At 67.8% G+C, this 56,270-nt stretch carries 52 protein-coding genes and 1 tRNA gene (1 of these 53 cut by a window edge); 39 read left to right on the forward strand and 14 right to left on the reverse strand.

Annotated elements, in window-relative coordinates; translation table 11 throughout:
• Positions 1-40: 40 nt before the first annotated feature.
• From ahcY to CBM2588_RS02360, 5 genes are all read left to right on the forward strand, one after another.
• Entirely contained in the window at positions 41-1,459 is a 1,419-nt protein-coding gene (gene ahcY, locus CBM2588_RS02340; protein WP_115679192.1) for an adenosylhomocysteinase, read from the forward strand.
• A gap of 82 nt (positions 1,460-1,541) precedes the next feature.
• The gene (locus CBM2588_RS02345) at positions 1,542-1,892 is read left to right on the forward strand and encodes a phage holin family protein (RefSeq protein WP_092317742.1); all 351 of its coding nucleotides are present in this window, start codon (positions 1,542-1,544) and stop codon (positions 1,890-1,892) included.
• 39 nt (positions 1,893-1,931) lie between these two features.
• Positions 1,932-2,762: a methylenetetrahydrofolate reductase [NAD(P)H] gene (gene metF, locus CBM2588_RS02350; protein WP_092317739.1), complete on the forward strand. Its 831-nt coding sequence runs from the start codon at positions 1,932-1,934 to the stop codon at positions 2,760-2,762.
• A gap of 8 nt (positions 2,763-2,770) precedes the next feature.
• Positions 2,771-3,130, forward strand: a complete 360-nt coding sequence (locus CBM2588_RS02355; RefSeq protein WP_115679193.1) for a TfoX/Sxy family protein — start codon at positions 2,771-2,773, stop codon at positions 3,128-3,130.
• 96 nt (positions 3,131-3,226) lie between these two features.
• A complete protein-coding gene (locus tag CBM2588_RS02360) occupies positions 3,227-3,985 on the forward strand; it encodes a Mut7-C RNAse domain-containing protein (RefSeq protein WP_115679194.1) in 759 nt (252 codons plus the stop codon).
• Here CBM2588_RS02360 and CBM2588_RS02365 read toward each other — a convergent pair.
• Positions 3,982-4,560 carry a 5-formyltetrahydrofolate cyclo-ligase gene (locus CBM2588_RS02365; RefSeq protein ID WP_115679195.1) on the reverse strand — a complete coding sequence of 193 codons (579 nt, stop codon included), beginning with the start codon at positions 4,558-4,560 and terminating at the stop codon, positions 3,982-3,984. The genes CBM2588_RS02360 and CBM2588_RS02365 overlap by 4 nt on opposite strands.
• A gap of 103 nt (positions 4,561-4,663) precedes the next feature.
• On the opposite strand from CBM2588_RS02365, the gene CBM2588_RS02370 reads away from it, so the two are divergent.
• The 4 genes from CBM2588_RS02370 to CBM2588_RS02385 all read left to right on the forward strand — a co-directional run bounded on the left by CBM2588_RS02370 (position 4,664) and on the right by CBM2588_RS02385 (position 9,958).
• The gene (locus CBM2588_RS02370; protein WP_115679196.1) at positions 4,664-6,616 is read left to right on the forward strand and encodes a lytic transglycosylase domain-containing protein; all 1,953 of its coding nucleotides are present in this window, start codon (positions 4,664-4,666) and stop codon (positions 6,614-6,616) included.
• Positions 6,617-6,749: 133 nt separating this feature from the next.
• A complete protein-coding gene (locus tag CBM2588_RS02375) occupies positions 6,750-7,772 on the forward strand; it encodes a complex I NDUFA9 subunit family protein (RefSeq protein ID WP_115679197.1) in 1,023 nt (340 codons plus the stop codon).
• A 174-nt stretch (positions 7,773-7,946) separates the two neighbouring features.
• Entirely contained in the window at positions 7,947-8,645 is a 699-nt protein-coding gene (locus tag CBM2588_RS02380) for a glutathione S-transferase family protein (RefSeq protein ID WP_115679198.1), read from the forward strand.
• Positions 8,646-8,707: 62 nt separating this feature from the next.
• Complete coding sequence (locus tag CBM2588_RS02385) at positions 8,708-9,958, forward strand: multifunctional CCA addition/repair protein (RefSeq protein WP_115679199.1); 1,251 nt, start codon at positions 8,708-8,710, stop codon at positions 9,956-9,958.
• Positions 9,959-9,985: 27 nt separating this feature from the next.
• Here CBM2588_RS02385 and CBM2588_RS02390 read toward each other — a convergent pair whose 3' ends face one another.
• The gene (locus tag CBM2588_RS02390) at positions 9,986-10,180 is read right to left on the reverse strand and encodes a DUF2905 domain-containing protein (RefSeq protein ID WP_012351539.1); all 195 of its coding nucleotides are present in this window, start codon (positions 10,178-10,180) and stop codon (positions 9,986-9,988) included.
• A 16-nt stretch (positions 10,181-10,196) separates the two neighbouring features.
• The gene (locus CBM2588_RS02395; RefSeq protein ID WP_115679200.1) at positions 10,197-11,408 is read right to left on the reverse strand and encodes a class I SAM-dependent methyltransferase; all 1,212 of its coding nucleotides are present in this window, start codon (positions 11,406-11,408) and stop codon (positions 10,197-10,199) included.
• A 15-nt stretch (positions 11,409-11,423) separates the two neighbouring features.
• Here CBM2588_RS02395 and CBM2588_RS02400 point away from each other — a divergent pair, with 15 nt between their 5' ends.
• The 3 genes from CBM2588_RS02400 to ttcA all read left to right on the forward strand — a co-directional run bounded on the left by CBM2588_RS02400 (position 11,424) and on the right by ttcA (position 13,788).
• Positions 11,424-12,269 (forward strand): SDR family oxidoreductase, encoded by an 846-nt coding sequence (locus tag CBM2588_RS02400; protein ID WP_115679201.1) that lies wholly within the window; start codon positions 11,424-11,426, stop codon positions 12,267-12,269.
• A gap of 69 nt (positions 12,270-12,338) precedes the next feature.
• A complete protein-coding gene (locus tag CBM2588_RS02405; RefSeq protein ID WP_082818824.1) occupies positions 12,339-12,740 on the forward strand; it encodes a dihydroneopterin aldolase in 402 nt (133 codons plus the stop codon).
• Positions 12,741-12,849: 109 nt separating this feature from the next.
• Positions 12,850-13,788 (forward strand): tRNA 2-thiocytidine(32) synthetase TtcA, encoded by a 939-nt coding sequence (gene ttcA / locus CBM2588_RS02410; RefSeq protein WP_115679202.1) that lies wholly within the window; start codon positions 12,850-12,852, stop codon positions 13,786-13,788.
• A 69-nt stretch (positions 13,789-13,857) separates the two neighbouring features.
• Here ttcA and CBM2588_RS02415 read toward each other — a convergent pair whose 3' ends face one another.
• Positions 13,858-14,685, reverse strand: a complete 828-nt coding sequence (locus CBM2588_RS02415) for a DUF6279 family lipoprotein (protein ID WP_172583548.1) — start codon at positions 14,683-14,685, stop codon at positions 13,858-13,860.
• Between the two features lie 302 nt (positions 14,686-14,987).
• Here CBM2588_RS02415 and glmU point away from each other — a divergent pair, with 302 nt between their 5' ends.
• Together glmU and glmS are read left to right on the forward strand one after the other, a co-directional pair.
• The gene (gene glmU, locus CBM2588_RS02420) at positions 14,988-16,352 is read left to right on the forward strand and encodes a bifunctional UDP-N-acetylglucosamine diphosphorylase/glucosamine-1-phosphate N-acetyltransferase GlmU (RefSeq protein WP_115679204.1); all 1,365 of its coding nucleotides are present in this window, start codon (positions 14,988-14,990) and stop codon (positions 16,350-16,352) included.
• An 89-nt stretch (positions 16,353-16,441) separates the two neighbouring features.
• Positions 16,442-18,280 (forward strand): glutamine--fructose-6-phosphate transaminase (isomerizing), encoded by a 1,839-nt coding sequence (gene glmS, locus CBM2588_RS02425; RefSeq protein WP_115679205.1) that lies wholly within the window; start codon positions 16,442-16,444, stop codon positions 18,278-18,280.
• A gap of 85 nt (positions 18,281-18,365) precedes the next feature.
• Here glmS and CBM2588_RS02430 read toward each other — a convergent pair whose 3' ends face one another.
• Positions 18,366-19,001, reverse strand: coding sequence for a TetR/AcrR family transcriptional regulator (locus CBM2588_RS02430; protein ID WP_115679206.1), 636 nt, complete (start codon positions 18,999-19,001; stop codon positions 18,366-18,368).
• 158 nt (positions 19,002-19,159) lie between these two features.
• On the opposite strand from CBM2588_RS02430, the gene CBM2588_RS02435 reads away from it, so the two are divergent.
• The 4 genes from CBM2588_RS02435 (at position 19,160) to CBM2588_RS31335 (ending at position 23,266) form a co-directional block, all read left to right on the forward strand.
• On the forward strand, positions 19,160-20,224 hold the full coding sequence (locus CBM2588_RS02435; RefSeq protein WP_115679207.1) for a phosphotransferase family protein: 1,065 nt from the start codon (positions 19,160-19,162) through the stop codon (positions 20,222-20,224).
• Positions 20,225-20,226: 2 nt separating this feature from the next.
• On the forward strand, positions 20,227-20,613 hold the full coding sequence (locus CBM2588_RS02440) for a DUF6285 domain-containing protein (RefSeq protein WP_115679208.1): 387 nt from the start codon (positions 20,227-20,229) through the stop codon (positions 20,611-20,613).
• Entirely contained in the window at positions 20,610-21,902 is a 1,293-nt protein-coding gene (locus tag CBM2588_RS02445) for an acyl-CoA dehydrogenase family protein (RefSeq protein ID WP_115679209.1), read from the forward strand. Before CBM2588_RS02440 ends, CBM2588_RS02445 begins: the two co-directional genes overlap by 4 nt.
• Positions 21,903-21,997: 95 nt before the next feature.
• A complete protein-coding gene (locus tag CBM2588_RS31335; protein ID WP_269462409.1) occupies positions 21,998-23,266 on the forward strand; it encodes an MFS transporter in 1,269 nt (422 codons plus the stop codon).
• A gap of 21 nt (positions 23,267-23,287) precedes the next feature.
• On the opposite strand, the gene CBM2588_RS02455 is transcribed toward CBM2588_RS31335, so the two are convergent.
• Positions 23,288-24,235, reverse strand: coding sequence for a LysR family transcriptional regulator (locus tag CBM2588_RS02455; RefSeq protein WP_115679210.1), 948 nt, complete (start codon positions 24,233-24,235; stop codon positions 23,288-23,290).
• 104 nt (positions 24,236-24,339) lie between these two features.
• On the opposite strand from CBM2588_RS02455, the gene CBM2588_RS02460 reads away from it, so the two are divergent.
• The 4 genes from CBM2588_RS02460 to CBM2588_RS02475 all read left to right on the forward strand — a co-directional run bounded on the left by CBM2588_RS02460 (position 24,340) and on the right by CBM2588_RS02475 (position 27,050).
• Positions 24,340-25,332, forward strand: coding sequence for a Bug family tripartite tricarboxylate transporter substrate binding protein (locus CBM2588_RS02460; protein ID WP_115679211.1), 993 nt, complete (start codon positions 24,340-24,342; stop codon positions 25,330-25,332).
• Positions 25,333-25,638: 306 nt separating this feature from the next.
• Complete coding sequence (bfr, locus tag CBM2588_RS02465; protein ID WP_111521713.1) at positions 25,639-26,118, forward strand: bacterioferritin; 480 nt, start codon at positions 25,639-25,641, stop codon at positions 26,116-26,118.
• A gap of 96 nt (positions 26,119-26,214) precedes the next feature.
• A tRNA-Cys gene (locus tag CBM2588_RS02470) sits at positions 26,215-26,289 on the forward strand.
• A 317-nt stretch (positions 26,290-26,606) separates the two neighbouring features.
• On the forward strand, positions 26,607-27,050 hold the full coding sequence (locus CBM2588_RS02475) for a GNAT family N-acetyltransferase (protein ID WP_115679212.1): 444 nt from the start codon (positions 26,607-26,609) through the stop codon (positions 27,048-27,050).
• Between the two features lie 48 nt (positions 27,051-27,098).
• On the opposite strand, the gene dmeF is transcribed toward CBM2588_RS02475, so the two are convergent.
• Positions 27,099-28,070 carry a CDF family Co(II)/Ni(II) efflux transporter DmeF gene (dmeF, locus tag CBM2588_RS02480; protein WP_115679213.1) on the reverse strand — a complete coding sequence of 324 codons (972 nt, stop codon included), beginning with the start codon at positions 28,068-28,070 and terminating at the stop codon, positions 27,099-27,101.
• Between the two features lie 400 nt (positions 28,071-28,470).
• Positions 28,471-29,931: a PLP-dependent aminotransferase family protein gene (locus tag CBM2588_RS02485; protein WP_115681367.1), complete on the reverse strand. Its 1,461-nt coding sequence runs from the start codon at positions 29,929-29,931 to the stop codon at positions 28,471-28,473.
• A gap of 324 nt (positions 29,932-30,255) precedes the next feature.
• Between CBM2588_RS02485 and CBM2588_RS02490 the strand changes: the two genes are divergently transcribed.
• The 4 genes from CBM2588_RS02490 to CBM2588_RS02505 all read left to right on the forward strand — a co-directional run bounded on the left by CBM2588_RS02490 (position 30,256) and on the right by CBM2588_RS02505 (position 35,163).
• Positions 30,256-31,587 (forward strand): aspartate aminotransferase family protein, encoded by a 1,332-nt coding sequence (locus CBM2588_RS02490; protein WP_115679214.1) that lies wholly within the window; start codon positions 30,256-30,258, stop codon positions 31,585-31,587.
• Positions 31,588-31,707: 120 nt separating this feature from the next.
• Entirely contained in the window at positions 31,708-33,225 is a 1,518-nt protein-coding gene (locus CBM2588_RS02495) for a CoA-acylating methylmalonate-semialdehyde dehydrogenase (protein WP_115679215.1), read from the forward strand.
• Positions 33,226-33,241: 16 nt separating this feature from the next.
• On the forward strand, positions 33,242-33,592 hold the full coding sequence (locus tag CBM2588_RS02500; protein WP_115679216.1) for a glyoxalase superfamily protein: 351 nt from the start codon (positions 33,242-33,244) through the stop codon (positions 33,590-33,592).
• Positions 33,593-33,765: 173 nt separating this feature from the next.
• Positions 33,766-35,163 (forward strand): amino acid permease, encoded by a 1,398-nt coding sequence (locus CBM2588_RS02505; protein ID WP_115679217.1) that lies wholly within the window; start codon positions 33,766-33,768, stop codon positions 35,161-35,163.
• A gap of 3 nt (positions 35,164-35,166) precedes the next feature.
• Here CBM2588_RS02505 and CBM2588_RS02510 read toward each other — a convergent pair whose 3' ends face one another.
• Positions 35,167-36,576, reverse strand: coding sequence for a PLP-dependent aminotransferase family protein (locus CBM2588_RS02510; RefSeq protein WP_115679218.1), 1,410 nt, complete (start codon positions 36,574-36,576; stop codon positions 35,167-35,169).
• A 201-nt stretch (positions 36,577-36,777) separates the two neighbouring features.
• Here CBM2588_RS02510 and CBM2588_RS02515 point away from each other — a divergent pair, with 201 nt between their 5' ends.
• The 6 genes from CBM2588_RS02515 to CBM2588_RS02540 all read left to right on the forward strand — a co-directional run bounded on the left by CBM2588_RS02515 (position 36,778) and on the right by CBM2588_RS02540 (position 43,862).
• On the forward strand, positions 36,778-37,125 hold the full coding sequence (locus CBM2588_RS02515; RefSeq protein ID WP_115679219.1) for a DUF2917 domain-containing protein: 348 nt from the start codon (positions 36,778-36,780) through the stop codon (positions 37,123-37,125).
• A gap of 265 nt (positions 37,126-37,390) precedes the next feature.
• Positions 37,391-40,681 (forward strand): fused isobutyryl-CoA mutase/GTPase IcmF, encoded by a 3,291-nt coding sequence (gene icmF, locus CBM2588_RS02520; protein WP_115679220.1) that lies wholly within the window; start codon positions 37,391-37,393, stop codon positions 40,679-40,681.
• A gap of 158 nt (positions 40,682-40,839) precedes the next feature.
• A complete protein-coding gene (locus tag CBM2588_RS02525; RefSeq protein ID WP_115679221.1) occupies positions 40,840-41,277 on the forward strand; it encodes an HIT family protein in 438 nt (145 codons plus the stop codon).
• A gap of 44 nt (positions 41,278-41,321) precedes the next feature.
• On the forward strand, positions 41,322-42,176 hold the full coding sequence (locus tag CBM2588_RS02530) for a 3-hydroxybutyryl-CoA dehydrogenase (protein ID WP_115679222.1): 855 nt from the start codon (positions 41,322-41,324) through the stop codon (positions 42,174-42,176).
• Between the two features lie 226 nt (positions 42,177-42,402).
• Entirely contained in the window at positions 42,403-43,392 is a 990-nt protein-coding gene (locus tag CBM2588_RS02535) for a virulence RhuM family protein (RefSeq protein WP_231942089.1), read from the forward strand.
• Positions 43,393-43,562: 170 nt separating this feature from the next.
• Positions 43,563-43,862, forward strand: coding sequence for a hypothetical protein (locus CBM2588_RS02540; RefSeq protein WP_231942090.1), 300 nt, complete (start codon positions 43,563-43,565; stop codon positions 43,860-43,862).
• 39 nt (positions 43,863-43,901) lie between these two features.
• Here CBM2588_RS02540 and CBM2588_RS02545 read toward each other — a convergent pair whose 3' ends face one another.
• Positions 43,902-44,324: a DUF3293 domain-containing protein gene (locus tag CBM2588_RS02545; RefSeq protein WP_115681368.1), complete on the reverse strand. Its 423-nt coding sequence runs from the start codon at positions 44,322-44,324 to the stop codon at positions 43,902-43,904.
• Positions 44,325-44,337: 13 nt separating this feature from the next.
• A complete protein-coding gene (locus tag CBM2588_RS02550; RefSeq protein ID WP_012351564.1) occupies positions 44,338-45,006 on the reverse strand; it encodes a Crp/Fnr family transcriptional regulator in 669 nt (222 codons plus the stop codon).
• Between the two features lie 280 nt (positions 45,007-45,286).
• Between CBM2588_RS02550 and CBM2588_RS02555 the strand changes: the two genes are divergently transcribed.
• The 7 genes from CBM2588_RS02555 to CBM2588_RS02585 all read left to right on the forward strand — a co-directional run bounded on the left by CBM2588_RS02555 (position 45,287) and on the right by CBM2588_RS02585 (position 54,124).
• Positions 45,287-47,245: an AMP-dependent synthetase/ligase gene (locus tag CBM2588_RS02555; RefSeq protein WP_115679225.1), complete on the forward strand. Its 1,959-nt coding sequence runs from the start codon at positions 45,287-45,289 to the stop codon at positions 47,243-47,245.
• A 31-nt stretch (positions 47,246-47,276) separates the two neighbouring features.
• A complete protein-coding gene (locus CBM2588_RS02560; protein WP_115679226.1) occupies positions 47,277-48,239 on the forward strand; it encodes an ABC transporter ATP-binding protein in 963 nt (320 codons plus the stop codon).
• 11 nt (positions 48,240-48,250) lie between these two features.
• Positions 48,251-49,165, forward strand: coding sequence for a branched-chain amino acid ABC transporter permease (locus CBM2588_RS02565; protein WP_062796483.1), 915 nt, complete (start codon positions 48,251-48,253; stop codon positions 49,163-49,165).
• A 100-nt stretch (positions 49,166-49,265) separates the two neighbouring features.
• Positions 49,266-50,342 (forward strand): branched-chain amino acid ABC transporter permease, encoded by a 1,077-nt coding sequence (locus tag CBM2588_RS02570; protein WP_062796485.1) that lies wholly within the window; start codon positions 49,266-49,268, stop codon positions 50,340-50,342.
• Positions 50,343-50,435: 93 nt separating this feature from the next.
• Positions 50,436-51,773, forward strand: a complete 1,338-nt coding sequence (locus CBM2588_RS02575) for an ABC transporter substrate-binding protein (protein WP_115679227.1) — start codon at positions 50,436-50,438, stop codon at positions 51,771-51,773.
• 111 nt (positions 51,774-51,884) lie between these two features.
• A complete protein-coding gene (locus tag CBM2588_RS02580; protein WP_018003769.1) occupies positions 51,885-52,700 on the forward strand; it encodes an ABC transporter ATP-binding protein in 816 nt (271 codons plus the stop codon).
• Between the two features lie 173 nt (positions 52,701-52,873).
• Positions 52,874-54,124: a phenylacetate--CoA ligase family protein gene (locus CBM2588_RS02585; RefSeq protein WP_115679228.1), complete on the forward strand. Its 1,251-nt coding sequence runs from the start codon at positions 52,874-52,876 to the stop codon at positions 54,122-54,124.
• Between the two features lie 77 nt (positions 54,125-54,201).
• On the opposite strand, the gene CBM2588_RS02590 is transcribed toward CBM2588_RS02585, so the two are convergent.
• The 3 genes from CBM2588_RS02590 to CBM2588_RS02600 all read right to left on the reverse strand — a co-directional run.
• A complete protein-coding gene (locus CBM2588_RS02590; RefSeq protein ID WP_115679229.1) occupies positions 54,202-54,603 on the reverse strand; it encodes a YbaN family protein in 402 nt (133 codons plus the stop codon).
• A gap of 85 nt (positions 54,604-54,688) precedes the next feature.
• The gene (locus CBM2588_RS02595) at positions 54,689-55,666 is read right to left on the reverse strand and encodes an NAD(P)H-dependent flavin oxidoreductase (RefSeq protein ID WP_115679230.1); all 978 of its coding nucleotides are present in this window, start codon (positions 55,664-55,666) and stop codon (positions 54,689-54,691) included.
• A gap of 449 nt (positions 55,667-56,115) precedes the next feature.
• Positions 56,116-56,270: the final stretch of a sigma-54-dependent transcriptional regulator gene (locus tag CBM2588_RS02600; RefSeq protein WP_115679231.1), read on the reverse strand. 1,171 nt of this gene lie beyond the right edge of the window; only the last 155 of its 1,326 coding nucleotides appear in the window; its start codon lies off the right edge, out of view; it ends in the stop codon at positions 56,116-56,118.

The following is a 56,270-nucleotide window of genomic DNA, read 5'->3' on the forward strand; positions in this document are numbered from 1 at the left end:
TACTCGTCAACTGCGTGCCACTCTTCACCGGGAGTGAAACATGAACGCCGTGACCGATCTGAAGCAAGACTACCTCGTCGCCGACATCAACCTGGCCGGCTGGGGCCGCAAGGAAATCGCCATTGCCGAGACCGAGATGCCCGGCCTGATGGCGATCCGCGATGAGTTCGCCGCCGCGCAGCCGCTCAAGGGCGCGCGCATCGCCGGCTCGCTGCACATGACGATCCAGACCGCCGTGCTGATCGAGACGCTCAAGGCGCTGGGCGCTGACGTGCGCTGGGCCTCGTGCAACATCTTCTCGACGCAGGACCACGCCGCCGCCGCCATCGCCGCGGGCGGCACGCCGGTGTTCGCCTTCAAGGGCGAATCGCTGAAGGAATACTGGGACTTCACCCACCGCATCTTCGACTGGGCCGACGGTGGCACCCCGAACATGATCCTCGACGACGGCGGCGACGCCACGCTGCTGCTGCACCTGGGCGCGCGCGCCGAGAAGGATGCTGCGGTGATCGCCAACCCGGGCAGCGAGGAAGAAACCTACCTGTTCGCCGCGATCAAGGAAAAGCTGGCACGGGACCCGAGCTGGTACAGCCGCAACCTGGCAGCCATCCGCGGCGTGACCGAGGAAACCACCACCGGCGTGCACCGCCTGTACCAGATGGCGCAAAAGGGCGAGCTGCGCTTCCCGGCGATCAACGTCAACGACTCGGTCACCAAGAGCAAGTTCGACAACCTGTACGGCTGCCGCGAGTCGCTGGTGGATGGCATCAAGCGCGCCACCGACGTGATGATCGCCGGCAAGATCGCCGTGGTCGCCGGCTATGGCGACGTGGGCAAGGGCAGCGCGCAGGCGCTGCGCGCGCTGTCGGCGCAGGTGTGGGTCACCGAGATCGACCCGATCTGCGCGCTGCAGGCCGCGATGGAAGGCTACCGCGTGGTCACCATGGACTACGCCGCCGAGCATGGCGACATCTTCGTCACCTGCACCGGCAACTACCACGTCATCACCCATGAGCACATGGCCAGGATGAAGGACCAGGCCATCGTCTGCAATATCGGCCACTTCGACAACGAGATCGACATCGCGTCGATCGAGAAGTACGAGTGGGACGAGATCAAGCCGCAGGTCGACCATGTCAAGTTCCCCGACGGCAAGAAGCTGATCATCCTGGCCAAGGGCCGCCTGGTGAACCTGGGCTGCGCCACCGGCCACCCGTCGTACGTGATGAGCAGCTCGTTCGCCAACCAGACCATCGCCCAGATCGAACTCTGGCAGGAACGCGACAGCGGCAAGTACCCGGTCGGCGTCTACACGCTGCCCAAGCACCTGGACGAGAAGGTAGCGCGCCTGCAGCTGCGCAAGCTGAACGCGCAGCTGACCGAGCTGACCGAGCAGCAGGCCGCTTACATCGGCGTGAAGAAGGAAGGCCCGTACAAGGCGGATCACTACCGTTATTGATTCGCGCAGGAAGGCAGGACTCCCCTTTCCCGCTTGCGGGAGAGGGGAGGAACATCGCCATTGAGCCAACCAAGGAACCGTCATGAGACTACTGGTCGTCTGGATCATCAACGCCGTCGCGCTGTTCGTGTTGCCGTACATCATCCCGTCGATCCACATCAAGAGCTTCGGCTCGGCGATGCTGGCGGCGCTGGTGCTGGGCCTGGTCAATACGCTGATCCGTCCGCTCCTGGTGATCCTGACGCTGCCGGTCACGCTGCTGACGCTGGGGCTGTTTATCTTCGTCATCAACGCGCTGCTGTTTCTGTTCGTCGGCAACCTGCTGTCCGGCTTTACCGTCGGCGGCTTCTGGGCGGCCTTGCTGGGCTCCATCCTGTACAGCGTGATCTCGTGGCTGCTGGCCAGCCTGCTGCTGGGCAACCGCGACGACTGACCCCATTTGCGCGCCGCGCCAACGCGGCGCGCCACCATCATGCAAGACCGCTACTTCAGCTTTGAATTCTTCCCGCCCAAGACGGCGGAGGGCACCGAGAAGCTGCGCAACACGCGCGCGCAGCTGGCCCCGCTCAAGCCCAAATACATCTCGGTGACGTTCGGCGCCGGCGGCACCACGCAGCAGGGCACGCTCGACGCCGTGCTGGAAATCCAGCGCGAAGGCATCGAGGCCGCGCCGCACCTGTCGTGCGTGGGCTCGTCGCGCGAGAGCATCCGCGCGATCCTTCAGCAGTACCGCGAAGGCGGCATCCGCCATATCGTCGCGCTGCGCGGCGACATGCCGTCGGGCATGGGCGAGATCGGCGAGTTCCGCTACGCCAACGAGCTGGTGGAGTTCATCCGCGCCGAGACCGGCGACTGGTTCAATATCGAAGTCGCGGCGTACCCGGAGTACCACCCGCAGGCGAAGTCGCCGCGCCATGACCTCGACAACTTCGTGCGCAAGGTCAGGGCCGGTGCCGACTCGGCGATCACGCAGTACTTCTACAACGCCGACGCGTACTTCCGCTTCGTCGACGACGTGCGCGCGCTGGGCGTCGAGGTGCCGATCGTGCCGGGCATCATGCCGATCACCAACTACTCGCAGCTGATGCGCTTCTCCGAGATGTGCGGTGCCGAAGTGCCGCGCTGGGTGGCCAAGCGGCTGGAGAGCTTCGGCGACGACCGCGAATCGATCCGCGCCTTCGGGCTGGACGTGGTCACCGCGCTATGCGAGCGCCTGCTCGCCGCGGGCGTGCCGGGTTTGCACTTCTACACGCTCAATGCCGCCGGCGCCACCAAGGCGATCTGGCAGCGGCTGAAGCTGTAACGCCTGCCATGGCCACGCGCCGCCCCGATCCCTTCATCGAACATCTGCTCGAGCTGATGGGGCCGCTGGCGGCGCGCATCGGTCCCATCTCGGCCAAGCGCATGTTTGGCGGCCATGGCCTGTTCTATGACGGGCTGATGTTTGCGCTGGTGTCGGGCGGCACCTGCTACCTGAAGGCGGATGACGCCACGCGCGGCAAGTTCGAGGCCGAGGGCAGCGAGCCCTTCCGCTACCAGTCGGCAAAGCGCGAGGTCACCATGCGCCACTACCTGAGCCTGCCGCCGGCGGCGCTGGAATCGCCTGGCGCGATGACGCCCTGGGCGAAGCTGGCGGTGGAGGCGGCATTGAGATTGGGGAATGCTGGCTGAGTGTTTGCCCCCCTCTCCCGCAAGCGGGCGAGGGGAGCCTGCTGCAGGGGATTTGGTGCGCCCACGCTGCCTGCGATCGGTGCCATACTCGCCTCCATGGTCACCGCCACCTTCCGCTTCTACGAGGAACTGAACGACTTCCTTGCGCCGGACCAGCGCCGGCGCGACCTGCCGTGCGTGTGCGCGCGCGCGGCCACGGTCAAGCATATGATCGAGGCGCTGGGCGTGCCGCATACCGAGGTCGAGCTGATCCTGGTCAACGGCGAGTCTTGCGGGTTCGAGCGGCAGCTGTGCGATGGCGACCGGGTCTCGGTCTATCCCAAGTTCGAACGGATCGACGTGTCGCCGCTGCTGCGGGTACGCGAGCAGCCGCTGCGGGTGATGCGCTTCGTCGCCGATGCCCACCTGGGCGGTCTGGCCCATCTGCTGCGCATGACCGGCTTCGACACGCTCTACGACAACCATTTCGAAGACAGCGAGATCGAGCGCATCGCGGTCGACGAGGGCCGCATCGTGCTGACGCGCGACCGCGAGCTGCTCAAGCGCCGCGGCATCACGCACGGCTGCTATGTGCGCGCGCTCAAGTCACGCCAGCAGGTGCGCGAGATCTTCGCGCGGCTGGACCTGGCGCGCAGTGCCCGGCCGTTTTCGCTGTGCCTGGACTGCAATGCGCCGCTGCGCGCGCTGGATCCGGCCGGCGCGGCCGGACGCGTGCCGGACGGCGTGCTGGCACGCCATCGCAGCTTCGTCACCTGCGACCGCTGCCTGCGGGTGTTCTGGGAAGGCTCGCACTGGCGCTGCATGCGCGCGCTGGTCGACGAGCTGGTGCAGGGCGCCGGGACCAATCCGGGCTAGAACGCGCCTGACTCCGTCACGATCCAGTCCATGGCGATGTCGTGCGGCTGCGCCTGCAGCGCAATGCGGCAGGCGTCGTAGCCGATGCCGATGGCCACCGGCCGCTGCGCCATCGCCGCCAGGGTGCGGTCGTAGAAGCCGCCGCCGTAGCCCAGGCGGAACTTGTCAGGGCTGAAACCGACACAGGGAATGAGCAGCGCATCCGGCATCGCGGCCTCGGTGCCGTCGGGCACCGGGATGCCGTAGTGGCCGGTGGCCATGGGCGCATCCGGTGTCCACAGGTGGAAGTCCAGCGGCGCGCCGGGACGGCTGACCGAGGGCAGCGCGGCATGGCGGCCGGGCACGGCGGCGAGCCACTGCGCCACCGCGGCGCGCGCGTCGAACTCCTGCTGGATCGGCCAGTAGAAGCCCAGGCAGCGCACCGCCAGGCCCGCCAGCAGTTCGGACAGCGCGGCGGCGATGCGGGCATCGGCTACGGTGCGCGCGGGCAGGTCCGCGCGCTGTGCCAGCAACTGCGCGCGCAGCGCGCGGCGGTCGTCGGCAGGGATGGAGCTAGTCGCAGGAGTGGAAGACATGGCGTGGGATAATGCCCTCGTCCGAACCAACACGGATGGCGGCGCCGCGGTTTTCGGCACACGGTGCAGGCGCGGGCGCCGCCGTCATCGACAAGGAAGAAGAATGCTGAAGGGAGTATATCTGCAGCGTGCAGGGCGGGCCGCCTGGATCGCGCTTGCATGTGCATTGCTTGTCACGCCCGTCCACGCGCAGAAGCGCCCTCAGGCGGTCACGCGCGCGCCCTCGACGGTGATCCCCAGCGATCCCGACGAGGCCTTCGCCGCGCTGCGCGAAGCCGCGCGCAAGAACGACGTCGAACGCGCCTACGCGATCTCGGCCACGCTGGTCGATTACCCGGTGCCGTCCTATGTCGAGTACTTCCGCATCAAGCCGCAGTTGTTCGACGCCAGCGGCCTGGCCCGCATCGATGCGCCGGACGACCAGGTGCGCGTGTTCCTGCAGCGCTACAAGGGCGACGCGATTGCCGACCGCATGCGCAATGACTGGCTGCTGGTGCTGGGCAAGAAGCGCGACTGGGCCAATTTCGATGTCGAATACCCCCAGTTCGCGCTCAAGGACGATACCCAGGTCGAGTGCTATGCGCTGCTGTCGCGTGCGCTCAAGGGCCAGAACGTCGCCGCCGATGCGCGCAACGTGCTGAGCGACCCCAGGTACTACGGCGAAGGCTGCGTCGACCTGATCGGCTATCTGGTGCAGAGCCAGCAGATCCAGCGCAGCGACGTGGCCTTCCAGGCGCGCCTGGCGCTGGAGCAGAACTACCTCACGCTGGCCGGCAAGATCGCAGCGCTGTTGCCCGACGCGCGCGTGGATGGCGATACCCTTGCCACCATCGTCAAGATGGCGCGCGCCGACCCGTCGCAGGCGGCGGCCTACCTGGCCACGGCCCAGGGCGCGCTGTCGCGCGACGAGCAGGGTGCGGCCTGGGGTGTGATCGGCCAGTTCGCGGCCAAGAAGCTGCTGCCCGAGGCGGCCGGCTATTACCGCCGCCAGATGGACCTGGGCGGCAACCAGTGGCTGTCCGACGATACCCAGGAATGGCGCGTGCGCGCCGCGCTGCGCCAGGGCGACTGGAAGCAGGTGCGCCAGGCGGTCGAGCTGATGCGCCCGGAACTGCGCGCCAAGGACCCCGCCTGGATCTACTGGTACGGCCGCGCGCTCAAGGCCGACGGCCGCGACACCGAGGCCCAGCAGAACTTCCAGCAGATTGCGGGGCAGTTCAACTTCTACGGCCAGCTGGCCAGCGAGGAACTGGGCAACCGCATCACGCTGCCGCCGCGCACCACCGTCAGCGACGCCGAGGCCATGGCAATGCGCGCGCGCCCCGGTTTTCAGCGCGCGCAGAAGTTCTACGCCATGAACCTGCGCTTCGAGGGCAACCGCGAGTGGAACTGGGAGCTGCGCAACATGAGCGACCGCGAGCTGCTGGCCGCGGCCGAATATGCGCGCCGCCTGGAGCTGCTCGACCGCACCGTCAACTCGGCCGACCGCACCCGCAACGAGCATGACTTCGCGCTGCGCTTCCTGATGCCGTACCGCGACATCATGCAGCGCGCCACCGACGAGGTCGGCCTCGACATGGCATGGGTCTACGGCCTGATCCGCCAGGAATCGCGCTTCATCATGAATGCGCGCTCGTCGGCGGGGGCGCATGGCCTGATGCAGGTGATGCCTGCGACGGCAAAGTACGTGGCGCGCAAGATCGGCATGAGCGACTTTTCGCCGTCGATGATGGCCGACCCCACCGTCAACATCCAGCTTGGCACCAACTACCTGAACATGGTGCTGACCGACCTGGACAGCTCCTGGACGCTGGCCTCGGCCGCGTACAACGCCGGCCCGGGCCGCCCCAAGGCCTGGCGCAGCACGCTGGCGCGGCCGGTGGAAGGCGCGATCTTTGCAGAGACCATCCCGTTCAATGAAACGCGGGGTTATGTGAAGAATGTGCTTTCCAACGCTACGTACTATGCTGCATTGATGAGTGGCCGGCCGCAGTCGCTGAAGTCGCGCCTGGGCACGGTCGCGCCGTCGCCGGTGACCACCACCAGCCTGCCCTGAAGTCGTTGGTTCTGGTCCGCCTGCCCCGGCATGGGGCGGGTCGGACTGGCACGGCGGGCCTGCCGGCGTAGCGCCGCAGGCCCGGGCTGGGCGCGGGTGCCGCGGCGTGCTTCTTTCCTGGCACGGAGGCAACATGCAGACCAGCAACGTCCTCGTCATCGGTGGCGCCGGCTTCATCGGCAGCCATCTCGTCTCGCGCCTGGCCGGCGCCGCCTCGGCCTCGGGCGCGCCGCTGGAACCCGGCGCCAATCCCGATTCCCCCATTGCCCCGGACCGCATCGTGGTCGGCACGCGCAATGTCGAGCATGCGCAGCACCTGCTGCTGCTGCCGCGCGTCGAGGTGGTCGAGCTCGGGCTGGCCGACAATGCCGCGCTGGACGATGCGATCGGCTCGCTTGGCGTCGACGGCATAGTCGTGAACCTGGTGGGCGTGCTGCACGGCGAGCGTGCCGATCCCTACGGCGAGGCCTTTGCCAGCGCGCATGTGGAACTGGTGCGGCAGATCGTGGCGTCATGCCTGTCCACCGGCGTGCGCCGGCTGTTGCATATGAGCGCGCTCGGCGCGGACAGCAACGGACCGTCGATGTACCTGCGCAGCAAGGGCGACGGCGAGCGCATCGTGCGCGCCAGCGGGCTCGACTGGACCATCTTCCGGCCCTCGGTGGTGTTCGGCCCCGACGACCATTTCCTCAACCTGTTCGCCCACATGCAGCAGCTGGCGCCGGTGGTGCCGCTGGCGTGCGCGCATGCGCGCTTCCAGCCGGTGTTCGTGCAGGACGTGGTGCAGGCCTACCTGAACGCCATGGTGAATCCGGCCACCATCGGCCATGGTTATGAGCTGGGCGGGCCGCAGGTCTATACGCTGGAGGAACTGGTGCGCTTTGCCGGGCGCGCCTCGGGCCATCCGCGCCCGGTGATCGCGCTGCCCGATGCGCTGGCGCGGGTGCAGGCCGCGGTCATGGAGCATATGCCGGGCGAACCGCTGCTGTCGCGCGACAACCTGGATTCGATGCAGCTCGACAATGTGCTGGCACGCCCGATGGCGCCGGAGCTGAACCTGCATCCGGTACACCTGGAGGCCGTGATGACCGACGCGCTGTCCGGGCGCAACCGCGATGCCGCGCTGACCCACATGCGCGCCAGCGTGCACCGTTGAGGCAGTGGCCTATGTGACCGGATTTCATATCGGTTGCGAGCGCAATTCACTTTGACGCGGGCGGCCGCGCTGGCAAAATGACTGGTCCGGCGCGCGGCTGCCACGCCGTCCCGCGGGCTGCGTGGCTCGCTCCGTGCCGTCTCTCCCTCCGTTTCCTCCCCCAAGGACCTCACGATGAAGCTCGTCATCGGCAACAAGAACTATTCCTCCTGGTCGCTGCGCCCGTGGCTGCTGCTGCGCCAGGCCGGCATTGATTTCGAGGAAGTGCAGGTGCGCCTGTTCACCGGCAGCTTCGCCGCCGAGATCGCCCGCTACTCGCCCGCGGGCAAGGTGCCGGTGCTGGTCGATGGCGATGTCACCGTGTGGGATTCGCTGGCGATCTCCGAATACGTGGCCGAGCGCTTCCCCGACCAGCAGCTGTGGCCGGACGACCCCGCCGAGCGCGCGGTCGCGCGCGCGATCTGCGCCGAGATGCATTCCGGCTTCACCAACGTGCGCAACCAGTTGCCGATGAACGTGACCGCGGTACTGCCCGGGCGCGGCTGGAACGTGGCGGTGCAGCGCGAGGTCGAGCGCATCGCCGCGATCTGGGACGGGCTGCGCAAGCAGCATGGCGCGCGCGGGCCGTTCCTGTTCGGCACCTTCACCGTGGCCGACGCGTTCTATGCGCCGGTGGTGAGCCGCTTCGCCACCTACGGCATCCACCTGCCGGACGACCGCGAAGACGCCAAGGCCTATGCCGATTTCATGCTGGGGCTGCCGGCGATGCAGCAATGGATTGCCGGCGCGCGCGAGGAACGCGACTTCCTCGCCGACGACGAACCGTACCGCCTGGCCCCGGACCGTGCCGATGCGATAATCGTCAGCCACTAGCAATAGCGCCGGCGCCGGGCCACTACCGGATGACCCGTGCCGGCGCATGAAAAGGCCAAAACATGCAGGTGTATGCCGTGGGCGGCGCGATCCGCGACGAACTGCTGGGCAAGCCCAGCCAGGACCGCGACTACGTGGTCGTCGGCGCGACCCCGGCCGAAATGGAAGCCGCCGGCTATCGCCCGGTGGGCAAGGATTTTCCGGTGTTCCTGCATCCGCGCACCCAGGAGGAGTACGCGCTGGCCCGCACCGAGCGCAAGACCGCGATGGGCTACAAGGGCTTTGCCTTCTACTGCGAGCCCGACGTCACGCTCGAGGACGACCTGGTCCGGCGCGACCTGACCATCAACGCGATGGCGCGCGCGGTCGATGCCGACGGCAACCTGACCGGGCCCGTGATCGATCCGCACGGCGGCCAGCGCGACCTGGCCGCGCGGCTGTTCCGCCATGTCTCCGACGCCTTTGCCGAAGACCCGGTGCGCATCCTGCGGCTGGCGCGCTTTGCCGCGCGCTTCCACGACTTCAACGTCGCCGCCGAGACCATGCGCCTGATGCGCGAGATGGTCGCCGCGGGCGAGGTCGATGCGCTGGTGCCCGAGCGCGTATGGCAGGAGCTGGCGCGCGGGCTGATGGAGGCGCGGCCGTCGCGCATGTTCGAGGTGCTGCGCGACTGTGGCGCGCTGGCGCGGCTGCTGCCCGAGCTGGAGCGGTTGTGGGGCGTGCCGCAGCGCGCCGACTTCCATCCCGAGGTCGATACCGGCGTGCACGTGATGATGGTGATCGACTGCGCCGCCGCGCTCGATGCACCGCTGCCGGTGCGCTTTGCCGCGCTGGTGCATGATCTGGGCAAGGGCACCACGCCCGAAGACGTGCTGCCGCGCCATATCGGCCACGAGCTGCGCAGCGTCAAGCTGCTGGAACAGGTCTGCGCGCGCCTGCGCGTGCCGAATGAATGCCGCGACCTGGCGCTGGTGGTGGCGCGCGAGCACGGCAACATCCACCGCTCGCTGGAGCTTGGTGCGGCCGCCGTGGTGCGGCTGCTGGAGCGCTGCGATGCGCTGCGCAAGCCCGCGCGCTTCGCCCAGGCGCTGCAGGCCTGCGAGGCGGACAAGCGCGGGCGCAAGGGCTTCGAGCACAGCGAATACCCGCAGGCGGCGCGCCTGCTGGCGGCGCGCGAGGCCGCGGCGTCCGTCGATGCGGGCGCCATCGCGCGTGCCTGCGCCGACAACGTGGCGCAGATCAAGGACCGGGTCCATGCCGCACGGGTGGCGGCGGTGGCGCAGCGGCTCGGGGTGCAGCCGGACGGCGCCTGAGCCGGCCCGGCCAGGCGGCCGCAGGCCCTACAGCAGCTTGCCGATCACCAGCGCAATCAGCGAAATCAGGATCGTCGACGCGAACGGCAGCACGAACTCGCGCCCGAACACGCGGAAGCGCACGTCGCCGGGCAGCCGGCCCAGCCCCACCTTCTGCAGCCAGGGCAGCGCCGCGGACAGGATGATCACGCTCAGGAAGATGGTCAGGGTCCAGCGCAGCATGGCGGCTCCGGTGCCGTTACAGGGCGTGGCTGCGGTCGCCGCGGGCAAAGCCGGCCAGCGGCTCGCTGTGTTCCAGTCCGCGGTCGAGCCCGCGCGTGAGCGCGATCACCTTGAACAGTTCGCCCATCTCGGCCTCGGACAGCAGCTTCTGCACCGCATTGGCCTGCGGCAGGAAGGCGCGCGCGTCGGACGGGTCCAGCGTCATCAGCAGCTCGGTGATGCCGGCGTTCATCAGGAAGCGCGCCTGCGAGGCAAAGCCAGCCACGGTCAGCCCTGACTCGACCGCCGCGTGCGCGATGCCGCTGAAGTTGACGTGCGCGGTGATGTCCTGCAAGCCGGGGTACAGGAACGGGTCGGGGTGCGCATGATGGCGGTAGTGGCACATCAGCGTGCCGCCGGCGCGCTGCGGGTGGTAGTACTCGCCGCCGGGGAAGCCGTAGTCGATGAAGAAGGCCGCGCCGCGCGCCAGCATGGCGCCGACCGCGCGCGTGAAGCCCTCGGCCTCGGCATGGGTCTCGGTGACCAGGTCGTGGTCGCCGGGGATGGCGCGCAGCGCCTCGGGCACGTCGGCGGCGGCCAGCGCGCGGTCCTCGAAGCGGAAGGCGGGGGCGCCGCCTTCGGCCTGCGGCGCGGCACGCACCACGCCGCGCTCATGCCAGCTGCCGTCGCGGCGCGCATACAGCTGCACCGGCATCGCATCCAGCACTTCATTGCCGACGATCACGCCTTCGAAAGCGGCAGGCAAGGTATCGAGCCAGGTGACGCGCTCGGCCAGGTGCGGCGCGCGCCGGGCCAGCGTCTCCTGCTGGCGCGCGCGCAGCTCGCCCGACAGTTCGACGATGGCGTAGGTGTCGGGCAATTGGCCTTCCTGTTCCAGTCCCAGCAGCAGGTCCGCCGCCAGCCGGCCGGTGCCGGCGCCGAATTCCAGCAAGCGCGGCATCCCCTGGGCCAGCAACGGCGCGAACTGGCGTGCCAGCGTGCGGGCAAAGAAGGGGCTCAGTTCCGGGGCGGTGATGAAGTCGCTGCCGTCGCGGGCATCGCGGCCGAACTTGGCCGAGCCGCCGCTGTAATAGCCCAGGCCGGGCGCGTACAGCGCCAGCGCCATGTAGCGGTCAAAGCCGATCCAGCCGCCGGCTGCATCGATCGATTCGCCGATACGGGCCGTAAGGGTATCGGAGGCGGCCTGCGCGTCGGCGGGGGGAAGGGGTAAACTAGCGGCTTTCTGCATCCTGCGATTGTAGCAATGCCCGCATCCGATACTTCCGCCAGCCAGGCTGGCGACAAGGCTGGCCAGCCCGCCGCCCGCGGCGTGGCCCTCGTGACCGGCGGCGCGCGCCGCCTGGGCCGCGCCATTGCGCTGGAACTGGCGGCCCAAGGCTGGGACGTGGCCGTGCACTGCCATCGCTCGGTCGACGAGGCCGAAGCCCTCGCCACGCAGATCCGCGCGCTCGGCCGCCGCGCCGCGGTGCTGCGTGCCGACCTCGCCGACGAGGCCGCCACCAGCCGGCTGGTGGCCGACTGCACCGCCGCGCTGGGCGTGCCGACCTGCCTGGTCAACAATGCCTCGCTGTTCCAGTACGACGTGGCAACGAGTTTTTCCTATGCGTCGCTCGATACGCATATGCGCACCAACGTGGCCGCGCCGCTGCTGCTGGCGCGCGAACTGCACAAGGCGCTGGCCGCGGCCGCGGGCGCGGAGGGCAACGGCAAGGCCGCCGAGCCGCGCGGCGTGGTGATCAACCTGCTCGACCAGAAGCTGGACAACCTGAACCCGGACTTCCTCTCGTACACGCTCTCCAAGGCTGCGCTGCAGACCGCCACGGTGCAGCTGGCGCAGGCGCTGGCGCCGCGCCTGCGCGTGGTGGGCGTGGCCCCCGGCATCACGCTGGTGTCGGGCGAACAGTCGGAGCAGAGCTTCCGCCGCGCGCATCGCGTGACGCCGCTGGGCCAGTCGTCCACGCCCGAGGACATCGCCCAGGCAGTGGCCTACCTGGCGCAGGCGCGCGCCGTGACCGGCACCACGCTGTACGTCGACGGCGGCCAGCACCTGATGCCGCTGGCGCGCGACGTGATGTTCCTGACCGAATGACCTGCATCACCGGCCGCGCCTGACCGGCGCGGCACCCCCGCCTTACACTTCCCCTTTTCGTTTGCCGCCATGACCATGCTCGCCGCCCTTTCCCACCCCAGCCTGCAAGACTGCCGACGCATGTTCCTGCGCAACTACGAAGTGCAGATCAATATCGGCGTGCACGAATTCGAGAAGAAGGGCGAGCAGCGCGTGCTGATCAATATCGACCTGTTCGTGCCGCTGGAGGAATGCACGCCGCAGGCCGACAAGCTCGACGAAGTGGTCGACTACGACTTCATGCGCAACACCGTGGCGGCGCGCATGGCGCAGGGCCATGTGCACCTGCAGGAAACGCTGTGCGACGACGTCGCGCGCGCCATGCTGAAGCATCCCAAGGTGCGCGCGGTGCGCGTGTCGACCGAAAAGCCTGACGTGTACCCGGATTGCGATTCGGTCGGGGTCGAGGTCTTCCACATCAAGCAGGCCTGAGCGGTCCTGCCGGCGCCCGCTGCAGCGCGCGGGCGCCTAAAGTAAAATGTTGCCCCTTCGCGCCGCGCCGGCCATTCCATCCGGCGGGCGCCACGCAACAGGATGCTCCATGAGCCACTCGAACAATTTCTATCGCCTCGAGACGAGGCTGCAATCGCAAACCGGCAAGGCCATCGGCGACTTCGGCATGATCGAGGACGGCGACACCGTGCTGGTCTGCATGAGTGGCGGCAAGGACTCGTACACCATGTTGTCGGTCCTGATGGCGCTGCAGAAGCGCGCGCCGATCAAGTTCAAGCTGATCGCGATGAACCTGGACCAGAAGCAGCCCGGCTTCCCGGAACACATCCTGCCGGAATACCTGAAGTCGGTCGGCGTGGAATATGTGATCGTCGAGGCGGACACCTACTCGATCGTCAAGGAGAAGGTGCCCGAGGGCAAGACCACCTGCTCGCTGTGCTCGCGCCTGCGCCGCGGCGTGATCTACCGCACCGCCAAGGAGCTGGGCGCCAACAAGATCGCGCTGGGCCACCATCGCGACGACATCGTCAACACCTTCTTCCTGAACATGTTCTTCGGCGGCAAGATGAAGGCGATGCCGCCCAAGCTGGCCACCGACGACGGCGCGCATATCGTGATCCGCCCGCTCGCGTACTGCTCGGAGAAGGATATTGCGTCGTACGCACGCGCGATGGAATTCCCGATCATCCCGTGCAACCTGTGCGGCTCGCAGGAAAACCTGCAGCGCAAGAAGGTCAGCGAGATGCTGCAGGAGTGGGAGCGGCAGAACCCGGGTCGCATCGACAATATCTTTTCGGCGCTGCGCAACGTGGTGCCGTCGCACCTGGCGGATACCGAACTGTTCCCGTTCACCGGGCTGGCGACCGGCCTGGCCAAGGTGGACGAGGCCTCGCTGTTCGGCGAGACCACGTTCCAGCAGCAGCCGCTGACCTTTGCCGGCAGCCTCGACGAAAACCGCATGGAGTTCGTGCGCTTCGAGCGCACCCCGGCGGCGGCCCCGGCGGGGGAGCCGGCCGGCACGCAGTAAGCCGTTGCGGCGGCCAAATGACAGAACGCCCGCTCGCGCGGGCGTTTTTCATCGCGGCGGGACGCGGGTTCAGTTTGCCGCCGCCGACTGCACCGGCGGCTGCGACTTCTCGCGCATCAGGGCATGCGTGTCGTCGATCCACTTCTGGAAGCGATCCTGCGCGTGCGCCTTCTGCTGGGGCGTGGTCAGGTTGGCGATCGCCACGGTGAGCGCGATGCCGGCGTGGTTGCTGGCTTCGTGGCTGGCGGCGTGCCGGGCCGGCGGATTCTGCCAGTACTCGCGGAAGCGCCGCAGCAGGTCGATCACCTGTGCCTTGGGCGGCTGCGTGGCCTGCACGAAGCGCACCATCTTGATCCATTCCTGCTGGCGCGCGACGCGCTCGGCATAGCGCGCCTCGGCGTTCTGCACCACCGGCCCGACCTTGACGCGGATCGCCTTCTCCTGCTCGGGAGAGAAGCCGCCGTAGACCAGGCGCGCGTACTCCATCACCTTGTCGAAGCGCGCTTCCTCGCGCTCGGCCGGGTCCGCGTTGAGGAATTTCTTGCGGTACTTGGCGTTGCCCTCGGCAAACTTCTTTTCCATGCGGGTGATCTGCTCGGGCGTCAGCGTCAGCAGAAAATCGGCCATGTCGGGCATGGCCTGCTCGAACGATCGGCGCGCCAGTTGCTGCGAGGCGTCCTGGAAGTGCGCGACCTTCGCCGGCGTGACCGGCTGGCCTACGTCGGCCTTGGCTTCCTGCAGCAGGCTGGCGATTTCCGGCAGCTGCGCCTTGCGGTGCCAGGCAAAGAAGCGCGCGATCGCCTCGCGCGTCAGCGGCTCCTGGGCCGAGGTGACATCGACATAATTGTCGATCCACCAGTACGCCAGCCGGTCGCCCTGCTGGTAACCCAGCTTCATGGCGCTGCACGCGCACAGAGCCGCGGCGCCCAGAATCACCAAAATACGCCGCGCCCAACAATTGTGAAATTCGGAAACCGCGGTCCTTTGCGCAGAAAGCGCCATGTTAAAATCGGCGCGCATCGGAACCGGGCTCCCCTGATGCCGGCCAGCCAAGTCCTGGCAAGGGTTTGCGGGAACAAGCGCAGGCCTGGCGGCAAGCTTTCGCGAGCCCCGGCGGCACAGTTTGCCGAGCACCGGGCCAAATACCCGTCCGGCGTTTTCAAGAAGATTTTCGGACACACTCACTTAGGGGTCTCCTTGTGAATATCGTCATTCTCGCCGCGGGCATGGGCAAGCGGATGTATTCCGATTTGCCCAAGGTGCTGCACCCGGTAGCCGGGCGGCCCATGCTCGCGCATGTCCTGGATACGGCCCGTGCGCTGTCTCCGTCGCGGCTGGTGGTCGTGGTCGGCCACGGCGCCGCGCGCGTGCGCGAGGCGGTGGCCGCCGACGATGTCGCCTTCGCCGAGCAGGCCCAGCAACTGGGCACGGGCCATGCGGTGATGCAGGCACTTCCCTTGTTGGACGACAACCAGCCTACGTTGGTTCTCTACGGTGACGTGCCGCTCACCAGCGCGGCGACGCTGCAGGCACTGGTGGCCGAGGCCGGCGCGCAGCGCTTTGGCGTGCTTACCGTCGAAATGCCCGACCCGACCGGCTATGGCCGCATCGTGCGCGACGCGGCGGGCAGCATCGTCCGCATTGTCGAGCAAAAGGACGCGAGCGAAGCCGAGAAGGCCATCCGCGAAATCAACACCGGCATCATCGTGTGCCCGACCGGCCACCTGCGCAAGTGGCTGTCGACGCTGCGCAACGACAATGCCCAGGGCGAGTACTACCTCACCGACACCGTCGAGCGCGCCGTCGCCGATGGCGTCGAGACGGTTTCGGCCCAGCCCGCGGCGGTGTGGGAGACGCTGGGTGTCAACAGCAAGCTGCAGCTGGCCGAGGTCGAGCGCATCCACCAGGGCAACCAGGCCCGGCGCCTGCTCGAGGCCGGCGTGACGCTGCTGGATCCGGCCCGCATCGATGTGCGCGGCGAGCTCAGCTGCGGGCGCGATGTCACCATCGACGTCGGCTGCGTGTTCGAGGGCCGCGTGCACCTGGAAGACGGGGTGCGCATCGGCGCCCATTGCGTGATCCGCAACAGTACCGTCGGCGCCGGCGCGCAGTTGCACCCGTTCTGCCATATTGACGAGGCCAAAATCGGGCCCGCCGGCCGCATCGGGCCGTACGCGCGCCTGCGCCCCGGCACCGAGCTGGGCGAGGACGTGCATATCGGCAACTTCGTCGAGGTCAAGAATGCACAGGTGGCGGCACACAGCAAGGCCAACCACCTGGCTTATGTGGGCGACGCCACGGTGGGGTCGCGTGTCAATATTGGCGCGGGTACCATCACCTGCAACTATGACGGGGTGAACAAGCACCGCACCGTGATCGAGGACGATGTCTTCATCGGCTCCGACACGCAGCTGGTGGCGCCGGTGACGGTGCGCCGCGGCGCCACGCTGGGCGCCGGCACCACGCTCACCAAGGAGGCCCCGGCCGACAAGCTGACGCTGTCGCGGGCCAAGCAGCTGACCATCGACGCCTGGCAGCGTCCGGTCAAGCAGCCGAAGCAGTAAGCACCAGCGCCGCCGGCACCAGGCGGCGCCACAGGATTCATACCGGCGCCAGTGGCCAGAGGGCAGGCGCCAGCAAACGGGGGTTCAGCATGTGTGGCATCGTCGGCGCGGTTTCCACGCGCAACATCGTTCCGGTCCTGATCGAAGGGCTGCGCCGCCTGGAGTATCGCGGCTATGACTCGTGCGGCGTCGCCGTCGTGCGCGACGATGCGGTCGAGCGCGCGCGCACCGTGTCGCGCGTCGCCGACCTCGACGCGCAGACGCAGGCGTCCGGCCTGTCCGGCTTCACCGGCGTGGCGCATACGCGCTGGGCCACGCACGGCAAGCCGGACACCGTCAACGCCCACCCGCACCTGTCGGGCGAGACCATCGCGCTGGTGCACAACGGCATCATCGAGAACTACGAGCCGCTGCGCGAAGAGCTGCGCGCGGTCGGCTACGGTTTCGAGTCGCAGACCGATACCGAGGTGGTCGCCCACCTGATCCACCAGGCCTACAGCTATCCCAGCAGCGCCACGCGTGGCGACCTGTTCGCCTCGGTGCGCGCGGTCACCAAGCGCCTGCACGGCGCCTATGCCATCGCGGTGTTCGCCAAGGACCAGCCCGGCCGCGTGGTCGGCGCGCGCGCCGGCTCGCCGCTGGTGGTGGCGCTGGGCGAGAACGAGTCCTTCCTGGCGTCCGACGCGCTGGCCGTGGCCGGCACCGCCAACCGCATCATCTACCTGGAAGAGGGCGATGTGGTCGAAATCACGCTGGACGGCGTGACCATCCATGACGTCAACGACCACGCGGTCGAGCGCGAAGCGCGCGTGGTCGAAGCCCATGCCGCCTCGGTGGACCTGGGCCCGTACCGCCACTTCATGCAGAAGGAAATCTTCGAGCAGCCGCGCGCGCTGGGCGACACCCTCGAGGGCGTCGAAGGCCTGTCGCCGGACCTGTTCGGCGACAACGCCGCCGAGGTCTTCGCCGGCATCGACAGCGTGCTGATCCTGGCCTGCGGCACCAGCTACTATTCCGGCTGCACCGCCAAGTACTGGCTCGAAAGCATCGCCAGGATCCCGACCCAGGTCGAGGTTGCCAGCGAATACCGCTACCGCGACACCGTGCCCAACCCGCGCGCGCTGGTGGTGGTGATCTCGCAATCGGGCGAAACCGCCGACACCATGGCCGCGCTGCGCCATGCGCGCGCGCTCGGCCACGTCCATACGCTGGCGGTCTGCAACGTCGCCACCAGCGCCATGGTGCGCGAGACCGAACTGCGCTTCCTGACCCGCGCCGGCACCGAGATCGGCGTGGCCTCGACCAAGGCCTTCACCACGCAGCTGGCGGCGCTCTACATGCTGACGCTGTCGCTGGCCAAGACCCGCGGCCTGCTGACCGAAGAGGCCGAGGCCCAGGCGCTGACCAACCTGCGCCACCTGCCGGCCGCGCTGCATGGCGTGCTGGCGCTGGAGCCGCAGATCATCGCCTGGTCCGAAGACTTCGCCCGCCGCGAGAACGCGCTGTTCCTCGGCCGCGGCCTGCATTACCCGATCGCGCTGGAGGGGGCGCTCAAGCTCAAGGAAATCTCGTATATCCACGCCGAGGCCTACCCGGCCGGCGAGCTCAAGCACGGCCCGCTGGCGCTGGTCACCGAAGCCATGCCGGTGGTCACGGTCGCCCCCAATGACGCGCTGCTGGAGAAGCTCAAGTCCAACATCCAGGAAGTGCGCGCCCGTGGCGGCCGCCTGTACGTGTTCGCCGACAGCGATACCCAGATCCAGTCGTCCGACGGCATCCAGGTGATCCGCATGCCCGAGCACTACGGCGACCTCTCGCCGATCCTGCACGTGGTGCCGCTGCAGCTGCTGGCGTACCACACGGCCTGCGCGCGCGGCACCGACGTGGACAAGCCGCGCAACCTGGCGAAGTCGGTGACGGTGGAGTAAGGCGGGCGATGCCGGCGCGACGCCGGCCGCAAGCTGCAAAGAGGCCCTGCGGGGCCTCTTTTTCATTGGGCCGCCCGCGCTGCTGTTAGGCCACGGACAGCAGGAACGCCCGCGCCATTTCCTGGTCCAGCCGCCGGTCCGACAGCGCGTAGATGCTTTCGCGGTTGATCAGCGCATACAGCAGCGTGCCGGCCAGCGCCTGGTGGGCGAAGCGGATGCGCAGCTCCAGCTCGGGCGACGGGCCGGCCGGATGCAGCCGTGCCAGGCGCGATGCCAGGTCGACGATGTACTGGCGATTGAGCTGCCGGATCGGGTCTTCGCCGGTGGTGGCACGCACCACCAGCGAGGCGCGCAGCACGCCTTCATTGCGGCAGGCCCAGATGCGGCTGTCGCGCGCCATGGTACGCACCGCGTCTTCCAGCGTCGTCGGCGCATTGTCCAGCTGTGCCAGGCGCGCCGCCATGGCCTCGCGCAGCGTGGCCAGCGCCAGCGCCTGCAACGCCCTGAAGTAGCTGTCCTTGCCGTCGAAGCGGCTGTAGAACGCGCCGGTGGTGACGCCGGCGCGGGCGCAGATCTCCTGGATGGACACCTGTTCCAGCGTGCGCTCGCGCAGCAGCCGCCGGCCGGCCTCGAACAGCCGGTGGGTGGTGCGCAGCCCGCTCGCATAACGCGGCGCGGCATAGCCGGCGTGGCCTTCCAGCGCAATCAGCTTTTCTTTCATGACGACCCCGATCGGTTGCGGCAGTGCTTCCGCGTGCCCCTGCTTGTCCGTGTTTTTACTGATGTCATGAACTGTATCAGGCCACCATACTCGCCAAAAACATAATTCATATTATTAATTCAGCCGTGCCGCCACCATGCGGGACTGCCCGGAGACCGATGCACACATCCCCGCCCCCCGACGCGGAAGCCAGCCTGCTGGCCGGCCTGCGCCGCGCCGTATGCCGCGAGTTGCCCGGCTTCGATGCCGAGGCCGGCATCACCGGCCTGCGCCGCCTGTCCGGCGGAGCCAGCCAGGAGACCTGGTCGTTCACGCTGGCCGGGCCGCACGGGCCGGCGCCGATGATCCTGAGGCGCGATCCCGGCGCGGCGGCGCGGCCCGCGGCGACGGTGTCGGCGCTACAGGCGGGCATGGCGGCCGAGGCCGCGCTGCTGCGGCTGGCCGGCGCGGCGGGGGTGCCGGTGCCGGTGGTGCGGGCGATGCTGGCGCCGCAGGACGGCATCGGCGCCGGCTTCGTGATGGACCGCATCGAAGGCGAGACGCTGGGCGGCCGCATCGTGCGCGAGCCGCGGCTGGCGCGGGCGCGCGAACGGCTGGCCTACCAGTGCGGGCAGGCGCTGGCCGCGATCCATGGCATCGACCGCGCCGCGCTGCCGCCGCTGCGCGAGAGCCATGCCGCCGAGGAGGTCGACGGCTACCTGCGGCGCTATCGGGCGGCGGGCGAGCAGCGCCCGGTGTTCGAGCTGGCCTTCCGCTGGCTGCAGCGCCATGCGCCGGCAACGGGGCGCGCCACGCTGGTCCATGGTGATTTCCGCAACGGCAACCTGATGGTCGACGAGGCGGGCCTGCGCGCGGTGCTGGACTGGGAGCTGGCGCATGTGGGCGATCCGATGACGGACCTGGGCTGGCTGTGCGTGAACTCCTGGCGCTTCGGCTGCACGGGATTGCCGGTGGGTGGCTTCGGCACGCGCGCGCAGCTGTTTGCCGGCTATGCCGATGCGGGCGGCACGGTCGACGCGGGGCGCGTGCGCTTCTGGGAGATCTTCGGCGTGCTCAAGTGGGGCGTGGCCTGCCAGTCCATGTCGCGTGCGCCGCAGGGCGGCGGGCCGCGCAGCGTCGAGCGCGCCGCGATCGGCCGGCGCAGTTCCGAGACCGAGATCGACCTGCTCAACCTGCTGCTGCCGCGTGACCATGCGCCGGCCGGCACGGATGACGGAACCTGACCATGCAAGACACCCCCGATGCCGCCGGCCTGATCGACGCGGTGACCGCCTTCCTGCGTGACACCGCGATCCCCAACCTGGGCGGGCGCGCGGCCTTCGACGCGCGCGTGGCCGCCAATGTGCTCGACATCGTCGCGCGCGAACTGCGCCTCGCGCCCGCGGCGCTGGCCGCCGAGCAGGAACGCCTGCGCGCGCTGCTGGGCACCGACGGCACGCTTGCCGAACTGAACCAGCGCCTGTGCGAGGCCATCGCCAGCGGGCGCGTCGATGCCGCCACGCCCGGGCTTGCCGGCCACCTGTGGGCGGTCACGCTGGCCAAGCTTGCCGTCGACCAGCCCGGGTACAGCAGTTATCGCCAGATTGTGGATCCTGAGGAGACGCTTCCGTGAATTTCCATTTGCCGGCCGAGCTGACGGCCTACCTGGACGAGCTCGATGCCTTTATCGAGGCCGAGATCGCACCGCTGCAGGACGAGCACGACAACCAGCGCTTTTTCGACCACCGCCGCGAATGGGCCCGCACCGACTTCGACAACCAGGGCCTGCCGCGTCCCGAGTGGGAGGCGCTGCTGGCCGAGGCCCGCCGCCGCGCCGACCGCGCCGGCCACCTGCGCTTCGCGCTGCCGGCGGAGTACGGCGGCCGGGATGGCGGCAACCTGTGGATGGCCGTGATCCGCGAGCACCTGGCGGCCAAGGGCCTGGGTTTGCACAATGACCTGCAGAACGAGCACTCGATCGTCGGCAACAAGCCGTTCGTGCTGGTGCTGCGCGATTTCGGCAGCGATGCGCAACGCGCCACGCTGATCCCGGGCATGCTCGACGAGACCGTCAAGCTGAGCTTCGGCCTGACCGAGCCAGAGCACGGTTCCGACGCCACCCACATGGCCACGCGCGCGCGGCCCGAGGCGCGCGGCGGGCGCGGCGGCTGGCGCATCGACGGCGAGAAGATGTGGACCACCGGCCTGCACACCGCCACGCATGTGGTGCTGTTCGCGCGCACCAGCGGCGAGGACGGCGATGCCCGCGGCATCACCGCGTTCCTGGTCCCGGCGCACAGCGAAGGCGTGCGCGTGGAAGAGTACCTGTGGACCTTCAACATGCCCACCGACCATCCGCGCGTGAGCTTCAGCGGGGTCTGGGTGCCGGATGACGCGGTGCTCGGGCAACCGGGCGCGGGCCTCGCCATTGCCCAGCATTTCGTGCATGAGAACCGCATTCGCCAGGCCGCCGCCAGCCTGGGCGCGGCCGAGTACTGCATCCGCGAGAGCGTGAAGTACGCGCGCCGGCGCAAGCCCTTCGGGCAGGAGCTGGCGCGCAACCAGGGCATCCAGTTCCCGCTGGTGGACCTGGCCACGCGTGCCGAGATGCTGCGCGCGTTTATCCGCCAGACCGCGTGGGAAATGGACCGGATGCCCAAGCACGAGGTGGAGAAGCGCCTTTCGGACAAGGTCTCGATGTGCAATGTCACCGCCAACCGCCTGTGCTGCGAGGCCGCCGACACGGCGATGCAGGTGCACGGCGGGCTGGGCTATTCGCGCCACAAGCCGTTCGAGCATATCTACCGCCACCATCGCCGCTACCGCATCACCGAGGGCTCGGACGAGATCCAGATGCGCAAGGTCGGCGCCTACCTGTTCGGCTATATCGGCCGCGACGGCGGCGGGCCGGCGCATCAGTAAGGGGCCCCTGATGCCGGCCGCGGCTGGCATCCCATTGTTCCGGGAGACACGCATGAATCCATCGTACCAGCCGCGCCGCGCTGTGGCTGACCGCAGTGCTGTTGTTCTTCTTCCTGGTGGTCAACGCCATGGACAAGATGGTGGTGGGCCTGCTGGCCGCGCCGATGATGGCCGAGCTGGGGCTGACGCCGGCGCAGTTCGGCCTGGTCGGCAGCAGCTTCTTCTGGCTGTTCGCGGTGTCCGGCGTGCTGGGCGGCTTCCTGGCCAACCACACGCCGACGTCGCGGCTGCTGATCCTGATGGCGCTGGCGTGGTCGCTGTGCCAGATCCCGATCGCGCTGTCGTCCAGCCTGGCGGTGCTGATCGTCTCGCGCGTGCTGCTCGGTTTCATGGAAGGGCCGGCCGCGCCGGTTTCGATCCATGCCTGCTACAAATGGTTTCCGAACAACCGGCGCAACCTGCCGGTGGCGGTGCTGACGCAGGGCGCGGGCATCGGCATCGTGCTGGCCGGGCTGCTGATCCCGGCGGTGGCCGCGCACTGGGGCTGGCGCACCAATTTCTACCTGCTGGCGGTGCTGGGCGTGGTGTGGGCGGGGGCGTGGATCGCGCTGGGGCGCGAAGGCACGCTCGACCAACGTCCGCTCGCGCACGGCAACGCTGGCACCGCCGCGCCGCAGCGGCTGCCGTATCGCGTGCTGCTGAGCGATCCCACCGTGCTGGGCTGCTTTGCCCTGCGGCTGGCGGCGTACTGGGGCCTGGCGCTGTGCCTGACCTGGATCCCGGCCTACCTGCAAAGCGGGCTGGGCTTCGACCATGCCGTCAGCGGCAAGCTGTTCGCGCTGATCGTCGGCACCAACCTGCCGCTGACCATCGCTATCGCATGGTGCTCGGAACGGCTGCTGGCGCGCGGGGTGTCGTCGCGGCTGGCGCGCGGCCGGGTCTCGGCGGGCATGCTGCTGCTGGCGGGCGGCTTCTTCCTGTTGCTGCTGTGGCCAGGCACCACGCCCGCCATGCGCGTGGGGCTGCTGGTGCTGGGCTGCGTGTGCGCGCCGGCGATCTATTCGCTCGGCCCGGCGATGCTGGCCGAGGTGGTGCCGGCCGGGCAGCGCGGCGCGGTGCTGGCGATCGATGCCTCGGTATCGTCGGTTGCCGGCGTGCTGGCGCCGCTGGTGACGGGCGTGCTGGTGCAGAACGCGCCCGGCGCGCGCGGCTTTGAACTGGGGCTGGCGCTGTGCGGCGCGCTGATGGTGGTGGCGGCGCTGGCCGGGCTGTGCGTGATCAACCCCGAGCGCTCGCGCCAGCGCATGGCCGCGCGGCTGCCGGCGGGGGGCCAGGCCGGACAACCCGCGGTGGCGGCGGGCTGAACGCCTCGCATCACGCCACGCCTATGGCGCCGGCCCGGAGCCGGCGCCGGTCTGCGCCACCGCTTCATGCACCAGCGCCGCGAACACGCGCATGGCCGGCGACGGCGTGCGCCCGGCCAGCGTGACGATGCCGTACTGCGCCTTCAGCGCGGTGGGCGGGTGCATCGGCAGGGCCACGGCCAGGCGCTGTGCGCACGCCTCGGCCATCATCGCCACCGGCACCAGCGCCACGGCATCGACCGCCAGCAGCAGCGCGCGCAGCGCATGCATGTCGTTGCAGGTGACGGTCATCAGCCCGGGCTCGTCCTCGGGCAGCGGGCCGCCGCCGCCGCTGGCCTCGTGCAGGGCCTGGCGGAAGAAGCGCACGATATGCGGCGGCAGCCGGGTCCCGGCCACCGGGTAGGCGCGCAGGTCGGCCAGGGTGACCTGGCGCTGCCGGGTCAGCGGATGGCCGCTGCGCACGAAGAAAGCCGTTTCCAGTGCCGGCAGCCGGTCGATCTGCAAGTGCGCCAGTTCCGCCAGGCTGCGGCTTTCGCCGACAAAGATGTCGAGCTGCTCGGCTTCGAGCGAACGCCGCATCGCGGCAGTGTCGGCGGTCTCGAGGTCGATGCGCAGCCGCGGATAGCGGCGCACCAGCGCCTCCAGCACTGGGTCCAGCAGGAACGAGGCCGCGAACGGTCCGAAGCCGGCGCGGATCGTGCCGATCTCCACGTCTTCGAGCAGTTGCAGGTCGCGCCGCAGCTCGCGCTGCTCGCGCAGCATGCGGCGCGCGCGCGCCAGGGCCAGCATGCCGGCGGCGGTGGGGCGCACCTTGCCGTAGCTGCGGTCGACCAGCATGCCCAGCTCGGCTTCCAGCGCCTGGATGCTGCGCGTCAGTGCCGGCTGCGACAGGTGCAGCGCGGCTGCGGCGCGCGCGAAGCTGCCTTGTTCGACCAGCGTGACGAAGTGATGCAGCTGCCTCAAGCCCATGAAATAACCATTTGCGCATCAAAAACTGAAAAATATTGCATTGGACGTAAGTTCTCAAGCCCACTAAGGTTGTCCTCCAAAACCAAAACCGATCTGGAGACAACATGAACCGACGCGCATGGCTGACGCTGGCCACTGGCGGCCTGGTCGCCGGGCTTTCGCTCGGCGCGGCCCTGCCGGCCGCGGCCCAGGCCTACCCCGCCAAGCCCATCCGCATCGTCGTGCCCTATGTGGCCGGCGGCGGCACCGACACCATCGCCCGCGCCATGGGTGAAAAGCTGAGCAAGCGGCTGGGCCAGCCGGTGGTGGTCGACAACAAGGCCGGCGCCTCCGGCATCATCGGCACCGATGCCGTGGCCAAGGCCGCGCCCGATGGCTATACGCTGCTGATGACGCTGACGCAGTCGGTGCTGACCAACCAGTTCCTGTTCCAGAAGCTGCCCTACGACCCGCGCAAGGACCTGAGCATGATCAGCGTGCTGGCCGACGCGCAGCTGGTGCTGGTGACCCACCCGTCGGTGCAGGCGCGCACCGTGCGCGAGCTGGGCGACTACGCGCGCAGCCGGCCTGGCAAGCTCAGCTATGCCTCGTGGGGCGTCGGCTCGCTGTCGCACCTGAGCGGCGCCTACTACAGCAAGCTGGTGCACGGCCAGGCCACGCACGTGCCCTACAAGGGCGAGGCGCCGATGCTGCAGGACCTGCTCGGCGGGCAGGTGCAGTTTGGCTTCGCCAGCATCCTCACCGCCAGGCCCTACATCCAGAGCGGCAAGCTCAAGGCGCTGGCGGTGACCGGCACTCAGCGCAGCAGCGCGCTGCCCGACATGCCCACCTTTGCCGAGGCCGGCATGCACGACAGCGCCTTCAAGACCGTCGGCTGGATCGGCCTGGTGGCGCCCGTGGGCGTGCCCGCACCGATCCTGGCCCGGCTCGAGAGCGAGGTGCGCGCCATCCTGCAGACCCCCGAGATGCAGGAGCGCATGGTTGCGCTGGGGCTGCGCACCGTCGGCAGTACGCCGGCCGAGGCGCAGGCGCTCTACGCGCGCGACTGGCCGGTGCTGAAGACGCTGGTAGCGGATTCGGGCGCGAAGCTGGACTGAGCTGCAACCCTGGCAACGCCCATGGCGGGCGCCGCGGCAAATATCGCGGCGCCCGCCTTTTTTATTTTCATGATGCCGTGAAGGCCGCTTACGAAAACCGAATAAAAACCATTGGCATTCGCATCCGCAAGCAAGCCGGAAAATAGAGGATCCATGCGGCAAGAACGCCGCGGCGCGGGCCCGGATTGCTTGATGTCCGCTTTGGCGGGACTACCATGAAGTCACGCGGCGCATTCGCCGTGGCGTTGCTGTGGTCGTGCCATGGCGACATCGCATGTCCCTGTCACAGGGGCATTGGGGGCTGCCATGAAGACCGACAAGAAGGTGATCCAGTTGCTGAACGCGCAGCTGCGGCATGAGCTCACTGCCATCAACCAGTATTTCCTGCATGCCCGGATGTATCGGCACTGGGGGCTGCGCGCGCTGGGCAAGCACGAGTATGACGAATCGATCGAGGAAATGAAGCACGCCGACAAGCTGATCGAGCGCATCCTGCTGCTCGATGGCTTGCCCAACCTGCAGGACCTCGACAAGCTGCTGGTCGGCGAGAACACCGAAGAGATGCTCGGCTGCGACCTGAAGCTCGAACTCGTGTCGCAGGCCAGCTGCAAGGATGCGATCAAGTATTTCGAGTCGGTCGGCGATTATGTCTCGCGCCAGCTGGTGGTCGATATCCTCGAGGACACCGAGGAACATATCGACTGGCTCGAAGCGCAGCTGGAGTTGGTGCGCAAGGTCGGCTTGCAGAACTACATCCAGTCCGCCATGGGCGGAATCGAGGACTGAGCCGGCGCGGCGCGCCGCGCGCTCTCCTGCAAAGATTTCCATTTCCCGCTACACTGCGGCCCGCAGCACGTCGCGCCGCTCCGGCGCGATGTCAGCGGCGGGGTGGCAGAGTGGTTATGCAACGGCCTGCAAAGCCGTGTACGACGGTTCGATTCCGGATCCCCGCCTCCATCTTCCTGCCCGGGCTCATTCCGCCCGGCGCACCTGCGCAGTCGCGCGCGATCGCTCCGCTTTCCTTTTTTTCACGCGCCTGTCATCGGCCTGCGCCATGAATGCGGCGGGCTGTGCCGCACGCGCCCTGACCGGTATGCCGCAACGGTTCCGGACACGCGTTTATCCCCAATGGATCAACGGCAGCGAATCGGGTAATGTTGCCCGACAGGCCCGTCGGCCTGCGTGCAACACGTGCCGCCAGTTGGCGGCACCGCCATGTACGGGCTTCCATGGCGTTTCCCTTCGCGAGGCAGTGTGAAAAACAGAGGCTCCAGATGATGAAAGACCTGCGCATCCGCGCGGCCGTGCCGACGGATGCTCCCGCCGTGGGCGAGGTGCTGGAACGGTGTGGCCTGCCGCTGGACGGTGTACCGCGCTTGCTCGAGCATTTCCACGTTGCCGTCCTTGGCACGCAGATCATCGGCTGCGCCGCCGGCGAGCGCTGCGGCGAGACCGTGGTGATCCGTTCCGTGGCCGTGCTGCCCGAACACCGCGACCAGGGCGTGGCCACCCACGTGGTGCGTGCCGCGCTGATGCGGGCCCGCGCCAACGGCGCACGGCGCGCCGTGTTGCTGGCGTCCAGCTGCCCCAGCTACTTCGCGCGCTACGGCTTTACGCTGGTGCCGGCCGCGAAGCTGCCGCCCGAGGTCATGTCGTCGAGCGAATTCCACCGCGCCGCGGACACGCCGCCGTTGTGCATGTGGTGCGAGCTGAGCTGATTCTCCGCAAGCCGATAGCGAGCCGCTGCGCTCGCCTCAGTGGTCGTATCAGTGATCGCCGTCGCAGCGGCTGATCTCCACCGTTACGTGCACCAGTTCCTCGTGCACCGATAGCGCCTCGCGCACGCGCTGCGGCGTCAGTGCGGCATCATGCGTGACCAGGCAGACGATGCAGGCAAAGTGCTGACGGCCCACGCGCCATACATGCAGGTCGGACACGCGGGTGCTTTCGTCGCCGTGATCGAGGCCGGCCAGCACCTCGCGCACTTCGTCCACCACCGGGTGGTCCATCTCGCGGTCCAGCAGCACCGTGCCGCTCTGGCGCATCAGACCGATGGCCCAGCGGCCGACCAGTACCGCGCCCACCAGGCCCATCACCGGATCGAGCCAGTTCCAGCCCAGCCACCAGCCGCCGGCGAGTGCGACGATCGCCAGCACTGAAGTCGCGGCATCGGCCAGCACGTGCACATAGGCGGCGCGCAGGTTGAGGTCATGGTGGTGATGGTCGTGGCCGTGATGGTGACCGTGATGGTGACCGTGGTCGTGGCCGTGGTCGTGGCCATGCGCATGGCCGCCGAGGATCAGCGCGCAGCCGAGGTTGACCAGCAGCCCCAGCGCGGTCACGGCCATGGCTTCGCGATAGTGGATCGCCTGCGGCGCGAACAGGCGCTCGACCGAGCCCGCCGCCATCAACGCGGCAATGCCCAGCAAAAACACCGCGCTGGCAAAGCCCGCCAGCACTTCTATCTTCCAGGCGCCGAAGGCAAAGCGCCAGTCGCCGGCGTAGCGGCGCGCGGCGGCGTAGGCGAAGGCAGACAGCCCGATGGCCAGCGCGTGCGAGCTCATGTGCCAGCCATCGGCGAGCAGCGCCATCGAGTTGAACCAGAGCCCGGCGGCGATTTCCGCCACCATGGTGATGGCGGTGATCACCATCACCAGGCGCGTGCCGCGTTCGGCGGCGCGGTTGCCCGCGTCGAAGGCGTGGCTGTGGGTCCAGGCGGACAGGTCTTGGGTATGCATGGGGAACGTGCTTTACGCTTGAAAACTCGGCGAATTGTCTGACGCAGGGCCAGCAGGCCCAAGGGTAGCAGAGACCAGTGCGCGTGCCGTGGCATCCCCGACGGCATCAGGGTGGGTTTGGGTTGCGTCACGAAAAGGAGGGCGGTATCGCTGCGTGTGCCTTATATGCGACAAGATACCCGCGATAGACGTAAGGATTCCTTTCTTTCTCTTACATACATTCATGAATGGATGTATGATCCAGCGAAAAATTCACGTCCTCGTCATATCTTTGTTGACCGTACCGAGATGAGCTATCGCTTTATTGCCACCTGTCTTGCCGCCTGGGTAGGCGTTTGCGCCAGCGCCGGCTGGCTGGTCGAGCGTCTCTGGAGCTGAGCGCCGGCCAGGCCGCCTGACTTCAAGCCGCCTGCCGCGCCTGCGCCAGGCTGTCAAAGAACTGCCACAGCTGCGGCGCGTCGCCGGTGGCCACGTTGAAGCGGATCCACGGCGAGTCGGTTTCGTCCGGCTCGAAATACGATCCGGGCGCCAGCCAGATGCCATGCTCCAGTGCCAGCGTGGCAAGGCGGTTGCCGAGCAGCGGACCGCCGCGGCGACTGGCCAGCCACCGCGCCTGCACCGCCTCGTTCAGGCGCGCCCACGCGAACATCCCGCCTTCCGGGCGCAGCAGCACCTCCAGCCCGTGGGCCTCCATCTTTTCCGTGACACGGTCCTGCTGCGCACGCAGCCGTTCGGACAATGCCGCCACATGTCGGCCATAGTGGCCGCTGGTCAGCACCGAATACACCAGCCGCTCCGTCACCTCCGATGAGGTCAGGCCGACGGCCATCTTGGTGCGCGCAAAGGCCTTGGCCAGGTCCGGGCTGGCGGCCAGGTAGCCGACCCGCAGCGACGGTGTGATGGTCTTGGAAAAACCGTTGACATAGACCACCTGCGACAGCCCGTCCATGGCCGCCAGCATCGGCGAGCCCGCCGGCGCCAGCTCGCGGTAGATATCGTCCTCGACCACCAGCAGCCGGTGCTGCTCGGCCAGTTGCAGCACGCGGAAGGCGTTCATGCTGGTCAGGCTGGCGCCGGTGGGGTTCTGCAGCACGGTGTTGATGAACAGCGCGCGCGGGGCGTGGGCGCGCAGCGCGTCCTCCAGCGCGTCGGTGTCCAGCCCCGCCGCCGTGCGCGGCACGCCGACCACGCGCAGCCCGGCCAGCCGCAGGATCTGCAGCAGGTTGCAGTAGCAGGGCGATTCCACCAGCACGGTATCGCCGGCACGCAGCAGCGTGCGCACCACCAGGTCCAGCGCCTGCGTCGCGCCCTGGGTCAGCACCACCTGCTGCGCCTGCAGCGGGATGCCGTACTGGCCCAGCCCCGCGGCAATGTGCTCGCGCAGCGGCGCAAAGCCGTACGGATGACCGTAGCCCGACAGCTGCGCCGCCGGCACGCGGGCCGACGCGCGCATGGCCTGGTGCAGGCCCTCCTCGTTGAGCCAGTCGCCCGGCAGCCAGCCGGCGCCGGCCTTGATCGGCACCGAATGGTCGGCAAACACGTCCGACAGCAGCCATGCGGCATTCAGCCCCGGCGCTTCCCATTGCGGCGCGCGCGCATGGCCGGCCGGCGCATGGCGGTGCGCCACGGTGTAGCCGGAGCCAGGGCGCGCGGCGAGGTAGCCGAGCGCGGTCAGCCGTCCGTAGGCCTCGGCCACGGTAAAGGTGCTGACGTGGTGGTGCTGGGCAAAGCGCCGCACCGACGGCAGCGCCGTGCCGGGACGCAGCGCGCGCTGCTCCACCAGCGCGGCGATGCCGGCGACGATCTGCTCGGTCAGGGTGTCGCCGTCGCGGCGGCTGCGGGTCAGGTTCAGGGTCAGCATCAGGCACTCGGGCAGGCGTGAACCTGTACAGTTTAGCGGCTGCAGGCCGACGCGCGGATTCAGCCATTCCGTCACGCGGAAATTGCCGCGCTGCAGCGTGCAATGCCGTGCCGCGGCACGGGCGGCGCGCGGCGAGATCGTCCGGGCGCGGTGCCGGCGTGCCACTTGCCTGTACGGTCAGGCGTGATCAAACTGTACGGTAAGGCGTGGTTGTCCGGACTGTATATTTTGTCGGCCAGTCGCCGCCGGTAGAGTGGCCCTCATTGCCGCGCCGCCAGCCGGCGCGCCGCCCCCAACCGACCCGATTTCCCCCTAGGAGGACGTATGGACGCCGCCAAGACCGTGATTCCCGATCTCGATGCGCTGTGGATGCCCTTCACCGCCAACCGCCAGTACAAGGCGGCGCCGCGCCTGCTGGCGTCGGCCAGCGGCATGTACTACACCACCCACGACGGCCGCCGGATCCTGGACGGTTGCGCCGGCCTGTGGTGCGTCGCGGCCGGCCATTGCCGCAAGGAGATCGCCGAGGCGGTGGCACGCCAGGCGGCCACGCTGGACTATGCGCCGCCGTTCCAGATGGGCCATCCGCTGTCGTTCGAGGCCGCCACCAAGGTGGCGGCGATCATGCCGCAGGGGCTGGACCGCATCTTCTTCACCAACTCGGGCTCGGAGGCGGTCGACACCGCGCTGAAGATCGCCCTGGCCTATCACCGCGCGCGTGGCGAAGGCCAGCGCACGCGCTTTATCGGCCGCGAGCGCGGCTACCACGGCGTCGGCTTCGGCGGCATGGCAGTGGGCGGCATCGGGCCGAACCGCAAGGCCTTCTCGGCCAACCTGATGCCGGGCACCGACCACCTGCCGGCCACCTTCAACCTGGCCGAGGCCGCCTTTTCCAAGGGCCAGCCGCAATGGGGCGCGCATCTGGCCGACGACCTCGAGCGCATCCTGGCGCTGCATGACCCGGCCAACGTCGCCGCGGTGATCGTCGAACCGCTGGCGGGCTCCGCCGGCGTGCTGGTGCCGCCGGTCGGCTACCTGGAAAAGCTGCGCGAGATCACCAGCCGCCACGGCATCCTGCTGATCTTCGACGAGGTCATCACCGCCTTCGGCCGTCTCGGCGCGGCCACCGCGGCCGAGCGCTTCAACGTGACGCCGGACCTGATCACCATGGCCAAGGCGATCAACAACGCCGCGGTGCCGATGGGCGCCGTCGCCGTGCGCCGCGAGGTGCATGACGCGGTGGTCAACTCGGCCGCGCCGGGCACGATCGAGCTGCTGCACGGCTACACCTATTCCGGCCACCCGGTGGCCGCGGCGGCGGCGATCGCCACGCTGGACCTGTACCAGCGCGAAAACCTGTTCGGCCGCGCCGCCGAGCTGGCGCCGGTATTCGAGGCCGCGGCGCACGGCGTGCGCGGTGCCCCGCACGTGAAGGACATCCGCAACTACGGGCTGGTGGCCGGCATCGAGCTGGAGTCGCGTCCGGGCCAGCCGGGCGCGCGCGCCTACGAGGCCTTCCTCAAGTGCCTGGAGCTGGGCGTGCTGGTGCGCTACACCGGCGACATCCTGGCGTTCTCGCCGCCGCTGATCATCTCGGAAGCGCAGATCGGCGAGATGTTCGATACCGTGAAGCAGGCGCTGCAGGACATCAAGTAAGGGACATCGAGCCAGCGGCCCGCGCCGCCTCCCATTGCCGCCGGGCCCGCGGGCCCGGCCTCCCTGATTGCACGCCGGGGCGCGCCATGCGCGCGCCGCGGCCCTCGAAGGAAATCCCAAGTGAGCATCGCAGAAAACCGGCTACTGGCCGAAGTCCATCATTTCATCGGCGGCACCGTGCGCCGCGCCGGCGGTCAGCGCCAGGCGGATGTATTCAACCCCGCCACCGGCGAAGTGTCCGCGCGCGTCGCGCTGGGCACCGCCCAGGACGTGGCCGATGCCGTCGCCGCCGCCAAGGCCGCCTTCCCGGCGTGGGCCGACACCCCGCCGCTGCGCCGCGCGCGCATCCTGTTCAAGTTCAAGGAACTGCTGGACCAGCACCACGACGACCTCGCCGCGCTGATCACGCGCGAGCACGGCAAGGTGTTCTCGGACGCCAAGGGCGAGGTCACGCGCGGCATCGAGGTGGTGGAGTTCGCCTGCGGCATCCCCAACCTGCTCAAGACCGATTTCACCGACAACATCGGCGGCGGCATCGACAACTGGAACCTGCGCCAGCCGCTGGGCGTGGTGGCCGGCATCACGCCGTTCAACTTCCCGGTGATGGTGCCGATGTGGATGTTCCCGGTGGCGCTGGCGTGCGGCAATACCTTCGTGCTCAAGCCGTCCGAGCGCGATCCGTCGCCGAGCCTGCTGATAGCGGATTTGCTGCGCCAGGCCGGCCTGCCCGACGGCGTGTTCAACGTGGTGCAGGGCGACAAGGAAGCGGTCGACGCGCTGCTTGCGCATCCGGACGTGCAGGCGCTGTCGTTCGTCGGCTCGACCCCGATCGCCGAGTACATCTACACCGAAGGCACGAAGCACGGCAAGCGCGTGCAGGCCCTGGGCGGGGCCAAGAACCACCTGGTGGTGATGCCCGACGCGGACCTGGACCAGGCCGTCGACGCGCTGATCGGCGCGGCCTTTGGCTCGGCCGGCGAGCGCTGCATGGCGATCTCGGTGGCGGTGGCGGTCGGCGAGGTGGCCGACCGGCTGGTGCCGCGCCTGGCCGAACGCGCGCGCGCGCTGAAGATCCGCAACGGCATGGAGGCCGATGCCGAGATGGGGCCGCTGGTGACCGGCGCGCACAAGGCCAAGGTCGAAGGCTATATCGCCAAGGGTGTGGCGGAAGGCGCGACGCTGGTGACCGATGGGCGCGGCCACCGGGTCGACGGGCACGAGAACGGCTTCTACGTCGGCGGCACGCTGTTCGACCATGTGACGCCGGAGATGACGATCTACAAGGAAGAGATCTTCGGCCCGGTGCTGTCGGTGGTGCGGGTGCATGACTTTGCCGAGGCGGTGGCGCTGATCAACGCGCACGAGTACGGCAACGGCGTGTCGTGCTACACCAGCGACGGCGGCATCGCGCGCGCGTTCGCGCGGCAGATCCAGGTCGGCATGGTCGGCATCAACGTGCCGATCCCGGTGCCGATGGCGTGGCATTCGTTCGGCGGCTGGAAGCGCTCGCTGTTCGGCGACCACCATGCCTATGGCGAAGAGGGCGTGCGCTTCTACACGCGCTACAAGAGCGTGATGCAGCGCTGGCCGGACTCGATCGCCAAGGGCGCCGAGTTCACCATGCCGGTGGCGAAGTAACCAGCGGAGCGCGGGCATGAAGGTCAATCGCATCGTCGCCAACATCGGCACCGCCGATCCCGGCCAGGCCCGCGCCTTCTACCAGGACGTGCTGGGCCTGGACCTGCTGATGGACCACGGCTGGATCCGCACCTACGGCAGCGATGGCACCGCGCGCGCGCAGGTCAGCTTTGCCGTGGAAGGCGGCAACGGCACGCCCGTGCCGGCACTGTCGATCGAGGTCGACGATGTCGACGAGGCCCACCGCCGCATAGTGGCCGCCGGCTTTGCCGTGGAATACGGCCCGGCCGACGAGCCGTGGGGCGTGCGCCGTTTCTTCGTGCGCGACCCGTTCGGGCAACTGGTCAACATCCTCGCGCACGCCTGAGCGTGCGCCTTGCCTGCCGTCAGTGCCGGGCAGGCCGGGCTTTCCTATCATTCCTGCCATGCGGTGGCCGGGTGCAAGTGCTGTAAGCGCCCGGCCAGCGGCGTACACTAGCGCCCTTTTTGCCGGACCCGCGCGTTGCCACCGCGGGCCCGGCCACCGTTGCAGGAGTCTGAATGAGCTTGTTCCGTACCAAGGACATCGACGCGATGCTGGCCGTCGCGCGCGATGACGGCCTGAAAAAAGTGCTGGGTCCGGTCGACCTGGTGCTGATGGGCATCGGCGCCATCATCGGCACGGGCATCTTCGTGCTGACCGGCACCGGCGCGCTGACCGCGGGGCCGGCGCTGACGGTGTCGTTCGTGATCGCGGCGCTGGCGTGCGGCTTTGCCGCGCTGTGCTACGCGGAGTTCGCCTCGGCGATCCCGGTGTCGGGCTCGATCTACACCTACAGCTACGCCACGCTGGGCGAGATCGTCGCGTGGATGATCGGCTGGGACCTGCTGCTGGAATACGGGCTGGCCACCTCGGCCGTGTCGGTGGGCTGGTCGGGCTATTTCCAGTCGCTGATGGCGGGCTTCGGCATGAAGCTGCCGGCGGCGCTGAGCGCGGCGCCGGGCTCGGTGCCGGGCGTGCACACCGTGCTCAACCTGCCGGCGTGCCTGATCATGCTGGCCATTACCTGGGTGGTGTCGTACGGCGTGCGCGAGTCCGCGCGCGTCAACAACCTGATGGTGGCGGTGAAGATCGGCGTGGTGCTGCTGTTTATCGCGGTGGGCGTGTGGCACGTGCAGCCGGCCAACTGGCAGCCGTTCGCGCCGTTCGGCTTTGCCGGCATCTTCAATGCGGCGGCGCTGGTGTTCTTCGCCTTTATCGGCTTCGATGCCGTGACCTCGGCCGCGGAAGAGGTGCGCAACCCGCGCCGCGACCTGCCGATCGGCATCATCGGCTCGCTGGCGGTCTGCACGGTGCTGTACGTGGTGGTGGCGGCGATCATGACCGGCATCGTGCCGTTCGCGAAGTTTGCCGGCGTCGACCACCCGGTCTCGCTGGCGCTGCAGTTCGCCGGCCAGAACTGGGTGGCGGGCTTTGTCGACCTGGGCGCGATCCTGGGCATGACCACGGTGATCCTGGTGATGACCTACGGCCAGACCCGCGTGATCTTTGCCATGTCGCGCGACGGCCTGCTGCCCGAGCGGCTGTCGTCGGTGCACCCGGTGCATGCCACGCCGTACTTCGCCACCTGGACCGTGGGCGTGGTGTTTGCCGCGATCGCCGCCTTCGTGCCGCTGAACGTGCTGGCGGAGCTGATCAATATCGGCACGCTGGCGGCCTTCACGCTGATCTCGGTGGCGGTGCTGGTGCTGCGCAAGACCCGGCCCGAACTGCCGCGCGCGTTCCGCTGCCCGGGCGTGCCGGTGGTGCCGCTGCTGTCGATCGGCTTCTGCCTGTTCCTGATGGCGCACCTGCAGGCGCTGACCTGGGCCGCCTTCCTGGTGTGGCTGGCGCTGGGGCTGGTGATCTACTTCGCCTATGCGCGGCGCAATGCCGTGCTGCATAACCACGGCGGCTGAACGTCAGCGCGCGCCGCGCTGCGCTGCCGCCTGCATGAACGCCACCGCGCGCGGCTCGTTGGCATAGGCGGCGTTGATGCGGATCCACGCCGAGGTCTCGCCGCCCGGGCGGAAGTAGTTGCCCGGCGCGAGCGTCACGCCGAATTGCTCGCCCAGCGCCACCAGTTCGCGCGAGTCCTCGATGCCCGGCGGGCGCGCCCACAGGAAGTTGCCGCCCGAGGGCTGGCAGAACACCTCCCAGCCGTTGCCGTGCAGCTGCCGCACCGCGTTGGCGACGGCCTCGCGCACGCGCAGCCGCAGCCGCTCCACGTACTTGCGGTAGCCGCCGCGCTCAAGCAGCGCCGCGGTCACCGCCTCGGCAAAGTGCGAGCCGGCCACGCTGGTCAGCACCTTCACGTCGACCAGGTCCTTGACCAGCGCCTTGTCGGCAACCAGGTAGCCGATCCGCAGCGACGCCGACACCGTCTTGGAAAAGCCGCCGATGTAGATCACGTGCTCGAGCTGGTCCAGCGTGGCCAGCCGGTCGGTGAAGTGGGTCTGGAAGTCCGAGAAGATATCGTCCTCGACAAAGCGGAAGCCATGGCGGCGCGCCAGCTCCAGCAGCCGGAACGCCACTGGCGGCGCCAGGGTCGAGCCGGTCGGGTTCTGCAGCACGCTGTTGGTGAAGAACAGCTTGGGCTTGTGCTGGCGCAGCAGCGCCTCGGTGGCGTCGGGGTCGGGCCCGTCGGGCGTGTGCGGCACGCCCACCAGCTGCACCCCGTGCAGCCGCAGCAGGCCGAACAGGTTGTAGTAGCCCGGGTCTTCGACGAACACCGTGTCGCCCGGCTTGAGCAGGTGGCGCACCACCAGGTCCAGCGCCTGGCTGGCGCCGGTGGTGATCAGCACCTGCGGCAGTTCCGCCGCAATGCCCAGTTGGCGCACCCGCAGCAGCACCTGGCGGCGCAGTTCCGGATGGCCCATCGGGGTGGCGTAGTGGATCACGCTGTCGATCTCGTTGCGCGAGATCGCGCGGATCGCCTGGGTCAGGCCCTCCACGTCGCGCCAGTTCTCGGGGACGAAGCCGCCCGCCAGCTTGAGCGTGCCGCTGGGGTGGTTGAACTGCTCCAGGATATGGTCGGACAGGTCCTCGGCCAGGCTGGGGTCCGACCAGCCGCGCGCCGAGCGTCCCGCCAGCGGACTGTCCGCCACATAGAAACCCGAGCCCTGCCGCGAGTCGAGCAGCCCCTGCGACACCAGCCGGTCATAGGCCTCGATCACCGGGAAGCGGCTGATGCCGTTCTCGGCCGCCAGCTGCCGGATCGACGGCAGCCGCGCGCCGGGGCGCGCCTCGCGGTTGCCGATCCACGCCTTCACGCCTTCGACGATCTGCTCGGTCAGCGGGATTCCGGTGGAAGCATCTAATATGAGTTTCATGGGCGGATCTGCCGGGAAAGCCGGCGAGGGCGCAACTGTCAGGAAAAACTACTGAACAGTCCATCGAAAACTGTTCACAACTGTACATGGGATTGTAGTGAGGGATGCGAATAATGGAAGCGTGGCGGACGAAGGCGCCGGCATCCGCATCCGCGATGCTCCGGCCCCCGCGATGACCGCCGGGCTGACAAGGAGTGCAACATGCGCGAACTACGGACTTTCGAACTGGACCAACCCGGATTGCCGGTGAGCTGGCGCGCCGGTTACGGGCAGACCGTCTGCGCGGTGGCGGGCAAGCTGTGGGTGACGGTGGAAGGCAATCCCAACGATATCTGGCTGGAACCGGGCCAGGAACTGGCGCTGCCGGAGGGCTATCGGGTCTGGCTGTCCGGCGATGGTGCGGGGGCACGCTTCACGCTGGCGCAGACGCCGGCACCGTGGTCGATGCAGCGGATGGCGGCGTGGCTGCGGGCGCTGCGGCATCGGGTCGACGAGCACAGCACCGATGCATTTGGCGAGTGCCCGCGGATCGGGGCGCTGTGCCGGTGAGTTGGCCGGCAGTAAAACCAGGATGCAGCGCAGAGGCCACCGACAAGGTGGCCTTTTGTTTGTCCGCGGCCCGCAGACACCTACTCTATAAGGACGCTGGCACCCCGCCGTCCGGGTTCCGCCCCATTGATTTACGTTAACGTCAACGTCATACAATCGACCCGCCCCAACCCCGGGGCGCGGCCCGCGCGTTTCCAGCCAAGCCGGCACAGAGCGGCGCCGGCGGACGCCGCGGTCGCAGCCAACACCCGACACGGTGGAGACAATGACCGACCTTTCCGATGTCCATGATGTGCGCCGCGGCGCGCCCCAGCCCAAGCCGGTACAGCCGGGCACCGGCCCGGCCAACAAGGTGCGCTTCGTCACGGCAGCGTCGCTGTTCGACGGCCACGACGCCTCGATCAACATCATGCGCCGCATCCTGCAGTCGCATGGTTGCGAGGTGGTCCACCTCGGCCACAACCGCTCGGTCGAAGAGATCGTGACCGCGGCGCTGCAGGAAGACGCGCAGGGCATTGCCATCTCCAGCTACCAGGGCGGCCATGTCGAATACTTCAAGTACATGGTCGACCTGCTGCGCGACAAGGGCGGCGAGCAGGTGCAGGTGTTCGGCGGCGGCGGCGGCGTGATCGTGCCCGACGAGATCCGCGAGCTGCAGGCCTACGGCGTGGCCCGCATCTACAGCCCCGAGGACGGCCAGCGCATGGGCCTGGCCGGCATGATTGCCGATATGGTGCAGCGCTGCGACCTGGACCTGAGCCGCTACGCGCCGACGTCGCTCGACCCCGTTGCCGCCGGCGATCGCCGCGCGCTGGCGCAACTGATCACCGCGCTCGAAAATGGCAAGGCCGATGCGGCGCTGGTGGCGGCGATGCATGCGCAGGCGCAGCGGGCATCGGTTCCCGTGCTCGGCATCACCGGCACCGGCGGCGCCGGCAAGTCGTCACTGACCGACGAGCTGATCCGCCGCTTCCGGCTGGACCAGCAGGACGCGCTGTCGATCGCCGTGATCTCGATCGACCCGTCGCGGCGCAAGTCCGGGGGCGCGCTGCTGGGCGACCGCATCCGCATGAACGCGATCAACCACCCGAATATCTTCATGCGCTCGATGGCGACGCGCGAGGCGGGTTCCGAGATCTCGCAGGCGCTGCCCGACGCGATCGCCGCGTGCAAGGTGGCGGGCTTCGACCTGGTGATCGTCGAGACCTCCGGCATCGGCCAGGGCGATGCCGCCATCGTGCCGCACGTGGACCTGTCGCTGTACGTGATGACGCCCGAGTTCGGCGCCGCCAGCCAGCTCGAGAAGATCGACATGCTGGACTTCGCCGACTTCGTCGCCATCAACAAGTTCGACCGCAAGGGCGCGCAGGATGCCTGGCGCGACGTGGCCAAGCAGGTGCAGCGCAACCGCGAGCAATGGCACGGCAAGCCGGAGGACATGCCGGTGTATGGCACCCAGGCGTCGCGCTTCAATGACGATGGCGTCACCATGCTGTACCAGGGCCTGCGCGAGGCGCTGGCCGGACACGGCCTGAAGGTGAAGGCGGGCACGCTGCCGGTCCTGGCCGGGCGCGTCTCCACCGGCCAGAACGTGATCGTGCCGCCCGCGCGCAGCCGCTACCTGGCCGAACTGGCCGACACCGTGCGCGCCTACCATCGCCGCGTCGCCGAGCAGAGCCGCATCGCGCGCGAACGCCAGCAGCTGCGCGAATCCAGCCGCATGCTGCAGGCCGCGCAGGGCGATGGCGCCGCGCTGGACGCGCTGGCTGCGGAACGCGACAGCGCGCTGGGCCAGGTCGAACGCAAGCTGCTGGCGATGTGGCCGCAGATGCGCGAAGCCTACAGCGGCGACGAATACGTGGTGAAGATCCGTGACAAGGAAATCCGCACCGGCCTGGTCACCACCACGCTGTCTGGCACCAAGGTGCGCAAAGTGGTGCTGCCGCGCTTCGAGGACGACGGCGAGGTGCTGAAGTGGCTGATGCGCGAGAACGTGCCCGGCAGCTTCCCGTACACCGCCGGCGTGTTCGCCTTCAAGCGCGAGAACGAAGACCCCACGCGCATGTTCGCCGGCGAGGGCGATGCCTTCCGCACCAACCGGCGCTTCAAGCTGGTGTCCCAGGGCATGGACGCCAAGCGCCTGTCGACCGCGTTCGACTCGGTCACGCTGTATGGCGAAGACCCGCACGTGCGCCCCGATATCTACGGCAAGGTCGGCAACTCGGGCGTGTCGATCGCCACGCTCGACGACATGAAGGTGCTGTACGACGGCTTCGACCTGACCAGCCCGAGCACCTCGGTGTCGATGACCATCAACGGCCCCGCGCCGACCATCCTGGCGATGTTCATGAACACCGCCATCGACCAGCAGCTCGACAAGTTCCGCGCCGACAACGGCCGCGATCCCACCGCCGACGAAGAGGCCAAGATCCGCGCCTGGGTGCTGCAGAACGTGCGCGGCACGGTGCAGGCCGATATCCTCAAGGAAGACCAGGGCCAGAACACCTGCATCTTCTCCACCGAGTTCTCGCTCAAGGTGATGGGCGATATCCAGGAGTACTTTGTCCACCACCAGGTGCGCAACTTCTATTCGGTGTCGATCTCGGGCTACCACATTGCCGAGGCGGGGGCGAACCCGATCTCGCAGCTGGCCTTCACGCTGTCCAACGGCTTCACCTATGTCGAGGCCTACCTGGCGCGCGGCATGCATATCGACGATTTCGCGCCCAACCTGTCGTTCTTCTTCTCCAACGGCATGGACCCGGAGTACAGCGTGCTGGGCCGCGTCGCGCGCCGCATCTGGGCCGTGACCATGCGCGACAAGTACGGCGCCAACGAGCGCAGCCAGAAGCTGAAGTACCACATCCAGACCTCGGGCCGCTCGCTGCATGCGCAGGAGATCGACTTCAACGACATCCGCACCACGCTGCAGGCGCTGATCGCGATCTACGACAACTGCAATTCGCTGCACACCAACGCCTACGACGAGGCCATCACCACGCCCACCGGCGAATCGGTGCGCCGCGCGCTGGCGATCCAGCTGATCATCAACCGCGAGTGGGGCGTGGCCAAGTGCGAGAACCCCAACCAGGGCAGCTTCCTGATCGAGGAGCTGACCGACCTGGTCGAAGAGGCGGTGCTGCAGGAGTTCGAGCGCATCGCCGAGCGCGGCGGCGTGCTCGGCGCGATGGAGACCGGCTACCAGCGCGGCAAGATCCAGGAGGAATCGCTCTACTACGAGCAGCTCAAGCACGACGGCACGCTGCCGCTGATCGGCGTGAACACCTTCCGCAATCCGGACGGCGACCCGGTGCCGCAGAAGCTGGAGCTGGCGCGTTCCAGCGAAGCCGAGAAGCAAAGCCAGCTCGACCGGCTGCAGGCGTTCCAGCAGGCGCACGCCGGCGAGGCCCCGGCGATGCTGCAGCGGCTGCGCCAGGCCGTGATCGACAACCAGAACGTGTTCGCGGTGCTGATGGATGCGGTGCGGGTCTGCTCGCTGGGACAGATCACGCATGCGCTGTTCGAGGTCGGCGGACAGTATCGGCGCAATATGTAGACCCCGGTCCACGCGCTGACCGGTAATCGCGCAGGGCGGCCGCGATGGAGGGCCGCCCTGCGTTACACTCGGATGCTGCGCCGCACCGTCATCGCAGGCAAGCCCGACCATCCGGCGCCTGGCGGCAACCCATCCCGAGACCACCGCAACACAAGACCATGGACACCCAGTACAGCCCGAACAATATCTTTGCCAAGATCCTGCGCGGCGAAATGCCGTGCATCAAGGTGTACGAGGACGACGACACCATCGCCTTCATGGACATCATGCCGCAGGCCGACGGCCATACGCTGGTGGTGCCCAAGGAAGCCGCGGTCAACCTGTTCGACCTGTCCGAGCGCGGCGCCCAGGCCGCCATCGTCGCCACCCAGCGCGTGGCGCGCGCGGTGCGCGCGGCCTTCAGCCCGGACGGCATCTCGATCGGCCAGTTCAACGGCGCCGCGGCGGGCCAGACCGTGCCGCACATCCATTTCCATATCGTGCCGCGCTACAACGACCAGTCGCTGCGCGGCCACGCGCGCGACATGCAGGAGCCGGAAGTGCTCCAGGGGCATGCCGAACGCATCATCGCCGCGCTGCGCGAGCAGGCGTCCTGAACCACGCATCCAAGCATTCAACCAAGCAAGCAGAGGAAGACAAGATGGCAATCAAGACTGTAGGCATCGTCGGTGCCGGCACCATGGGCAATGGCATCGCGCAGGCCTGCGCAGTGGTGGGACTGAACGTGGTGATGGTCGACATCAGCGACGCCGCCGTGCAGAAGGGCGTGGCCACGGTGTCGGGCAGCCTGGACCGGCTGATCAAGAAGGAAAAGCTGACCGAGGCGCAGAAGGCCGCCGCGCTGGCGCTGATCAAGGGCAGCACCGCCTATGACGAGCTCAAGGCCGCCGACATCGTGATCGAGGCCGCGACCGAGAACTACGACCTGAAGGTCAAGATCCTCAAGCAGATCGACGGCATCGTCGGCGACAACGTCATCATCGCGTCGAACACCTCGTCGATCTCGATCACCAAGCTCGCCGCCGTGACCGCGCGCGCCGACCGCTTCATCGGCATGCACTTCTTCAACCCGGTGCCGGTGATGGCGCTGGTCGAACTGATCCGCGGCCTGCAGACCAGCGACGCCACCCATGCCGCCGTCGAGGCCCTGTCGAAGCAACTGGGCAAGTACCCGATCACGGTCAGGAACAGCCCGGGCTTCGTCGTCAACCGCATCCTGTGCCCGATGATCAACGAGGCCTTCTGCGTGCTGGGCGAAGGCCTGGCCTCGCCGGAAGAGATCGACGAGGGCATGAAGCTGGGCTGCAACCACCCGATCGGTCCGCTGGCGCTGGCCGACATGATCGGCCTGGACACCATGCTGGCGGTGATGGAGGTGCTGTACACCGAGTTTGCCGATCCGAAGTACCGTCCGGCGATGCTGATGCGCGAGATGGTGGCCGCGGGGTATCTGGGGCGTAAGACGGGGCGTGGGGTGTACGTGTATAGCAAGTAAATCGGACCGGGACCGGCCCGTGCAATGGGCTGGTCTGGTCTGAGCGAGGCCGGCGGCTGGACTTGGGTCAGCGCCGGCCTTTTCGTTTGTAGTGCCCATCGACACGGTATCGGCACACTCTGCAACAAAGTGGGCGATGCCTTCGGGTAGTCTATGGGGTCGTTCGCGATGACGCGATCAAGAAACTGGTAGAGGAATCCCGCCTATGCGTACTGGCGAACTCATCTTGTACACCACCGAGGACGGGGGGACGCGGATCCGGTTGCGGGCCGAAGGTGGGACGGTCTGGCTGTCGCAGCTGGAGATGGCGGAACTGTTTTCGTCCTCGAAGCAGAACATTGGCCAGCACATCAAGAACGTGCTGGCGGATGACGAGTTAGCGGAGCATTCAGTTGTAAAGCAAAACTTTACAACTGCCTCCGACGGCAAAAGCTACCGAACCATGCTCTACAACCTCGACATGATCCTGGCAGTAGGCTATCGGGTTCGCTCCCATCGTGGCACCCAGTTTCGCCAATGGGCCACCACCCACCTGCGCGAATTCCTGGTCAAGGGCTTCGTCATGGATGACGAACGGCTCAAGGACCCCGGCGGCTGGGATTATTTCGATGAGCTGATCCAACGCATCCGGGACATCCGGGCGTCCGAAAAGCGGTTCTACCAGAAGATTCGCGATATCTATGCTACGGCCGTCGATTACGACGGGACTACCGAACAGGCCCAGCGCTTTTTCGCCAAGACCCAGAACAAGATGCTGTGGGCCATTACCGGCCACACCGCCGCGGAGCTGATTGCAGCCCGATCCGATTCGAGCCAGCCGAATATGGGGCTGACGAGCTGGAAGGGCGGCCGGGTGCGGCGGGGCGACGTGGGCGTTGCCAAGAATTATCTGCAGCAGCCGGAGGTCGACGCGCTCAACCGCATTGTGGTGATGTATCTCGACTACGCCGAAAGCATGGCCCTGCGTCGCAAGACGATGACGATGCAGGAATGGGCGGACAAGCTGGATGCGTTCCTGGCGTTCAACGAACGCGAAGTCCTGACGCATGCCGGCAAGGTCTCAGCGGAAGTGGCAGAGCGCCTGGCGCTCGAGCGCTATACCGAATTCGAGACAAAACGACGCGACGCCGAGCGCCTTGCCGCCGACGCCGAGGATGTCGCGGCGCTGGAACGAATCGAGCAGCAGCTTGACGGTACCGTGGTCAAAAAACCGTGACCATCGCCTTATTCCCAGGCCATCTGTAATCCCGCTTACACCGCGTTATATCCCGAAACAATCCGCCGCATCTGGTAACAGGAATGCGCGGTAGAGTGCACCCATTCCGTTTACGACAACACCGCATCATGGCTCATCCGGTTCTTTTCGCAGCGCTGCTCGCTGGCATCATGTCCCTGCTCGCGGCGCGCTCGGCGATGGCGCATGTGGACGTGGGGGTGCATATCGGCACGCCGGTCTATGCCGCGCCGGCGCCGGTCTATGTGGCGCCGCCGCCTCCCGTGGTGTACGCGCCGCGCTATCACGGCTGGCATGGCGACCGCTACTGGGACGGCCGGCGCTGGTATGGGCGGCATGAGTGGCGCGGCCGGCATCACCATTACCGGCACCATCATCACCGGCATCACCACTACCGCCACCATGGCCATGGACACCGTGGTCATCACGGCCATCGCGGCCACGGGCACTGATCGACCTGACCGCGGCGCTGACAGGCCGGGTCGGCCCGGCTAGCGCAGCAGCACCAGTCGCGGCACCGCGTCGGCGCCGCTCCAGACCACGGCGTTCTGCTGGTAGGCCTGGCCCAGGGCCCGCGCTTCGGCCAGCGCCAGCCCGGGCACCAGGAAGCTCGGTTCGGCGGGCCAGCCGTTATCGGGGTGCTCGCCGGCGGCTTCGATCGCGCGCCATCCCTGCGCCCCGAGATCCTGCGCCAGCGCCTGTTGCCGACGCGCGTTGGCGGTATCGTCGCAGCGCTGGCTGAAGGGGTTGGCAGCGGTAATGAAGGCGCTGCAGTCCACGCCCAGCGCGCGGTGCAGCGCGGCCAGCGCGGCGCTGGGCTGGTCGATGCGCAAGGTCATCGGCGTGTCGCCCAGCACCCGGTAGTGCGTTTCGCGATACGCCCGCAGGGTCTCGGCGTCGATGGCGCTGGCCACCTTGTTCCCCACCTTACTCCCCGTACTGCCGCAGTCCGTCGAGGTCCAGCACCTCGATCACGCCGTAGTCGACCCGCACCAGGCCCTGCTGTTCCAGCACCTTGAGCGCCTGGTTGGCGCGCTGGCGCGAGATGCCCGCGAGCAGGCCGATTTCTTCCTGCGAGATCTCCAGGGTCTTGCCGATGCCCGGATACAGGTGCTCGTTGAACAGTGACGACACCGCGCGCGCCACGCGCGAATCGATGTCGAGCAGCCGTTCATATTCCACCGCCGCGATGAACTGCCCCAGGCGCTCGTTGAACTGCGTCAGCAGGAAGCGGGTGAACGGCAGGCTGGTATCCAGCAGCCACTGAAAAGTGTCGCGCGGCAGGAAGGCGATGGTCGAGCGGCGCAGCGCCATCACGTCGTACTTGCGGATCTCCGACTTCAGCACCGCGCCTTCGCCGAACCAGCCGCCGGTAGGCACGCCGGTGAAGGTGACCGACTTGCCCGACGGCGACACCGTGGTGATCTTGACGATCCCTTCGAGCACGCCCAGCCAGTGCTCGGCCTTGTCGCCCTTGTGGCAGACGTAGTCGCCCTGGCTGTACTCGTGCACGAACATGGCGCGGCGCACGCGCTCGCGCTGCTCCGGACTCAGGTCTGCTGCCCACACGCAGCGGTCGACAAAATCGTTCAGCATGGCCTCGCGGAAGCTCCGGTAGGGATTAACCCGGAATTGTCACCGGCGTGACAACCGGGGGTGTTGGCATGGGCTATCGTACGATCACAACGGAGCCGCGGGTGCCACCAGGGGCACGCCGGGAAGGCAGAAGACGCTTCTCCCGGCCCCTCAAGACAAGGCACAGACGGGCTTGATGCGACGCGGCAGATGCCGCCGGGCAAAGCAAGCCAAGTATAACGACCGGACCGGCGCTTGACACCGGGCGTGGACCCCCACGCCGGAGGGACAGGAGACAGCGATGCAGGAATCGTCGGCGACGACCTTCCCGCGATGGCTGCTGGCGCACGCCCAGCAGCGGCCGGAGCATCCGGCGTATCGCGAGAAGGATCTCGGCATCTGGCAGACATACAGCTGGGCCCAGGCGGCACAGCAGGTGAGGGCGCTGGCATGTGGTCTGGCCGCGCTCGGTTTCAAGCGCGGCATGAACCTGGCGGTGGTGGGCGACAACCGTCCGCGCCTGTACTGGGCCATGACCGCGGCGCAGGCGCTGGGCGGCGTGCCGGTGCCGCTGTACCAGGACGCCATCGCCAACGAGATGGTCTACGTGCTCAACGATGCCGAAATCGAATTCGCCATCGTCGAGGACCAGGAGCAGGTCGACAAGCTGCTGGAAGTCGAAGCGCAGCTGGCCGAATCCGGCCGCGCCGTGCGCCACGTCATCTTTGAAGATCCGCGCGGCCTGCTCGACTACGATCACCCGTCGCTGATGTCGTACGAGCGCCTGCAGGAACTGGGGCGCGAGTTCGACCAGGCCCACCCGGGCTTCTATGACGAGGCCATCGCCGCCGGGCAGCCCGACGACACCGCGATCATCCTCTATACGTCCGGCACCACCGGCAAGCCCAAGGGTGTGTGCCATTCGCACCAGGGCCTGATCGGCTCGGCGCGCAACGGCTGCGCCTTCGACAAGCTCAGCGCCGATGACGACGTGCTGTCCTACCTGCCGATGGCGTGGGTCGGCGACAACCTGTTCTCGTATGCGCAGGCGATGGTGGCGGGCTTTACGGTGAACTGCCCGGAATCGCGCGAGACGGTGATGACCGACCTGCGCGAGATCGGCCCCACCTATTACTTCGCGCCGCCGCGGATTTACGAAGGCCTGCTGACGCAGGTGATGATCCGCATGGAGGACGCCGGCTGGATCAAGCGCAAGCTGTTCCACTGGGCCATGGACGTGGCGCGCCGCTGCGGCACCGCCATCCTCGACGGCCAGCCGGTGTCGCTGGCGGAGCGCGCGCGTTATGCGCTGGGCGAAGCGCTGGTCTACGGCCCGCTGCGCAATGTGCTGGGCATGAGCCGCATCCGCGTGGCCTATACCGCGGGCGAGGCGATCGGACCGGACCTGTTCCGCTTCTACCGCTCGATCGGCGTGAACCTGAAGCAGTTCTACGGCCAGACCGAGACCTGCGCCTATGTGTGCCTGCAGCCCGACGGCAAGGTCAAGTTCGATTCAGTCGGCCCGGCGGCGCCGGGCATGGAAATCCGCATCGCCGACAACGGCGAGGTGCTGGTGCGCGGCGTGGGCCTGCTCAAGTCCTACTACAAGCGCGACGATGCCACGCGCGAGGCCATCAACGACGAGGGCTACTTCATGACCGGCGACGCCGGCGTGATCGATGCCGACGGCCACCTGAAGATCATCGACCGCGCCAAGGACGTGGGCAAGCTGGCCGATGGCTCGATGTTCGCGCCCAAGTACATCGAGAACAAGCTCAAGTTCTTCCCGTACATCAAGGAGGCGGTGGCCTTCGGCAGCGGCCGCGACCAGGTCTGCGCCTTTATCAATATCGACTTCGAGGCGGTGGGAAACTGGGCCGAGCGCCGCCACCTGCCGTATGCCGGCTACGTCGACCTGGCCGCGCAGCCGGACGTGCTGGAAATGATCGGCGAATGCGTGAACCAGGTGAACGCGGACCTGGCCAACGACCCGATGCTGGCCGGATCGCAGATCGCGCGCTTCCTGGTGCTGCACAAGGAGCTGGACCCGGACGACGACGAGCTGACCCGCACGCGCAAGGTACGGCGCGGCTTTATCGCGGAGAAGTACGGCGTGCTGGTCGACGCGCTCTATGCGGGCAAGTCGGAGCAGTTCATCGAGACGCGCGTCAAGTTCGAAGACGGGCGCGAGGGCAGCGTGTCGGCCACGCTGAAGCTGGTGGATGCCAGGCGGCTGCCGGTAGCGGCGCGCGCGGCATAAGCGCCATAACAGCACAGGTGGAGGCAGCAACATGACACAAGTGGCCTGGCAAGGCGCCGGCAAGCGCGAATGGAGCGCGACGGCACGCACCGATGCAAGCGGTGCCGGCGGTGGCGGTGCGATGGCGCCGGCAGGACCGTTGCCCCCGGCGGGGCTGGCGGACGACAGCGGGGTGCATCCCGGTACGCGCCACGCGCAGCGCACCGGCGCGCAGGCGCGCACCGGCGGCGAGGTGATCCTGGACCTGCAGCATATCTCGCTGTCGTTCGGCGGGGTCAAGGCGCTGACCGATATCTCGTTCGACGTATGCGAGCACGAGGTGCGCGCCATCATCGGCCCCAACGGCGCCGGCAAGAGTTCGATGCTGAACGTGATCAACGGCGTCTACCACCCGCAGCAGGGACGCATCGTGTTCCGTGGCGAGGAGCGCAAGCAGATGCACCCGACCGCCGCGGCGCGCCAGGGCATTGCGCGCACGTTCCAGAACATCGCGCTGTTCAAGGGCATGACGGTGCTGGACAACATCATGACCGGCCGCAACACGCAGTTCCGCACCTCGTGGCTCGCGCATGCGCTGTGGTGGGGCCCGGCGCGCAACGAGGAAATGCGGCACCGGCAGAAGGTGGAGGAGGTGATCGACTTCCTGGAAATCCAGTCGATCCGCAAGACCCCGGTGGGTCGCCTGCCGTACGGCCTGCAGAAGCGCGTGGAGCTGGCGCGCGCGCTGGCGGCCGAGCCGTCGATGCTGCTGCTCGACGAACCCATGGCTGGCATGAACGTGGAAGAGAAGCAGGACATGTGCCGCTTCATCCTCGATGTGAACCGGCAGTTCGGTACCACCATCGTGCTGATCGAGCATGACATGGGCGTGGTGATGGATATCTCCGACCGCGTGGTGGTGCTGGACTACGGCAAGAAGATCGGCGACGGCACGCCGGAAGAGGTCAAGGGCAACCCTGACGTGATCAAGGCATACCTGGGCACTTCGCACTGAGGGTCTGAACCATGACGTTCTTCTTTGAAATCCTGCTCGGCGGCCTGTTGTCGGGACTGATGTACTCGCTGGTGGCGCTGGGCTTCGTGCTGATCTACAAAGCCTCGGGCGTGTTCAACTTTGCCCAGGGCGCGATGGTCTACTTTGCCGCGCTGGCGGTGGTGGGGCTGATGGACAAGGGCATGCCGATGTGGGCGGCGGTGATCGGCGCCTTCGTGGTGATGATCCTGGTGGGCATGAGCACCGAGCGCTTCGTGCTGCGCAAGCTGGTCAACCAGCCGCCGATCACGCTGTTCATGGCGACCATCGGGCTGTCGTTCTTCCTGGAAGGGCTGGGGCCGCTGCTGTTCGGCAACGAGGTGCGTCCGATCAACCTGGGCATCGTCGACGAGCCGATCGAGTCGATCCTGACCACGTTCAACATCGTCATCTCCAAGTTCGACCTCGCGGCGGCCGCCATTGCCGGCGTGCTGGTGGGATCGCTGGCGCTGTTCTTCCAGTACACCAAGGTGGGGCGCGCGCTGCGCGCGGTGGCCGATGACCACCAGGCAGCGCTGTCGCTGGGCATTCCGCTGCAGAACATCTGGGCCATCGTCTGGGGCGTGGCCGGCTTCGTCGCGCTGGTGGCGGGCATGCTGTGGGGCTCGCGCAATGGCGTGCAGTTCGCGTTGACGCTGACCGCGCTGAAGGCGCTGCCGGTGCTGATCCTGGGCGGCTTTACCTCGGTGCCCGGCGCCATTGTCGGCGGGCTGATCATCGGCGCCTCGGAAAAGCTGGCCGAGATCTATATCCCGCCGGTGTTCCAGTCGATGTTCGGCGGCAATTTCGGCGGCATCGAAGGATGGTTCCCGTATGTGTTCGCGCTGTTGTTCCTGCTGGTGCGGCCCGAGGGGCTGTTTGGTGAAAAACACATCGATCGCGTCTAAGCACGTCATTCCCGCGCAGGCGGGAATCAGCGTCCTTGACGCGCACTGAAAGCCGCTGGGCTCCCGCTTTCACGGGAGCGACCGGGGCAAGGAGACAAAGATGTTTTATCGTGAAGCCGGCCAGTTCAAGACCAGCTACGTTGCCGACAGCCAGATCTTCCCGATCCGCCAGGACCGCATCGGCTTTGCGGTGCTGATGGCGATCGCCTTCGTGGCGATCCCGTTCATCGGTTCGGAATACTGGTTCTCGGCCATCCTGATCCCGTTCCTGATCTTCTCGCTGGCGGCGCTGGGGCTGAATATCCTGACCGGCTATGCCGGCCAGCTGTCGCTGGGCACCGCGGCCTTCATGGCGGTGGGCGCGTATGCGGCCTACAACTTCCAGCTGCGCATCGAAGGCATGCCGGTGCTGCTGACCTTTATCCTGGCGGGCCTGTCGGCGGCGCTGGTGGGGGTGGCGTTCGGGCTGCCGTCGCTGCGCATCAAGGGCTTCTACCTGGCGGTGGCGACGCTCGCGGCGCAGTTCTTCGTGGTGTGGGCGCTGACCAAGTTTCCCTGGTTCTCCAACAACAGCTCGTCGGGCGTGATCACGGCGCAGCGGCTGGACCTGTTCGGCTACGCCATCGACACCCCGGTGAAGAAGTACCTGTTCGTGCTGGCCATCGTCACGGTGCTGGCTCTGGCGGCCAAGAACATGGTGCGCTCTGCCACCGGCCGCGCGTGGATGTCGGTGCGCGACATGGACGTGGCGGCCGAGGTGATCGGCATCCCGCTGATGCGCACCAAGCTGCTGGCGTTCGCGGTCAGCTCGTTCTACTGCGGCGTGGCCGGCGCGCTGTACGCGTTCTGCTACCTGGGCTCGGTGGAGCCGGACGGCTTCTCGCTGGACCTGTCGTTCCGGGTGCTGTTCATGATCATCATCGGCGGCGTGGGCAGCATCATGGGCTCGTTCCTGGGCGCCGCCTTCATCCTGCTGCTGCCGATCTTCCTGGACAACGTGCTGCCGCCGCTGGCGTCGCTGCTGCACCTGCCCTTTACCAATGCCACTGTGTCGCACATCCAGCTGATGGTGTTCGGCGGGCTGATCATCTTCTTCCTGATCGTGGAGCCGCACGGGCTGGCCCGGCTGTGGCAGATCGCCAAGGAGAAGCTGAGGCTGTGGCCGTTCCCGCACTGACGGAGCGGGGTCTATTGTCTGAACGCAGGTCCTGAGTGAAGTACTGAAGCCTACGCATAACGAAACGCCCCACCGAGGGCGAAGGAGACTGTCATGACCAACCTGATCCGCAACGTGCAACGCGCCGCCCTGGTGGTCAGCGCCGCGGCTGCACTGCTGGCGCCGGCGGCGCCGGCACTGGCGCAAAGCAACGAGCAGTTCATCGCGCTGCCGAGCTATCGCGTAGGGCCATACGGCGCCAACGGGCAGTCCTGGTATGGCGGCTTCATCGACTACCTCAACTACGTCAATTTGAAGGATGGCGGCGTCAACGGCGTCAAGCTGAGCTGGGAAGAGTGCGAGACCGAATACAACAACGCCAAGGGCGTCGAGTGCTATGAGCGCCTGAAGTCCAAGAACGCCACCACCAAGGGCACCGCCTACCACGCCATGTCGACCGGCATCTCCTACGCGCTGGTCGACAAGACCGCCGCCGACAAGGTGCCGCTGGTGATGATGGGCTACGGCCGCACCGACGCGGTCGACGGCTCGGTGTTCCCGTACGCGTTCCCGCTGGTGACCACGTACCAGATGCAGGTCTCGGCCATCGTCAAGTACCTGGCCAGCAAGAGCGGCGGCTCGCTGGCGGGCAAGAAGATCGTCTACCTGTACCACGACTCGGCCTATGGCAAGGAGCCGATCGTGGCGCTGCAGGCCGAGGCGCGGCTGGGCAAGTTCAACCTGGTCGAGATCCCGGTGGCGCACCCGGGCAACGAACAGGGCGCGCAATGGCTGAAGATCCGCCAGGAGAACCCCGACTACGTGATCTTCTGGGGCTGGGGCGTGATGAACCAGACCGCGCTGAAGGCGGCGCAGAAGGTGGGCTTCTCGCGCGAGAAGATGATCGGCTCCTGGTGGGCGGGCTCCGAGGAAGACACGGTGCCGGCCGGCGATGCCTCCAAGGGCTATATGAGCGCGACCTGGAACGTGGCCGGCAAGAGCGTGCCGCTGATCGCCGATATCGAGAAGGTGGTCTACGGTGCCGGCAAGGGCAATATGCAGGACAAGAACAAGGTCGGTTCGGTGCTGTACAACCGCGGCGTGTCGGCGGCGGTGGTGACGGTGGAAGCGGTGCGCGTGGCGCAGGCCAAGTTCGGCAAGGGCAAGCCCATGAGCGGCGAGCAGATGCGCTGGGCCTTCGAGAACCTGAACCTGACCAATGCCCGGCTGCAGCAGCTGGGTGCCACCGGCCTGCTGCCTGAAATCAAGACCAGCTGCGAGAACCACGAGGGCTCGGGCAAGGTGAAGATCCAGCAGTGGGACGGCAGCAAGTGGGTGGTGGTGTCGGACTGGATCGAGGGCAACAAGGGCCTGATCCACCCGCTGTTCAAGGCCACCGCGGCGCAGTACGCGAAGGAGAAGGGGATTACGCCGGGATGCTCGAAGAGCTGATGGCCCTCGACTCCCGAGGGTGTGTTCCCTCTCCCGCAAGCGGGAGAGGGAGTACACCGGCAGCAAGCTGAAAGTCCAACGCAACATCGCCACACCACCACGAGCCGCACCATGAGCCTCCTGTCCGTCAACAATATCGAAGTCATCTACGATCACGTGATCCTGGTGCTCAAGGGCGTCTCGCTCGAAGTGCCGGAGGGCAAGATCGTGGCGCTGCTTGGCGCCAACGGCGCGGGCAAGACCACCACGCTCAAGGCCATCTCCAACCTGCTGCAGGCCGAGCGCGGCGATGTCACCAAGGGCTCGATCGAATACCGCGGCGACCGCGTCGACCAGCTCACGCCCAACGACCTGGTGCGCCGCGGGGTGATCCAGGTGATGGAAGGGCGCCACTGCTTCGCGCACCTGACCATCGAGGAAAACCTGCTTACCGGCGCCTACACGCGCGGCCTGTCGCGCGGCCAGACGCGCGACGAGCTGGAGAAGATCTACGAATACTTCCCGCGCCTGAAGACGCGCCGCAAGTCGCAGGCCGGCTACACCTCCGGCGGCGAGCAGCAGATGTGCGCGATCGGCCGGGCCATGATGGCCAAGCCCGCGATGATCCTGCTGGACGAGCCTTCGATGGGACTGGCGCCGCAGATCGTCGAGGAGATCTTCGAGATCGTGCGCGGCCTGAATTCACGCGAGAACGTCAGCTTCCTGCTGGCCGAGCAGAACACCATGGTGGCGCTGCGCTACGCCGACTACGGCTACATCCTGGAGAACGGACGCGTGGTGATGGATGGCGACGCCGAGTCGCTGCGCACCAACGAGGACGTCAAGGAGTTCTACCTGGGCGTGGCCGCCAACGACGCCGACGGCCCCGGCCGCAAGTCGTTCCGCGACGTCAAAAGTTACCGCCGCCGCAAGCGCTGGCTGGCCTGAGAAGGACGCATAGACCGGCTGCGCGGGCCGTATCGAGCCCTGCGATGCTCGCCGTACCGGTGTACGGCTGCGCTTCTCGGACTCGCTACGGCCCGCTCGCGGCGGTCTCTGCGCCCTTCTCGGAAACGCTCGACCATTAACGCAAACCTTTGCCACCCCCGGCAGCATTGACCATGCCAGAACACTTCGATCCGCTCGAAACCCGCGCGCCGGAAGTCCGCGAGCAGGCGCTACTTGCCGCCCTGGCACGCCAGGTGGCCCATGCGCGCGACCAAGCGCCATACTTTGCCGAACTGCTGGATGGCGTCGATCCGCGCCTGCTGACCTCGCGCGCGGCACTGGCCCAGCTGCCGGTGACGCGCAAATCCGACCTGAGCGCACGCCAGCGCGCGCTGCCGCCGCTGGGCGGGCTCAACGCGACGCCGCTGGGCAAGCTGCGCCACGTGTTCCAGTCGCCCGGCCCGATCCACGAGCCCGACGGCCACGACGCCGACTGGTGGCGCACCGCCCGCGCCATGCACGCCGCCGGCTTTCGCGCCGGCGACTTGGTCTACAACACCTTCTCCTACCACTTCACCCCGGCCGGCATGATGATGGAAAGCGGCGCCCACCGGCTGGGTTGCTGCGTGTTCCCGGCCGGCGTCGGCCAGACCGATTCGCAGGTGCAGGCGCTGGCGAGCCTGCAGCCGGCCGCCTATGCCGGCACGCCGTCGTTCCTCAAGCTGCTGCTGGAGCGCGGCGATGAACTCGGCACCCCCTGCACCAGCCTGGCCAAGGCGCTGGTCTCGGGCGAGGCCCTGCCGCCGTCGCTACGCAACTGGTTCCGGGATCGCGGGGTGCGCGTGCAGCAGATGTACGGCACTGCCGATGTCGGCCTGATCGCGTATGAAACCGAAGGCGGCGACGGCTGGGTGGTGGACGAGGGCGTGCTGGTCGAGATCGTCGAGCCCGGCGGCTCGCGCCCCATGCCCGAAGGCGAGACCGGCGAGGTGGTGGTGACGGTGCTGGGCAACGGCGACTATCCGCTGATCCGCTTCGGCACCGGCGACCTGTCGGCGGTGGTGGCGGAGTCCTCGCGGCGGCCGAGCCCGTGCGGGCGCACCAATATCCGGCTCAAGGGCTGGCTGGGGCGCGCGGACCAGGCGACCAAGGTCAAGGGCATGTTCGTGCATCCGGGCCAGGTGGCCGACGTCTTGCGCCGCCACCCGGAAATCCGCGCCGCGCGGCTGGTGGTGACCGGCGATCCGGGCGCCGACGTGATGACGCTGCGCTGCGAGGCCACGCGTGAAGACGCCGACCTGCAGCGCGCGGTGGCGGAGTCGCTGCGCGAGGTGATGCGGCTAAGAGGCGAGGTGGCGTTCGTGGCGGCGGGGTCGTTGCCGCAGGACGGGCGGCTGATCGAGGATGCACGCAAGTACGAGTGAAGGAGCTTGCCGAGCGAGGGATGGGGGTGAGGGCCGGAGCGTCAACGAAGTGACGGGCGTCGAAAGGCCAGAAAGATTCAAGTATTCCCCCCATCCTCAGGCCGCGTCGGCAACCGGATCATCCACACGCTGACCCCCACCGCACAAGCGAGCAGCGCCGCCGACACCAGCGGCCGTCCGCGCAGCAGCCACGCCGTGGTCCCCATCGACAGCCACATCATCGACAGCGCCAGGCACTTCGCCTTGAAAGGGATGCTCCGATGCCGCTGCCAGTCGCTGACCAGCGGCCCGAAGCGCGGATGTCCCATCAGCCATTCATGGAAGCGCGTCGAGCCGCGCGCGAAGCACGCCGCCGCCAGCAGCACGAATGGCGTGGTCGGCAGCACCGGCAGGAAGATCCCGATCACGCCCAGCAGCAGGCAGAGTCCGCCCAGCGCCACCCAGACGGCGCGCAGCACGCGCTGGCGGTGGCTCAGCACGGCTTCAGGATCGGGCGAAAGGTCAGGGCCGGAAGGGGGCAATGGTCGAACAAAGGGCCGCTAAGCGGCCCCGGTGCTGGATCGGTCAGCGCGAAATCCCGAGTCGCGCCTTGGCCGCATCGTACTCCGCTTTCATGCGCGCGACGATTTCACCGGCGCTGGGGATGTCGTGGATCTGGCCCACGCCCTGGCCGGCGCCCCAGATATCCTTCCACGCCTTGGCCTTGGAGCTGCCGCTGGAAAAGTCCATCTTGCTCTTGTCCGCCACCGGCAGGTTGTCCGGGTCCAGGCCCGCGTTGCTGATGCTTTCGCGGATGTAGTTGCCGTGCACGCCGGTGAACAGGTTGGTGTAGACGATATCGGCGGCGGCCGAGCTGGTGATCGACTGCTTGTACGACTCGGCCGCGTGCGCCTCCTGCGAGGCGATGAAGCGCGTGCCCACGTAGGCGAAGTCCGCGCCCATGGCCTGCGCCGCCAGCACCGCCTCGCCGGTGGCGATCGAGCCCGACAGCGCGATCGGGCCGTCGAAGAGCTTGCGCACCTCGCCCACCAGCGCGAACGGCGACAGCATGCCGGCATGGCCGCCGGCGCCCGCCGCGACCAGGATCAGGCCGTCGACACCGGATTCGATCGCCTTCTCGGCATGGCGCAGGCTGATCACGTCGTGCAGCACGATGCCGCCGTAACTGTGCACCGCGTCGATCAGCTCCTTGGGCGGCGCGCGCAGCGAGGTAATGAAGATCGGCACCTTGTGCTCGACGCAGACCTTGATGTCATGCTCCAGGCGCGCGTTGGAGCTGTGGACGATCTGGTTGACCGCGACCGGACCGACCGGCGCGCCGGGGTTCGCGGCCTTGAACGCGGCCAGTTCCTGCTCGATCTGCGTCAGCCACTCGTCGAGCAGCTCCGCCGGACGCGCATTGAGCGCGGGGAACGAACCGACGATGCCGGCCTTGCACTGCGCCAGCACCAACTCGGGATAGCTGACGATGAACATGGGCGAGGCAATCACGGGCAGGGCCAGGTTCTGCAAGACCTGGGGCAGTTGCTTGGCGGCGGGCATGGTGTCTCCTGAACCACTGGCGGGCACGCTGGTCGTGCCCTAAATGAACGGTCGTTCGATTATAGGGAGTTTATGGGCTGCGTCGCTAGAAGCCCAAGTCTATGCCGATCCTGCGGGCCATGGCGCGCGGGTCAAGGACGCAGGCGGCTACGGCAAAGCTGGCGCCGGCAATGACGAGGTCGTAGTCGAAGGAGGGCATGGCGGTTTCCGGAGAGCGAAGGGCTCCAGTGTGGCCAGCCGGGGTGAGGGCAATGTGTGGCGGGTGTGAAGCGGCGCGGCGGCGCCAGATCCGACCCGACCGCGCAAAAAAAACGCCCCGCATGCGCGGGGCCATCAATTACCACGAAGACTGATACACACGGCGGGCACCTGCCAATGCCGCAGCCGCACACGAAGCATAGGCCGCCAATGTGACGGCGCCGTGGCAGCGCCATGAACCCGGCATGACATCACAGCCCGTAGCGCTTGATCTTGTCGTAGAGCGTGGCCTTGCCCACCTGCAGCAGGTCCGCCGCCTGGCTGACCGCGCCTCCGGTGCGCGCCAGCGCGTCGGCGATCACGGCGCGCTCGAAGTGCTCCATGCGCTCGCGCAGCGGCGCGGTCT

Origin of the sequence: Cupriavidus taiwanensis (assembly GCF_900250075.1) — a bacterium.
In the GTDB taxonomy this organism is placed as follows: Bacteria; Pseudomonadota; Gammaproteobacteria; order Burkholderiales; family Burkholderiaceae; genus Cupriavidus; species Cupriavidus taiwanensis_C.

Coding starts and splice junctions, on each gene's coding strand:
- ahcY (WP_115679192.1), top strand. CDS start 41: ATGAACGCCGTGACCGATCTGAAGCAAGACTACCTCGTCGCCGACATC.
- CBM2588_RS02345 (WP_092317742.1), top strand. CDS start 1,542: ATGAGACTACTGGTCGTCTGGATCATCAACGCCGTCGCGCTGTTCGTG.
- metF (WP_092317739.1), top strand. CDS start 1,932: ATGCAAGACCGCTACTTCAGCTTTGAATTCTTCCCGCCCAAGACGGCG.
- CBM2588_RS02355 (WP_115679193.1), top strand. CDS start 2,771: ATGGCCACGCGCCGCCCCGATCCCTTCATCGAACATCTGCTCGAGCTG.
- CBM2588_RS02360 (WP_115679194.1), top strand. CDS start 3,227: ATGGTCACCGCCACCTTCCGCTTCTACGAGGAACTGAACGACTTCCTT.
- CBM2588_RS02365 (WP_115679195.1), bottom strand. CDS start 4,560: ATGTCTTCCACTCCTGCGACTAGCTCCATCCCTGCCGACGACCGCCGC.
- CBM2588_RS02370 (WP_115679196.1), top strand. CDS start 4,664: ATGCTGAAGGGAGTATATCTGCAGCGTGCAGGGCGGGCCGCCTGGATC.
- CBM2588_RS02375 (WP_115679197.1), top strand. CDS start 6,750: ATGCAGACCAGCAACGTCCTCGTCATCGGTGGCGCCGGCTTCATCGGC.
- CBM2588_RS02380 (WP_115679198.1), top strand. CDS start 7,947: ATGAAGCTCGTCATCGGCAACAAGAACTATTCCTCCTGGTCGCTGCGC.
- CBM2588_RS02385 (WP_115679199.1), top strand. CDS start 8,708: ATGCAGGTGTATGCCGTGGGCGGCGCGATCCGCGACGAACTGCTGGGC.
- CBM2588_RS02390 (WP_012351539.1), bottom strand. CDS start 10,180: ATGCTGCGCTGGACCCTGACCATCTTCCTGAGCGTGATCATCCTGTCC.
- CBM2588_RS02395 (WP_115679200.1), bottom strand. CDS start 11,408: ATGCAGAAAGCCGCTAGTTTACCCCTTCCCCCCGCCGACGCGCAGGCC.
- CBM2588_RS02400 (WP_115679201.1), top strand. CDS start 11,424: ATGCCCGCATCCGATACTTCCGCCAGCCAGGCTGGCGACAAGGCTGGC.
- CBM2588_RS02405 (WP_082818824.1), top strand. CDS start 12,339: ATGACCATGCTCGCCGCCCTTTCCCACCCCAGCCTGCAAGACTGCCGA.
- ttcA (WP_115679202.1), top strand. CDS start 12,850: ATGAGCCACTCGAACAATTTCTATCGCCTCGAGACGAGGCTGCAATCG.
- CBM2588_RS02415 (WP_172583548.1), bottom strand. CDS start 14,685: ATGAAGCTGGGTTACCAGCAGGGCGACCGGCTGGCGTACTGGTGGATC.
- glmS (WP_115679205.1), top strand. CDS start 16,442: ATGTGTGGCATCGTCGGCGCGGTTTCCACGCGCAACATCGTTCCGGTC.
- CBM2588_RS02430 (WP_115679206.1), bottom strand. CDS start 19,001: ATGAAAGAAAAGCTGATTGCGCTGGAAGGCCACGCCGGCTATGCCGCG.
- CBM2588_RS02435 (WP_115679207.1), top strand. CDS start 19,160: ATGCACACATCCCCGCCCCCCGACGCGGAAGCCAGCCTGCTGGCCGGC.
- CBM2588_RS02440 (WP_115679208.1), top strand. CDS start 20,227: ATGCAAGACACCCCCGATGCCGCCGGCCTGATCGACGCGGTGACCGCC.
- CBM2588_RS02455 (WP_115679210.1), bottom strand. CDS start 24,235: ATGGGCTTGAGGCAGCTGCATCACTTCGTCACGCTGGTCGAACAAGGC.
- CBM2588_RS02460 (WP_115679211.1), top strand. CDS start 24,340: ATGAACCGACGCGCATGGCTGACGCTGGCCACTGGCGGCCTGGTCGCC.
- bfr (WP_111521713.1), top strand. CDS start 25,639: ATGAAGACCGACAAGAAGGTGATCCAGTTGCTGAACGCGCAGCTGCGG.
- CBM2588_RS02475 (WP_115679212.1), top strand. CDS start 26,607: ATGATGAAAGACCTGCGCATCCGCGCGGCCGTGCCGACGGATGCTCCC.
- dmeF (WP_115679213.1), bottom strand. CDS start 28,070: ATGCATACCCAAGACCTGTCCGCCTGGACCCACAGCCACGCCTTCGAC.
- CBM2588_RS02485 (WP_115681367.1), bottom strand. CDS start 29,931: ATGCTGACCCTGAACCTGACCCGCAGCCGCCGCGACGGCGACACCCTG.
- CBM2588_RS02490 (WP_115679214.1), top strand. CDS start 30,256: ATGGACGCCGCCAAGACCGTGATTCCCGATCTCGATGCGCTGTGGATG.
- CBM2588_RS02500 (WP_115679216.1), top strand. CDS start 33,242: ATGAAGGTCAATCGCATCGTCGCCAACATCGGCACCGCCGATCCCGGC.
- CBM2588_RS02505 (WP_115679217.1), top strand. CDS start 33,766: ATGAGCTTGTTCCGTACCAAGGACATCGACGCGATGCTGGCCGTCGCG.
- CBM2588_RS02510 (WP_115679218.1), bottom strand. CDS start 36,576: ATGAAACTCATATTAGATGCTTCCACCGGAATCCCGCTGACCGAGCAG.
- CBM2588_RS02515 (WP_115679219.1), top strand. CDS start 36,778: ATGCGCGAACTACGGACTTTCGAACTGGACCAACCCGGATTGCCGGTG.
- icmF (WP_115679220.1), top strand. CDS start 37,391: ATGACCGACCTTTCCGATGTCCATGATGTGCGCCGCGGCGCGCCCCAG.
- CBM2588_RS02525 (WP_115679221.1), top strand. CDS start 40,840: ATGGACACCCAGTACAGCCCGAACAATATCTTTGCCAAGATCCTGCGC.
- CBM2588_RS02530 (WP_115679222.1), top strand. CDS start 41,322: ATGGCAATCAAGACTGTAGGCATCGTCGGTGCCGGCACCATGGGCAAT.
- CBM2588_RS02540 (WP_231942090.1), top strand. CDS start 43,563: ATGTCCCTGCTCGCGGCGCGCTCGGCGATGGCGCATGTGGACGTGGGG.
- CBM2588_RS02550 (WP_012351564.1), bottom strand. CDS start 45,006: ATGCTGAACGATTTTGTCGACCGCTGCGTGTGGGCAGCAGACCTGAGT.
- CBM2588_RS02555 (WP_115679225.1), top strand. CDS start 45,287: ATGCAGGAATCGTCGGCGACGACCTTCCCGCGATGGCTGCTGGCGCAC.
- CBM2588_RS02560 (WP_115679226.1), top strand. CDS start 47,277: ATGACACAAGTGGCCTGGCAAGGCGCCGGCAAGCGCGAATGGAGCGCG.
- CBM2588_RS02565 (WP_062796483.1), top strand. CDS start 48,251: ATGACGTTCTTCTTTGAAATCCTGCTCGGCGGCCTGTTGTCGGGACTG.
- CBM2588_RS02570 (WP_062796485.1), top strand. CDS start 49,266: ATGTTTTATCGTGAAGCCGGCCAGTTCAAGACCAGCTACGTTGCCGAC.
- CBM2588_RS02575 (WP_115679227.1), top strand. CDS start 50,436: ATGACCAACCTGATCCGCAACGTGCAACGCGCCGCCCTGGTGGTCAGC.
- CBM2588_RS02580 (WP_018003769.1), top strand. CDS start 51,885: ATGAGCCTCCTGTCCGTCAACAATATCGAAGTCATCTACGATCACGTG.
- CBM2588_RS02585 (WP_115679228.1), top strand. CDS start 52,874: ATGCCAGAACACTTCGATCCGCTCGAAACCCGCGCGCCGGAAGTCCGC.
- CBM2588_RS02595 (WP_115679230.1), bottom strand. CDS start 55,666: ATGCCCGCCGCCAAGCAACTGCCCCAGGTCTTGCAGAACCTGGCCCTG.